Annotated in this window: 44 protein-coding genes; 27 read left to right on the forward strand and 17 right to left on the reverse strand. The window is 71.8% G+C overall.

Annotated elements, in window-relative coordinates; genetic code table 11:
- Window positions 1–236: 236 nt before the first annotated feature.
- From ABZ930_RS33025 to ABZ930_RS33070, 10 genes are all read left to right on the forward strand, one after another.
- Window positions 237–1,085, forward strand: a complete 849-nt coding sequence (locus ABZ930_RS33025) for a GNAT family N-acetyltransferase (protein WP_361556172.1) — start codon at window positions 237–239, stop codon at window positions 1,083–1,085.
- Between the two features lie 121 nt (window positions 1,086–1,206).
- A complete protein-coding gene (locus ABZ930_RS33030; RefSeq protein ID WP_361556175.1) occupies window positions 1,207–1,911 on the forward strand; it encodes a DUF1684 domain-containing protein in 705 nt (234 codons plus the stop codon).
- A gap of 36 nt (window positions 1,912–1,947) precedes the next feature.
- A complete protein-coding gene (locus ABZ930_RS33035; RefSeq protein ID WP_361556178.1) occupies window positions 1,948–3,471 on the forward strand; it encodes an ABC transporter substrate-binding protein in 1,524 nt (507 codons plus the stop codon).
- 10 nt (window positions 3,472–3,481) lie between these two features.
- Window positions 3,482–4,447: an ABC transporter permease gene (locus tag ABZ930_RS33040; RefSeq protein ID WP_361556181.1), complete on the forward strand. Its 966-nt coding sequence runs from the start codon at window positions 3,482–3,484 to the stop codon at window positions 4,445–4,447.
- Complete coding sequence (locus ABZ930_RS33045) at window positions 4,444–5,274, forward strand: ABC transporter permease (RefSeq protein ID WP_361556184.1); 831 nt, start codon at window positions 4,444–4,446, stop codon at window positions 5,272–5,274. The genes ABZ930_RS33040 and ABZ930_RS33045 overlap by 4 nt, the downstream gene beginning before the upstream one ends.
- Window positions 5,271–6,074, forward strand: a complete 804-nt coding sequence (locus ABZ930_RS33050) for an ABC transporter ATP-binding protein (protein WP_361556187.1) — start codon at window positions 5,271–5,273, stop codon at window positions 6,072–6,074. Before ABZ930_RS33045 ends, ABZ930_RS33050 begins: the two co-directional genes overlap by 4 nt.
- On the forward strand, window positions 6,071–6,844 hold the full coding sequence (locus ABZ930_RS33055) for an ABC transporter ATP-binding protein (protein WP_361556190.1): 774 nt from the start codon (window positions 6,071–6,073) through the stop codon (window positions 6,842–6,844). The genes ABZ930_RS33050 and ABZ930_RS33055 overlap by 4 nt, the downstream gene beginning before the upstream one ends.
- 95 nt (window positions 6,845–6,939) lie before the next feature.
- Window positions 6,940–7,488 (forward strand): GNAT family N-acetyltransferase, encoded by a 549-nt coding sequence (locus ABZ930_RS33060; protein ID WP_361556295.1) that lies wholly within the window; start codon window positions 6,940–6,942, stop codon window positions 7,486–7,488.
- 71 nt (window positions 7,489–7,559) lie between these two features.
- Entirely contained in the window at window positions 7,560–9,266 is a 1,707-nt protein-coding gene (locus ABZ930_RS33065; protein ID WP_361556193.1) for a proline--tRNA ligase, read from the forward strand.
- A gap of 95 nt (window positions 9,267–9,361) precedes the next feature.
- Window positions 9,362–9,850 carry a GNAT family N-acetyltransferase gene (locus ABZ930_RS33070; protein ID WP_361556196.1) on the forward strand — a complete coding sequence of 163 codons (489 nt, stop codon included), beginning with the start codon at window positions 9,362–9,364 and terminating at the stop codon, window positions 9,848–9,850.
- Window positions 9,851–9,854: 4 nt separating this feature from the next.
- Here the strand turns inward: ABZ930_RS33070 and ABZ930_RS33075 are convergent, their stop codons facing one another.
- Genes ABZ930_RS33075 through ABZ930_RS33085 form a run of 3 tightly spaced genes read right to left on the reverse strand, consistent with a single transcriptional unit; the run spans window position 9,855 to window position 11,744 of the window.
- Window positions 9,855–10,757 carry an aminoglycoside phosphotransferase family protein gene (locus ABZ930_RS33075; protein ID WP_361556199.1) on the reverse strand — a complete coding sequence of 301 codons (903 nt, stop codon included), beginning with the start codon at window positions 10,755–10,757 and terminating at the stop codon, window positions 9,855–9,857.
- A 28-nt stretch (window positions 10,758–10,785) separates the two neighbouring features.
- Window positions 10,786–11,259: a ferritin-like domain-containing protein gene (locus ABZ930_RS33080; protein WP_361556202.1), complete on the reverse strand. Its 474-nt coding sequence runs from the start codon at window positions 11,257–11,259 to the stop codon at window positions 10,786–10,788.
- An 8-nt stretch (window positions 11,260–11,267) separates the two neighbouring features.
- The gene (locus tag ABZ930_RS33085) at window positions 11,268–11,744 is read right to left on the reverse strand and encodes a hypothetical protein (RefSeq protein WP_361556205.1); all 477 of its coding nucleotides are present in this window, start codon (window positions 11,742–11,744) and stop codon (window positions 11,268–11,270) included.
- Between the two features lie 173 nt (window positions 11,745–11,917).
- On the opposite strand from ABZ930_RS33085, the gene rimP reads away from it, so the two are divergent.
- From rimP to ABZ930_RS33125, 8 genes are all read left to right on the forward strand, one after another.
- Window positions 11,918–12,424 (forward strand): ribosome maturation factor RimP, encoded by a 507-nt coding sequence (gene rimP / locus ABZ930_RS33090; RefSeq protein WP_361556208.1) that lies wholly within the window; start codon window positions 11,918–11,920, stop codon window positions 12,422–12,424.
- 2 nt (window positions 12,425–12,426) lie between these two features.
- On the forward strand, window positions 12,427–13,425 hold the full coding sequence (gene nusA / locus ABZ930_RS33095; protein WP_361556211.1) for a transcription termination factor NusA: 999 nt from the start codon (window positions 12,427–12,429) through the stop codon (window positions 13,423–13,425).
- A gap of 102 nt (window positions 13,426–13,527) precedes the next feature.
- Window positions 13,528–13,806 carry a YlxR family protein gene (locus ABZ930_RS33100; protein ID WP_351450118.1) on the forward strand — a complete coding sequence of 93 codons (279 nt, stop codon included), beginning with the start codon at window positions 13,528–13,530 and terminating at the stop codon, window positions 13,804–13,806.
- Window positions 13,807–13,952: 146 nt separating this feature from the next.
- Window positions 13,953–17,045, forward strand: a complete 3,093-nt coding sequence (gene infB / locus ABZ930_RS33105; RefSeq protein ID WP_361556215.1) for a translation initiation factor IF-2 — start codon at window positions 13,953–13,955, stop codon at window positions 17,043–17,045.
- A 140-nt stretch (window positions 17,046–17,185) separates the two neighbouring features.
- Entirely contained in the window at window positions 17,186–17,479 is a 294-nt protein-coding gene (locus tag ABZ930_RS33110; RefSeq protein ID WP_111667322.1) for a DUF503 domain-containing protein, read from the forward strand.
- A 44-nt stretch (window positions 17,480–17,523) separates the two neighbouring features.
- Window positions 17,524–17,994, forward strand: a complete 471-nt coding sequence (gene rbfA, locus ABZ930_RS33115; RefSeq protein ID WP_361556218.1) for a 30S ribosome-binding factor RbfA — start codon at window positions 17,524–17,526, stop codon at window positions 17,992–17,994.
- A 2-nt stretch (window positions 17,995–17,996) separates the two neighbouring features.
- A complete protein-coding gene (gene truB, locus ABZ930_RS33120; RefSeq protein WP_361556221.1) occupies window positions 17,997–18,902 on the forward strand; it encodes a tRNA pseudouridine(55) synthase TruB in 906 nt (301 codons plus the stop codon).
- A 237-nt stretch (window positions 18,903–19,139) separates the two neighbouring features.
- Window positions 19,140–21,809: a serine protease gene (locus ABZ930_RS33125; RefSeq protein ID WP_361556224.1), complete on the forward strand. Its 2,670-nt coding sequence runs from the start codon at window positions 19,140–19,142 to the stop codon at window positions 21,807–21,809.
- A 603-nt stretch (window positions 21,810–22,412) separates the two neighbouring features.
- Here ABZ930_RS33125 and ABZ930_RS33130 read toward each other — a convergent pair.
- A complete protein-coding gene (locus ABZ930_RS33130) occupies window positions 22,413–23,687 on the reverse strand; it encodes an MFS transporter (protein ID WP_361556227.1) in 1,275 nt (424 codons plus the stop codon).
- Window positions 23,688–23,819: 132 nt separating this feature from the next.
- Here ABZ930_RS33130 and ABZ930_RS33135 point away from each other — a divergent pair, with 132 nt between their 5' ends.
- The 3 genes from ABZ930_RS33135 (at window position 23,820) to ABZ930_RS33145 (ending at window position 26,366) form a co-directional block, all read left to right on the forward strand.
- Complete coding sequence (locus ABZ930_RS33135; protein ID WP_361556230.1) at window positions 23,820–24,698, forward strand: winged helix-turn-helix transcriptional regulator; 879 nt, start codon at window positions 23,820–23,822, stop codon at window positions 24,696–24,698.
- A gap of 143 nt (window positions 24,699–24,841) precedes the next feature.
- The gene (locus ABZ930_RS33140) at window positions 24,842–25,792 is read left to right on the forward strand and encodes a bifunctional riboflavin kinase/FAD synthetase (RefSeq protein ID WP_361556233.1); all 951 of its coding nucleotides are present in this window, start codon (window positions 24,842–24,844) and stop codon (window positions 25,790–25,792) included.
- A 103-nt stretch (window positions 25,793–25,895) separates the two neighbouring features.
- On the forward strand, window positions 25,896–26,366 hold the full coding sequence (locus ABZ930_RS33145; RefSeq protein ID WP_361556236.1) for a carboxymuconolactone decarboxylase family protein: 471 nt from the start codon (window positions 25,896–25,898) through the stop codon (window positions 26,364–26,366).
- A 46-nt stretch (window positions 26,367–26,412) separates the two neighbouring features.
- Here the strand turns inward: ABZ930_RS33145 and ABZ930_RS33150 are convergent, their stop codons facing one another.
- The 6 genes from ABZ930_RS33150 to ABZ930_RS33175 all read right to left on the reverse strand — a co-directional run bounded on the left by ABZ930_RS33150 (window position 26,413) and on the right by ABZ930_RS33175 (window position 35,123).
- A complete protein-coding gene (locus tag ABZ930_RS33150; protein ID WP_361556238.1) occupies window positions 26,413–27,399 on the reverse strand; it encodes an ABC transporter ATP-binding protein in 987 nt (328 codons plus the stop codon).
- Entirely contained in the window at window positions 27,396–28,391 is a 996-nt protein-coding gene (locus ABZ930_RS33155) for an ABC transporter ATP-binding protein (RefSeq protein ID WP_361556241.1), read from the reverse strand. The genes ABZ930_RS33150 and ABZ930_RS33155 overlap by 4 nt, the downstream gene beginning before the upstream one ends.
- On the reverse strand, window positions 28,388–29,311 hold the full coding sequence (locus tag ABZ930_RS33160; protein ID WP_361556244.1) for an ABC transporter permease: 924 nt from the start codon (window positions 29,309–29,311) through the stop codon (window positions 28,388–28,390). Before ABZ930_RS33160 ends, ABZ930_RS33155 begins: the two co-directional genes overlap by 4 nt.
- Window positions 29,308–30,396, reverse strand: coding sequence for an ABC transporter permease (locus ABZ930_RS33165; protein ID WP_361556247.1), 1,089 nt, complete (start codon window positions 30,394–30,396; stop codon window positions 29,308–29,310). Before ABZ930_RS33165 ends, ABZ930_RS33160 begins: the two co-directional genes overlap by 4 nt.
- Before the next feature lie 73 nt (window positions 30,397–30,469).
- Entirely contained in the window at window positions 30,470–32,296 is a 1,827-nt protein-coding gene (locus ABZ930_RS33170) for an ABC transporter substrate-binding protein (RefSeq protein ID WP_361556250.1), read from the reverse strand.
- 325 nt (window positions 32,297–32,621) lie between these two features.
- A complete protein-coding gene (locus tag ABZ930_RS33175) occupies window positions 32,622–35,123 on the reverse strand; it encodes an SCO5717 family growth-regulating ATPase (RefSeq protein WP_361556253.1) in 2,502 nt (833 codons plus the stop codon).
- A 371-nt stretch (window positions 35,124–35,494) separates the two neighbouring features.
- On the opposite strand from ABZ930_RS33175, the gene ABZ930_RS33180 reads away from it, so the two are divergent.
- From ABZ930_RS33180 to ABZ930_RS33190, 3 genes are all read left to right on the forward strand, one after another.
- Window positions 35,495–36,487, forward strand: a complete 993-nt coding sequence (locus ABZ930_RS33180; RefSeq protein WP_361556256.1) for a serine/threonine protein kinase — start codon at window positions 35,495–35,497, stop codon at window positions 36,485–36,487.
- A 73-nt stretch (window positions 36,488–36,560) separates the two neighbouring features.
- Complete coding sequence (locus ABZ930_RS33185) at window positions 36,561–38,747, forward strand: serine/threonine-protein kinase (protein ID WP_361556259.1); 2,187 nt, start codon at window positions 36,561–36,563, stop codon at window positions 38,745–38,747.
- A gap of 61 nt (window positions 38,748–38,808) precedes the next feature.
- Window positions 38,809–40,959, forward strand: a complete 2,151-nt coding sequence (locus tag ABZ930_RS33190; RefSeq protein ID WP_361556262.1) for a serine/threonine-protein kinase — start codon at window positions 38,809–38,811, stop codon at window positions 40,957–40,959.
- Between the two features lie 81 nt (window positions 40,960–41,040).
- On the opposite strand, the gene ABZ930_RS33195 is transcribed toward ABZ930_RS33190, so the two are convergent.
- The 7 genes from ABZ930_RS33195 to eccB all read right to left on the reverse strand — a co-directional run bounded on the left by ABZ930_RS33195 (window position 41,041) and on the right by eccB (window position 48,689).
- On the reverse strand, window positions 41,041–41,352 hold the full coding sequence (locus ABZ930_RS33195; RefSeq protein ID WP_361556265.1) for a DUF397 domain-containing protein: 312 nt from the start codon (window positions 41,350–41,352) through the stop codon (window positions 41,041–41,043).
- An 80-nt stretch (window positions 41,353–41,432) separates the two neighbouring features.
- Window positions 41,433–42,176 carry a hypothetical protein gene (locus tag ABZ930_RS33200; RefSeq protein ID WP_361556268.1) on the reverse strand — a complete coding sequence of 248 codons (744 nt, stop codon included), beginning with the start codon at window positions 42,174–42,176 and terminating at the stop codon, window positions 41,433–41,435.
- A gap of 97 nt (window positions 42,177–42,273) precedes the next feature.
- Entirely contained in the window at window positions 42,274–43,689 is a 1,416-nt protein-coding gene (locus ABZ930_RS33205; protein WP_361556271.1) for a S8 family serine peptidase, read from the reverse strand.
- 82 nt (window positions 43,690–43,771) lie between these two features.
- Window positions 43,772–45,364, reverse strand: a complete 1,593-nt coding sequence (locus ABZ930_RS33210; protein ID WP_361556274.1) for a hypothetical protein — start codon at window positions 45,362–45,364, stop codon at window positions 43,772–43,774.
- A 50-nt stretch (window positions 45,365–45,414) separates the two neighbouring features.
- A complete protein-coding gene (locus ABZ930_RS33215) occupies window positions 45,415–45,780 on the reverse strand; it encodes a hypothetical protein (protein WP_361556277.1) in 366 nt (121 codons plus the stop codon).
- A 130-nt stretch (window positions 45,781–45,910) separates the two neighbouring features.
- Window positions 45,911–47,161: a S8 family serine peptidase gene (locus ABZ930_RS33220; protein ID WP_361556280.1), complete on the reverse strand. Its 1,251-nt coding sequence runs from the start codon at window positions 47,159–47,161 to the stop codon at window positions 45,911–45,913.
- A gap of 22 nt (window positions 47,162–47,183) precedes the next feature.
- A complete protein-coding gene (gene eccB / locus ABZ930_RS33225) occupies window positions 47,184–48,689 on the reverse strand; it encodes a type VII secretion protein EccB (RefSeq protein ID WP_361556283.1) in 1,506 nt (501 codons plus the stop codon).
- A gap of 241 nt (window positions 48,690–48,930) precedes the next feature.
- Here eccB and eccE point away from each other — a divergent pair, with 241 nt between their 5' ends.
- The 3 genes from eccE to ABZ930_RS33240 all read left to right on the forward strand — a co-directional run bounded on the left by eccE (window position 48,931) and on the right by ABZ930_RS33240 (window position 54,586).
- Entirely contained in the window at window positions 48,931–50,316 is a 1,386-nt protein-coding gene (eccE, locus tag ABZ930_RS33230; RefSeq protein WP_361556286.1) for a type VII secretion protein EccE, read from the forward strand.
- Complete coding sequence (locus tag ABZ930_RS33235) at window positions 50,316–51,920, forward strand: hypothetical protein (RefSeq protein WP_361556289.1); 1,605 nt, start codon at window positions 50,316–50,318, stop codon at window positions 51,918–51,920. The genes eccE and ABZ930_RS33235 overlap by 1 nt, the downstream gene beginning before the upstream one ends.
- Window positions 51,921–52,126: 206 nt before the next feature.
- The gene (locus ABZ930_RS33240) at window positions 52,127–54,586 is read left to right on the forward strand and encodes a MinD/ParA family protein (RefSeq protein ID WP_361556292.1); all 2,460 of its coding nucleotides are present in this window, start codon (window positions 52,127–52,129) and stop codon (window positions 54,584–54,586) included.
- Window positions 54,587–54,724: the final 138 nt, after the last annotated feature.

A 54,724-nucleotide genomic window follows, 5' to 3' on the forward strand; every position in this document is an offset into this window, starting at 1 on the left:
CTTCGCGGTCGCCTTCGGCGGGGCTCATGGCGTGGGCTTCCTTACGTACGGGATAGCTCCGCTCGCCCAGGGGCGCGGGGAACTGCGCGAGAAGAGGCCACCGGCCGGGAGCCGCCGAGGCGTCCGAGCCCGGCAGACGGGAAGGCGGAGCGCTGCCGGAGGCACGCCCAGTACACCCGCTGCCACCGCCAGGTACAGTGCGGAGATCAGCCCTCCCCGCCAAAAAGGCCCCGCACGTGTTGACTCAGACCACCACCCGGGTCCTCGAACCGAGTGACCTCGACGCAGCGCTCGCCGTCCTCGACCGCGAGCCGGTCGTGAACGCCTTCGTGACGGCCCGCGTCCGCATCGCGGGCCTCGACCCGTGGCGGCTGGGCGGCGAGATGTGGGGCTGGTACGAGGACGGCATGCTGCGGTCCCTGTGCTACGCGGGCGCCAACCTCGTCCCCATCTGCGCCACCGACCGTGCGATCAGAGGCTTCGCGGACCGCGCGCGAAGAGCCGGCCGCCGCTGCTCCTCCATCGTCGGCCCCGCCGAGCCCACGGCCCGCCTGTGGCAGCTCCTCGAGCCCTCCTGGGGCCCGGCCCGCGAGGTCCGCGCCCACCAGCCGCTGATGGTCACCGACCGGCTGCCGGCCCACGTCGAGCCCGACCCGTACGTCCGCCGCATCCGCAAGGACGAGATGGAAACGATCATGCCGGCGTGCGTGGCGATGTTCACCGAGGAGGTCGGCGTCTCCCCGCTGGCGGGCGACGGCGGCCTGCTCTACCAGGCGCGGGTCGCCGAACTGGTCGGCTCGGGACGCTCCTTCGCCCGCCTCGACGAGCACGGCAAGGTGATCTTCAAGGCGGAGATCGGCGCCGCGACACCGGACGCCTGCCAGATCCAGGGCGTCTGGGTGGCGCCCGAACACCGCGGCAAGGGCCTCGCGGCCCCCGGCATGGCGGCCGTGGTCCGCTACGCCCTCGCGGACGTGGCCCCGGTCGTCAGCCTCTACGTCAACGACTTCAACACCCCGGCACGCGCGGCGTACCGCAGGGTCGGCTTCGAGGAAGTCGGCGCCTTCATGAGTGTCCTGTTCTAGGACCGAGAGATCCCCGTGTGGTGCCTGTCTCATCTCTTAGGCGGCATTTGACATTAGTGAGTCTTATGAACAATAAAGGAAGCACTTTGGTTTAAAGTTCACTGACTGTAGGTGCCACACGATGTCTGATTCCGGTTCCGGCATAGCCGCCTGGCAGGAATGGCGTGCCGACCGGCACCGCTCCGTCACCGCCCCCACCGGGAACCTCGCCCTCGTCGAGACCCGCTGGCTGCCCGCCGGTGAGACGCCCGACCTCGACGCCGCCCGCGCGGGGCAGCCGGAGACCGTGACGGTCACCGCCCTCGAACGCACCGACATGGTCACCGGCGCCCCCGAGCACGGCCTGCGCTTCTGGGACGCGGAGTCCCCGGCGATCAGGGCCTTCGACCGCGTCGACGCCTTCCCGTACGACCCCGCCTGGGTCCTCGACGCCACGTACACGCCCGTCGAGGGCGCCCGCCAGGTCGCCTTCGAGCACCTGCGGGACAACGGCGGCACCCGCGACAAGGTCGTCCCCGGCGACATCGCCCTGACCGTCGACGGCACCGCGTACACGCTCTCCGCCTTCGACGACGACGGCACCCTGCTGCTCGTCTTCGGCGACCCGACCAACGGCGACTCGACGTACGGCGCCGGCCGCTTCCTCTTCGTCGAGCACACCGGCGAGGGCCGCGTGCGCCTCGACTTCAACCGGGCCTTCGTCCCCCCGTGCGGCTTCTCCGATCAGTACAACTGTCCGATGCCGCCGCTGCAGAACCGTTTCCACCTGCCCGTCGAGGCGGGCGAGAAGCTCCCGGTCCTGCACGGCGGCGACAGCGCTCACTGATCCCCCTCCCCGCACCACTCCTCGTAAGGCCCCCTCATGAACCTCCCCAAGAAGCCCCTGTCCGCGGGCGTGCTCACCGTCGCCCTCGCCGTCACGCTCGCGGCCTGCGGCGGCAACGGATCGTCGAACTCCGGCTCCGCGAACGGCAGTTACGACAAGAACGCAGTCGTCAACATCGGCTCCCTCTACGAGCCGCAGAACCTCGACAACACCGCGGGCGGCGGCCAGGGCGTCACCGAGGCCCTCAACGGCAACGTCTACGAGGGCCTGTTCCGGCTGACCGACGACGGCAAGGTCGAGAAGCTCCTCGCCGACGACTACAAGGTCAGCGGCGACGGACTCACGTACACCTTCACCCTGCGCGACGGCGTCACGTTCCACAGCGGCAAGACGCTCACCAGCAAGGACGTCAAGTACAGCCTCGAGAAGGTGATCGCGAAGGACTCCCAGTCCGCGCGCAAGGCCAACCTCGAGGTCATGAAGGACATCGCCACCCCCGACGCGAAGACCGTCAAGGTCACGCTGTCGAAGAAGTCGATCTCCTTCGTCTACAACCTCTCGTACGTCTGGATCATCAACTCCGACGCGAAGAACCTGAAGACGACCGAGGACGGCACCGGTCCCTACCAGCTGAACAAGTGGACCCGCGGCTCCGCCCTCAGCCTCGACCGGTTCGGCGGCTACTGGGGCTCCGCCGCCAAGAACAAGCAGGTCTCGTTCCACTACTACAAGGACGCGACCGCCCTCAACAACGCGCTCCTGACGAACGCCGTCGACGTCGTCACCAGCGAGCAGTCGCCGGACGCCCTCGACCAGTTCAAGTCCAACCAGAACTACAAGGTCAACGACGGCGACTCCACCACCAAGCTGCTCCTCGCCTTCAACGACAAGGCCAAGCCCTTCACGGACGTCAAGGTGCGCCGGGCCGTCTCCGCCGCCATCGACGACAAGAAGCTCCTGGAGTCGGTCTGGGGCGGCTACGGCAAGGAGATCGGGTCGATGGTGCCGCCCACCGACCCCTGGTACGAGGACCTGACCGACGTCAACGCGTACAACGTGACGAAGGCCAAGAAGCTGCTCAAGGAGGCGGGCTACGAGAAGGGCTTCAGCTTCACGCTGGACACCCCGAACTACGACCCGCACCCCACCGCCGCCACCTTCATCAAGTCGCAGCTCGCCAAGGTCGGCATCACCGTCAAGATCAACACGATCACGCCCGACGAGTGGTACACGAAGGTCTACAAGAACCACGACTTCTCGGCCACGCTCCAGGAGCACGTCAACGACCGCGACCTCGTCTGGTACGGCAACCCCGACTTCTACTGGGGCTACGACGACAAGCAGGTCACCCAGTGGGTCGAGCAGGCCGAGGCGGCCTCCAGCACCCAGGCGCAGACCGACCTGCTGAAGAAGGTCAACCGCAAGACCGCCGAGGACGCGGCCAGCGACTGGCTCTACCTGTATCCGCAGATCGTCGTCGCGAACACGAAGCTGTCGGGCTACCCGCTCAACGGCCTCAACTCGCAGTTCTTCGCGTACGACATCAAGAAGAGCAGCTGACGCCCCGGCCATGCTGAGATACCTCCTGCGGAGGCTGGTGTTCCTGCTGGTCTCCCTCGTCCTCGCGAGCATCGTGCTGTTTGTGCTGCTCCGCATGCTGCCGGGCGACCCGGCGAACGCGCTCACCTCGGTGGGCGCCTCGCCGGAGCAGATCGCCGCGGCCCGGCACGCGATCGGCTCCGACAAGCCGCTGCCCGAGCAGTTCACGCACTGGATCGGGCAGCTGGCCAGCGGTGACCTCGGAACGTCCTTCGTGTCGTCCCTGCCGGTCGGGCCCGAGGTCTCGCAGCGCCTGAACGTGACGCTGCCCCTGACCCTGTCCGCCTTCGTGCTCGCGGTCCTCGTCGCCGTACCCGCCGGATTCGTGGCCGCGTACAAGAAGCACACCTGGTACGGGGCGCTGCTCAGCGGCGTCTCCCAGCTGGGCATCGCCGTACCGGTGTTCTGGCTCGGCATGATCCTCATCGCCGTCTTCGCGCTGAACGCGGGCTGGCTGCCCTCGGGCGGCTTCCCGCAGGACGGCTGGGACGCCCCGGGCGACGCGATCCGCTCCCTGGTGCTGCCGGTCGTCACGGTGGCCCTGGTGATGTCCGCGTCCCTCATCCGGTACGTGCGCTCGGCGACGCTCGACGTCCTCGACAGCGAGTACCTGCGCACGGCGCGGGCGCTCGGCTCCTCCTTCGGGCGGGCCATGTGGCGGCACGGGCTGCGGAACGCCTCCGTGCCGGTCATCTCCGTCCTCGGCATCGAACTCGCCTCCACCCTGCTCGGCGCCGTCGTCGTCGAGTCCGTGTACGCGCTGCCGGGCCTCGGCTCGATGCTCGCGACCGGCATCGCCCAGCACGACTACCCGGTCATCCAGGGCGTGCTGTTCGTCTCGACGTTCGGCGTCCTCGTCATCGGGTTCCTCGCCGACCTCGTGCAGCGGCTCGTCGACCCGCGGCTGCGCGGACGGCTCTCGGGAGGCGCACGATGAAGCGACGCCGTACCTCACTGACGCTGTGGACGGGCGGAGTCCTCGCGGGCGTCGTCGTGCTGCTCGCCCTCGTCTCCCTGTTCTGGCTGCCCTACGACAGCGACGACACCTCCGGCGGCCGGCTCGCCGGACCGGGCGACGGACACCTCCTCGGCACCGACAAGCTGGGGCGCGACCTGTTCACGCAGCTCATGACGGGCTCGCGGATCGCCCTGGAGGCCGGACTCGGATCGGTCGCCGTGGCCGCGCTGCTCGGCGTGACCCTCGGCGTCCTCGCCGCCTTCGCGCAGGGCTGGTTCGACGACACGCTCTCCGCGCTGCTCGACATCCTCATCGCGTTCCCGACGCTGCTGCTCGCCATGCTGATCGTCGCCGCCCGCTCGGCGACCCTCGGCTCCGCGATCCTCGCGATCGGACTCGCCCAGAGCGCGGTCGTCGCCCGGCTCACCCGCATCCTCGTCAAGCGGGTCCTCGCGCAGGACTACATCACGGCGTCCCGCACCTCGGGCACGTCCTGGCCGAGGATCGTCGGCGGCCACGTCCTGCCCAACATCTGGCCCACGCTCGGGGTGAACCTGGCGCTCCAGTTCGGGCTCGCCGTCCTCGCCGAGGCCGGACTGTCCTACCTGGGCCTGGGCGCGCCCCCGCCCAACGCCTCGTGGGGCCGCATGCTCCAGGAGGCGCAGGCCACCTTCACGACGGCGCCCGCCGGCGCGCTGGCACCCGGAGTGCTCCTCGTGCTGCTGGTGATCGGCGTCAACCTGATCGCGGACGGACTGCGCGACGTCCTCGACCCGACGGCCCGGAAGGGGAGGGCGGCCACATGACCGAACCCCTGCTCACGGTGCGCGACCTGACCGTCCGCACCGGCGACCGCGTCCTCGTCTCGGGGCTCGACCTCGACGTCGCGCGCGGCGAACGGCTCGGCCTGATCGGCGAGTCCGGCTCCGGCAAGTCCCTGACCACGCTGGCCGTCCTCGGCCTGCTGCCCACGGACATGACCGTGACCGGCAGCGTCGAACTCGACGGCACCCAGATCGTCGGCGCGAGCGAGAAGACCCTCGTCGGGATCCGCGGACGCAGCGCGGCCGTCGTCTTCCAGGAGCCGCTGACCGCCCTCGACCCGCTGATGCGCGTGGGCCGGCAGATCGCCGAACCGCTGCGCAGACGGCGGGAGCTGAAGGGCGCCGCCCTCAAGGCCGCCGTCCTCGACCTGCTCGAACAGGTGCGGCTCCCGGACCCCGGGCGCATCGCCCGCGCCTTCCCGCACGAGGTCTCCGGCGGGCAGCGCCAGCGCGTCGCCCTCGCCATGGCCCTCGCCTGCGACCCGGCGCTGCTCATCGCCGACGAGCCGACGACGGCGCTCGACGTCACCGTCCAGGCCGAGATGCTGGCCCTCGTCGAGGAGCTGGTGCGCGCCCGCGGCATGGCCGTGCTGTTCGTCAGCCACGACCTGGCCGTCGTCTCGGCCGTCACCGACCGGGTGCTCGTCATGAAGGACGGCCGCGCCGTCGAGACGGGCGCCGTGGCCGACGTCGTACGGGCCCCGCGCGAGGCGTACACCAAGGCGCTGGTCGACAGCGCACGGCAATTGGAAGCGGCGCTCGACCTGGGAGGCACGCGATGAAGGCACCGGTACTGGAACTGGACTCCGTGTCCTACGCGTACCGGGGGAGCGCGGCACCCGTCGTCACCGACGTGTCGGTCGCCGTCGAACCCGGGCAGAGCCTGGCGCTGGTCGGCGAGTCCGGAGCCGGCAAGACGACCCTGCTGCGCATGCTGCTCGGCCTCGCCGGCCCCACGTCGGGCACCGTGCGCTTCGACGGCGACCCGCTGCGCCTGCGCGACCGTACGCAGATGAAGGCCTTCCGGCGCAGCGTGCAGTGCGTCTTCCAGGACCCGTACGCCTCGCTCGACCCGCGCCAGCGGGTCCGGCGCATCGTGGGCGAGCCGCTGCGCTCGCTCGGCGTCGCGTCCGGGGACGCGGCCGACGACCGGGTCGCGCGCGCACTCGAACGGGTCGGGCTGCCGGCCGACGCCGGGGAGCGCTACCCGCACGAGTTCTCCGGCGGACAGCGGCAGCGGATCGCCATCGCCCGGGCCACCGTGTGCGACCCGCGGGTGCTGCTCGCCGACGAACCCGTGTCCGCGCTCGACGTCACCACGCGCGTCAAGGTCGTCGACCTCCTCGCGGAGCTGAAGGAGACCGCCGGGCTGACGGTGGTGATGGTCTCCCACGACCTGTCCGTCGTGGCCGCCCTGTGCGAACGCACCGCCGTGCTGGAGCGGGGCCGGGTGGTCGAGGCGGGGGAGACGCCGGAGGTGCTCGGGGCGCCCCGCCACGCGTACACGCGGCGCCTGCTGGCGAGCGTGCCGAGGCTGCCCGCACGCTCCTGACCGCCGGCGCCCCCACCCGGCCACCCCGCCCGGAAGACCCGTACAGAAGGGCGCCCGCCCCGGGGTACCCTCCCCGCATGCCGTACCGGAACCGTATGGACGACAACGCCGTCACCATCGGCCCCCTCGACCTGCGCAGCCGCGTCGACGAGGCCCTCGCCGTGCAGGCCCACGCCTTCGGCCTCAGCGACGACGAGATCGCGGTCCGCCGCCAGATCGTCCTGCGGCACATCACCTACCCGGGAGCCCGCGCGCTCGGCGCCACCACCGAGACGGGACGCCTCGTCGGCTTCGTCTACGGCATGCCGAACGACCGCACCCACTGGTGGTCCACGGTCGTCGAGCCGTACCTGCGCTCCCGCGGCACCGACCACTGGCTCGACGACTCGTTCGTCATCACCGAGCTGCACGTCCACCCCGGCTACCAGAACCGCGGCATCGGCCGCACCCTGATCACCACCATCACCGACACCGCGTTCCAGCCCCGCTCGATCCTCTCGGCGATCGACCACGAGAGCCCCGCACGCGGCCTGTACCGCTCCCTCGGCTACGCCGACCTGGCCCAGCAGGTGCTGTTCCCGAGCGCCCCGAAGCCCTACGCCGTGATGGGCGCGCCGCTCCCGCTGCTCAGGCCGCTCGGTTGACCGATTTCCGGCCGCCGGGCCGCCCCGGCTAACCTCCTGGGACCACCCTTTCGCAGCAGGAGTCAAGAATCATGGCCAAGGCCCAGGTCCAGCGCATGTCCCGGTTGATGGTGAAGACCCTGCGCGACGACCCGGCGGACGCCGAGGTGCTGAGCCACAAGCTCCTCGTGCGCGCCGGGTACGTGCGCCGCACCGCCGCGGGTGTGTGGTCCTGGCTGCCGCTCGGCAAGAAGGTCCTGGCCAACGTGGAGCGCGTCGTCCGCGAGGAGATGGACGCCCTGGGCGGCCAGGAGGTCACCCTCCCCGCCCTGCTGCCCAAGGAGCCCTACGAGGCGACCGGCCGCTGGACCGAGTACGGCGCCGAGCTGTTCCGCCTCAACGACCGCAAGGGCGGCGACTACCTCCTCGGCCCGACCCACGAGGAGATCTTCACCCTCCTGGTCAAGGACCAGTGCACGTCCTACAAGGACCTGCCGGTCATCCTGTACCAGATCCAGACGAAGTACCGCGACGAGGCCCGCCCCCGGGCCGGCATCCTGCGCGGCCGCGAGTTCCTGATGAAGGACTCCTACTCCTTCGACCTGGAGGACGAGGGCCTGGCCCAGTCCTACGCGCTGCACCGCGCCGCCTACCAGAAGATCTTCCAGCGCCTCGGCCTCGACTACCGCATCTGCGCCGCCACCGCCGGCGCCATGGGCGGCTCGAAGTCCGAGGAGTTCCTGGCCCCGGCCGCGGCCGGCGAGGACACCTTCGCCGACTGTCCGAACTGCGACTACGCGGCCAACACCGAGGCCGTCTCCTTCGCCCTGAAGTCCGTGGACGCCGCCGGCGTCCCCGCGCTGGAGGAGATCCCGACCCCCGACACCCCCACCATCGAGACGCTCGCCGCGCACCTGAACGTCCAGGCGTCCGAGACCCTGAAGAACCTCCTCGTGAAGGTCGACGGCGAGATCGTCGCCGTCGGCGTCCCCGGCGACCGCGAGGTCGACATGGACAAGGTCGAGGCGCACTTCGCCCCGGCCGCCGTCGAGCTGGTCACCGCCGAGGACTTCGAGGGCCGCGACGACCTGGTCCGCGGCTACGTCGGCCCGCAGGGCCTGGAGAAGGTCCAGTACATCGCCGACCCGCGCGTCGCCCCCGGCACCGCCTGGATCACCGGCGCCAACAAGACCGGCGTGCACGCGAAGAACGTCGTCGCGGGCCGTGACTTCGAGGTCGACGCGTACGTCGACGTCGTCGTGGTCCAGGAGGGCGACCCCTGCCCCGCCTGCGGTACGGGCCTGAAGCTGGACCGCGCCATCGAGATCGGCCACATCTTCCAGCTCGGCCGCAAGTACGCCGACGCCTTCCAGCTCGACGTGCTCGGCCAGAACGGCAAGCCGGTCCGCGTGACCATGGGCTCCTACGGCATCGGCGTCTCCCGCGCCGTCGCCGCCCTCGCCGAGCAGCACGCCGACGACAAGGGCCTGGTCTGGCCGGAGGAGATCGCCCCCGCCGACGTGCACGTCGTCGCCGCGGGCAAGGCGCTCCAGACCGAGCTGGCCCTGGAGGTCTCGGACCTCCTCGCCGAGGCCGGCGTCCGGGTCCTGGTCGACGACCGCCCGGGCATCTCGCCCGGCGTGAAGTTCACCGACTCCGAGCTCATCGGCATCCCGAAGATCCTGGTCGCGGGCCGCCGCAGCGGCGACCGTGTCCTGGAGCTGAAGGACCGCCGCACCGGCGAGCGCGAAGAGCTCTCGGTCGAGGAGGCCGTGGCCCGTCTGACCGCGTCCGCGTAGCAAGCAGCCTGTGCCCCTGAGCGAGCGCAGCTCGCTTCAGGGGCGCGGGGAACTGCGCGAGAAGCCCCACCGGCCGGCACCGCTATCGTGACGCCATGCCCGAACTGCAGCGCCTGACACAGGAGCACGCGGCAGCGCTCCTCGTCTTCGAGCGCGACAACCGCGACTACTTCGCGGCGCACGTCCCCGACCGCGGCAACGCCTACTTCGACGACTTCGCGGAGCGCCACGCGGCCCTCCTCGCCGAGCAGGACGCCGGCACGATGCAATGCCACGTACTGATCGGCGACGACGGCGAGATCCTCGGCCGCTTCAACCTGTACGACCCGGCCGACGGCAGCGCCGAACTCGGCTTCCGCGTCGCCGAGAAGGCCACCGGGCGGGGCCTGGCCACCGCCGCCGTCCGCCGCCTGTTCGAGGTGGCCGTCGCCGACTACGGCCTGGACCGGCTCACCGCCGCCGCGGCCGAGGCCAACCACGCCTCCCGCACGGTCCTCACCCGCACCGGCTTCCGCCCGGTCGGCGAGCGCCTCCTGAAGACGGGCGGCCCCGGCATCACGTACGTACGGGACCTGACCGCCTGAACCCTCAGAGCCAGCCCGCGAATTCGAGCAGGTTCTCCGCGTCCCGCTCGCGCCCCACGCGCAGCGCCCGCACCCCGGACTCCACCGCCCGGAACAGCGTCCAGCCGCGCAGCCGCTCCTGCTCCACGTCCAGCGACTCGGCGAGCTTCTTCACCCGGCGCCGGGTGATCGCGGGCCCCGACGGCGAGCCGATCAGGTCCTCCACCCGGTCGCGCACCAGCCGCGCCAGATCGAAGGCGCACTCGCCGACCACCGGGTCGGGGCCGACGGCCAGCCACGGCGTGCGCTCCCCGGACAACACCTTGGACTGGCGGAACGTGCCGTGCAGCAGCCGCAGTTCGGGCGGCGCGGCCACCAGCTCGTCACGCGCCTCGAGCGCCGCGTCCACCAGCGGCGCGACATCGGGGAAGGCGTCCACGCTCGCCCGCATCGCCGTCGCCTGCCGGCCCGTGCGCTCCGGCACCGTCTCGCAGTTGCGCCCGGCAGGCGGATCCACCCACAGCCGCCGCAGCGTGCCCGCCGCCTCCAGGAGCGCCTTCGCCTCCGGCAGCGTCCGCACCGAGACCTCCGGGTGCAGCCGCTCGAGGAGCAGCGCGCCGTCGTTCACCCCGGCATCGAGCAGCCGCACCGCGCCGAACCCGTCCCAGTGCGTCAGCGCCGCCCGCTCCGCCTCCGGCCGGAACCGCTCCGGCGCCAGCTTCAGGATCGCGGGCGAGCCGTCCCGGTCGCGCACCTGCGCGACCAGGCTGCTGCGCCCGCCGGGCACGTGCACCCGCTCCACGGTCACCGCGCGACGGGCCGCCGCCGCGTCGAGCAGCGTGCCCAGATCGGCGAGCCACGCGGACGCCCCGTCGTCGCGCACCTCGCCGAGCGCGTTCACCAGCCGCTGCGGCGGTTCGAAAGCCATGCGCGCGTGATTCCCTTCCGAAGACTCCTCAGGTACCGGGCGTCGCCGTGGAACCGGAGGCGGACGCCGATGGCGCCGCGGCCCGTTCGGTGAGCCCAGGGAAGGCTACGCTGCTGCCGCGCCAGCGCACCGCACGGACCGCCGCCTCCCGCAGTGCGTCGGCCGCGGCACGCCGCCGCCCGCCGCTCGCGGCCCGGACGAGATCCGAGTAGACCCCGGCGACCTTGTCCTCGATGTCGGCCGCCAGCCGGGCCGCCGCGGCCGAGTCCGGCACCGGGAAGGGCAGCGCGTACGCGCCCGCCGACTCCTCCGGGGTGCCGCCCAGGTCGCGCACCGTGCGGCGCAGCTCGTCGCGCCGGGCGCGGTGCGCGTCGTACGCGGCCTTCGCCTCGTCGCCGCGGCCCGCGCGGATCCGGCCGCCGACCACCCCGTACCCGTACACCGCCGCGTGCTCGGCACGCAGCGCCGCCTGCGCGGCGGCCAGCAGATCCTGTTCGGTCATCGCGACCCTCACCCCTCGCCCAGCAGATACGCGTGCCCGGCACCGGCCGCCGCCACCGACGCGAGCAGCCGCGCCTGCTCCGCGGGCGTGTCCGGCTCGGCCAGGACCTTCATCCGGCGGTCGGCCAGCTCCCGCTCGGCCGCCGCCAGCGCCTTCAGCACGTCTTTCTCGGCCACCGGCGGCGTCGAGGCGCTGCTCGCGGCACTCGGCCGGGACGCCCCGCCGAACGCCTTCACGTGCTGGGCGACCTCGTCGCGCAGCGGACCGAGCCGGGCGGCCAGCGACGGCTGCGCGGCGAGCGCCCGGTCGTACTGCCCGAGCAGATCGGCGCTCTCGCGGGCCGCCTTCGCCCGCAGCCGCTTCTCCCGCGAGACGGCGGGCGCGCCCTCGGCGCCGCCGCCGCGGCCGCCGCTGTCCGTGCACCCGGTGAGCAGCGCGGCGCCGGCCAGCGAGACCAGCAGACTCCTACGAGTGGTGTGCGGCACGACGGACGTCCTTGGGGCGGGAGCGGGCGGGGAACGGGGAGTGACCGGTGATCACCGTACAGTCGGCCCCCGTCCGGTGGACGGCAACACCCCCCTGGACCGGATACCCTTTGACCTGACGCGCAGGGAATGTCAGCAACCACAACAGCACACGCGGCCGAGGAGTCACCCGGATGAGCACGACCCAGAACGAGAGGCTGCGGGAACTACTGGAACCGCTCGTCAGCTCGCAGGGACTCGATCTCGAAGAGGTCGAGGTGGCCTCGGTGGGACGCAAGCGTGTGCTGCGTGTCGTCGTCGACTCGGACGAGGGCGCCGACCTGGACGCGATCGCCGATGTGAGCCGCGCGCTCTCGGCGAAGCTCGACGAGACGGACGCCATGGGCGACGGGGAGTACGAGCTGGAGGTCGGGACGCCGGGCGCCGAGCGCCCGCTGACCGAGCACCGCCACTACGTCCGCGCCACCGACCGTCTCGTGAAGTTCACGCTGAACGACGGCGCCGAGCTGGTCGCGCGCATTCTCACGGTCGACGACGAGGGTCTCGACCTGGAAGTACCGGGCGTGAAGGGGCGCAAGCCCACCGCCCGACGGCTCGACCTCGCGGACATCGCCAAGGCGCGGGTCCAGGTCGAGTTCAACCGCAAGAACAAGAACGACGTATCTGAAGAGGAGGCGTAGTCGTGGACATCGACATGAGTGCCCTGCGGGGTCTGGTCCGGGAGAAGGAGATCTCCTTCGATCTGCTGGTCGAGGCGATCGAGTCGGCCCTCCTCATCGCCTACCACCGCACCGACGGCAGCTTCCGCCGCGCCCGCGTGAAGCTGGACCGCGAGAGCGGTCACGTGACGGTGTGGGCGACGGAGGACCCGGCGGACCTCGAAGAGGGCCAGGAGGCCAAGGAGTTCGACGACACCCCGTCCGACTTCGGCCGCATCGCCGCCACCACCGCCAAGCAGGTCATCCTGCAGCGGCTGCGCGACGCCGAGGACGACGCGACGCTCGGCGAGTACGCGGGTCGCGAGGGCGACATCGTCATGGGCCAGGTCCAGCAGGGCCGTGACCCGAAGAACGTGCTGGTCGACATCGGCAAGCTGGAAGCGATCCTGCCGGTGCAGGAGCAGGTTCCGGGCGAGGAGTACCCGCACGGGCTGCGGCTGCGCAGCTACGTCGTCCGCGTCGCCAAGGGCGTCCGCGGTCCGTCGGTGACGCTGTCGCGCACGCACCCCAACCTCGTGAAGAAGCTCTTCGCGCTGGAGGTTCCGGAGATCGCCGACGGTTCGGTGGAGATCACCGCCATCGCCCGCGAGGCCGGCCACCGTACGAAGATCGCCGTGCGCTCCACGCGCAGCGGACTCAACGCCAAGGGCGCGTGCATCGGCCCCATGGGCGGGCGCGTGCGCAACGTGATGGGCGAGCTGAACGGCGAGAAGATCGACATCGTCGACTGGTCGGACGACCCGGCGGAGATGGTGGCCAACGCGCTGTCCCCGGCGCGCGTCTCGAAGGTCGAGATCGTCGACATGGGCGCCCGCTCGGCCCGCGTCACGGTGCCGGACTACCAGCTGTCGCTGGCCATCGGCAAGGAGGGGCAGAACGCCCGCCTGGCCGCCCGGCTGACCGGCTGGCGGATCGACATCCGTCCGGACACCGAGCAGCCCGGATCCGACGCCGGGGAATAAATCCGGGCGCGCTGCGCTTGGATCACGACAGAATGTGACGTAGACGGCCGTTCGATTTTTCCCCCAAAGGGGTGAGGTCGCTACGGGGAGGTAGACTTAAGCGTGTCTGGCCGGACGCAAGCCCGCGCCTGCCCTGAGCGAACCTGCGTGGGATGCCGGGAGCGAGCGGCCAAGAGCGATCTGCTGCGGATCGTGATCGTCGAGGGTGAATGTGTCCCCGATGATCGCGGTACGCTGCCCGGCCGGGGTGCCTATGTGCATCCCGCCGAGATCTGTCTCGACCAGGCGGTCCGCCGCCGGGCGTTCCAGCGGGCGTTCAAGTCCCCTGGTCCGTTCGACACAGCGGCGCTCCGCCACCGCGTCGAGCAGGCAACACCGTAAGAAGCGCCGTACGGAACCCCCGTGCGGCCCTGGTACCCCGCGAGTTGGAAGTAGGTCGAGATTGCGATGAGCACTCGATGAGCACGCGATGAGTACGCCCATGAAGTAGCGACGGTCCGGCGTAACCCGGACCTAAAAGGAGCGAAGTGGCTAAGGTCCGGGTATACGAACTCGCCAAGGAGTTCGGCGTGGAGAGCAAGGTCGTCATGGCCAAGCTCCAAGAACTCGGTGAATTCGTACGTTCGGCGTCCTCGACGATCGAGGCGCCGGTTGTACGCAAGTTGACTGATGCCCTGAATCAGGGCAATGGCGGCAAGCCCGCCGCGAAGAAGGCCGCGCCCGCGAAGCCCGCGGCGCCGCGTCCGACCCCTTCCCCCGCGCAGGCCTCGAAGCCTGCCGCTCCGCGTCCGGGCCCGGCTGCGCCGAAGCCCGCCGCCGCGGAGAAGCCCGCTGCCGCGACCCCCGCCCCCGCGGCGCCGGGCCCGCGGCCGACCCCGGGTCCGAAGCCGGCTCCCAAGCCCGCTTCTCCGGCCCCGGCAGCGCCCGAGTTCACGGCGCCGCCCGCCGCCCCGGCCGCCTCGTCGGCCCCGGCGCCGGCCGGCCCGCGTCCCGGCGGTCAGGGTGCCCGTCCCGGCGCCCCGAAGCCCGGTGGCCGTCCGGCCCCCGGCCAGGAGCGCAACGACCGCGGTGACCGCGGCCAGGGCCAGCGCGGTGACCGTCAGGGTGCTCCGCGCCCCGGCGGCCAGGGCGCTCGTCCCGGTGGTGCCCGTCCCGCGGGTCCCCGTCCGGGCAACAACCCCTTCACCTCTGGTGGCTCCACCGGCATGGCGCGCCCGCAGGCGCCCCGTCCGGGCGGCGCCCCGCGTCCCGGCGGCCAGGGTGCCCCGGGCGGCCCCCGCCCGCAGGGTGGCGGCCAGGGTGGTCCCCGTCCCCAGGGTCAGGGCGGCGCTCGTCCGACCCCCGGTGGCATGCCTCGCCCGCAGGGCGGCGCGGCCGGTGCGGGCGGTCCCCGTCCCGGCGGCGGCAACCGTCCCAACCCCGGCATGATGCCGCAGCGTCCCGCTGCCGGCCCGCGTCCCGGTGGTGGCCCCGGCGGTGGCCGTGGTCCCGGCGGCGGCGGTCGTCCCGGTGGCGGTGGCGGCGGCGGTCGTCCCGGCTTCGCCGGTCGTCCCGGTGGCGGCGGCGGTGGCGGTTTCGCCGGTCGTCCCGGTGGTCCCGGTGGCGGTGGCGGCGGTTTCGCCGGTCGTCCCGGTGGCGGCGGTGGCCGTCCCGGCTTCGGCGGTCGTCCCGGTGGTCCGGGTGGCCGTGGTGGCACGCAGGGTGCGTTCGGCCGTCCCGGCGGGCCCGCCCGCCGCGGCCGCAAGTCGAAGCGGCAGAGGCGCCAGGAGTACGAGGCCATGCAGGCCCCGTCGGTCGGCGGCGTCATGCTTCCTCGCGGCAACGGCGCCACCGTGCGCCTGTCGCGCGGTGCGTCCCTCACCGACTTCGCCGAGAAGATCAACGCCAACCCGGCCTCGCTCGTCGGCGTGATGATGAACCTCGGCGAGATGGTCACTGCCACGCAGTCCGTCTCCGACGAGACGCTGAAGCTCCTCGCGGACGAGATGAACTTCGTCCTCGAGATCGTCAGCCCCGAGGAGGAGGACCGCGAGCTGCTCGAGTCCTTCGACATCGAGTTCGGCGAGGACGAGGGTGGCGAGGAACTCCTCGTCGCGCGTCCGCCGGTCGTGACCGTCATGGGTCACGTCGACCACGGTAAGACCCGACTGCTCGACACCATCCGCAAGACGAACGTCATCGCGGGTGAGGCCGGCGGCATCACGCAGCACATCGGTGCGTACCAGGTCACGACCGAGGTCAACGACGAAGACCGCAAGATCACCTTCATCGACACCCCCGGTCACGAGGCGTTCACCGCCATGCGTGCCCGTGGTGCCAAGTCGACGGACATCGCGATCCTCGTGGTCGCGGCCAACGACGGCGTCATGCCGCAGACGGTCGAGGCGCTGAACCACGCCAAGGCCGCCGAGGTCCCGATCGTCGTCGCGGTCAACAAGATCGACGTCGAGGGTGCCGACCCGACCAAGGTGCGCGGTCAGCTGACCGAGTACGGCCTGGTGGCCGAGGAGTACGGCGGCGACACCATGTTCGTCGACATCTCCGCCAAGCAGGGTCTGAACATCGACTCCCTGCTCGAGGCCGTGGTCCTGACCGCGGACGCCTCGCTCGACCTGCGGGCCAACCCGGAGCAGGACGCGCAGGGTATTGCGATCGAGTCGCACCTCGACAAGGGCCGCGGTGCCGTCTCGACGGTCCTGGTCCAGCGCGGCACGCTGCGCATCGGCGACACGATGGTGGTCGGCGACGCGTACGGCCGTGTCCGGGCGATGCTCGACGACAGCGGCAACAACGTCGAGGAAGCGGGTCCCTCGACCCCCGTCCTCGTGCTCGGTCTCACCAACGTCCCGGGTGCCGGCGACAACTTCCTGGTGGTCGACGAGGACCGTACGGCCCGTCAGATCGCCGAGAAGCGTGCCGCCCGCGAGCGCAACGCCAACTTCGCGCGCCGCGGCGTCCGGTTCTCCCTGGAGAACCTGGACGAGGCCCTCAAGGCCGGTCTGGTGCAGGAGCTCAACCTCATCATCAAGGGCGACGCGTCCGGTTCGGTGGAGGCTCTCGAGTCCTCGCTGCTCCAGCTCGACGTCGGTGAAGAGGTCGACATCCGTGTCCTGCACCGCGGTGTGGGTGCGGTCACCGAGTCCGACATCAACCTGGCGACCGGCTCCGACGCCATCGTCATCGGCTTCAACGTCCGGGCAGCCGGCCGTGCGCAGCAGATGGCGGAGCGCGAGGGCGTCGACGTCCGGTACTACTCGGTGATCTACCAGGCCATCGAGGAGATCGAGGCGGCCCTCAAGGGCATGCTCAAGCCGGAGTACGAGGAGGTCGAGCTCGGCACGGCGGAGATCCGCGAGGTCTTCAAGTCGTCCAAGCTGGGCAACATCGCCGGTGTGCTCGTCCGGTCCGGAGAGGTCAAGCGCAACACCAAGGCGCGCCTGCTGCGCGATGGCAAGGTCATCGCGGAGAACCTCAACATCTCCGGTCTGCGTCGCTTCAAGGACGACGTCACCGAGATCCGCGAAGGGTTCGAGGGCGGTATCAACCTCGGCAACTTCAACGACATCAAGGTCGACGACGTCATCGCGACGTACGAGATGCGCGAGAAGCCGCGCGTCTGACCGATGCGGTAAGCGATCGGGGCCGATCGGCGGGACTTATTTCCGTCGATCGGCCCCGGCCGTTGCGTGTACGGTTCCCGTATCGGTGTCCGGACCTGGCGCCTTTACGACCCCGAACCGGCGGGACATCCGGAACACCTATGTACGTGGGGACTCTGTCCTTCGATCTGCTCCTCGGCGACGTCCACTCGCTGAAGGAAAAACGCTCCCTCGTCCGTCCGATCGTGGCCGAACTCCAGCGCAAGTACGGAGTGAGCGCGGCCGAGACGGGGAACCAGGACCTCCACCGCAGGGCCGAGATCGGGCTCGCGGTGGTCTCCGGTGACACGGGACATCTCACCGATGTACTGGACCGCTGCGAACGGCTCGTCGCCGGGCGGCCGGAGGTGGAACTGCTCTCGGTTCGACGCAGGCTCCACAGCGACGAAGACTGAAGCCTGAAGCAACAAGAAGTAAGCACTTAAAAGGAGACGGACCAGTGGCCGACAACGCGCGCGCCAAGAGGCTGGCGGACCTCATCCGAGAGGTGGTGGCCCAGAAGCTGCAGCGTGGGATCAAGGACCCGCGGCTCGGCACCCACGTCACCATCACGGACACCCGCGTCACCGGTGACCTGCGGGAGGCGACCGTCTTCTACACGGTCTACGGGGACGACGAGCAGCGGGCCGAGGTGGCCGCCGGTCTGGAGAGCGCCAAGGGCATCCTGCGTTCCGCGGTGGGTTCGGCGGCCGGCGTGAAGTTCACGCCGACCCTGACCTTCGTCGCGGACGCCCTGCCGGACAACGCCAAGACGATCGAGGACCTCCTCGACCGGGCGCGCTCCTCGGACGCCCAGGTGCGCGAGGCGTCCGCGGGCGCCACGTTCGCCGGGGACGCCGACCCGTACAAGAGGCCCGAGGACGACGACACGGACGCTGCCGGGGCCGCCGACAAGGACGGCGACGCCTGAGCATGTCCGACCGCACCCCTCCGCCCGACGGCCTGGTCATTGTCGACAAGCCGTCGGGCTTCACTTCGCACGACGTCGTGGCCAAGATGCGGGGGATCGCCAAGACCCGCCGCGTCGGCCACGCCGGCACCCTCGACCCCATGGCAACGGGTGTCCTCGTGCTCGGCGTCGAGCGCGCCACCAAGCTCCTCGGCCATCTCGCGCTGACCGAGAAGGAGTACCTGGGCACGATCCGGCTCGGGCAGAACACGCTCACGGACGACGCGGAGGGCGAGATCACCTCGTCCACGGACGCCTCGGGGGTCCGGCGCGACGCCGTCGACGCGGGCATCGCCAAGCTGTCCGGCGACATCATGCAGGTGCCGTCCAAGGTCAGCGCCATCAAGATCAACGGCGTACGTTCGTACAAGCGGGCGCGCGACGGCGAGGACTTCGAGATCCCGGCCCGGCCGGTGAAGATCTCCTCCTTCGCCGTGTACGACGTGCGGGACGCGGTCGCCGAGGACGGCACACCGGTGCTCGACCTCGTGGTCTCCGTCGTCTGCTCGTCCGGTACGTACATCAGGGCGCTCGCCCGGGACCTGGGCGCGGACCTCGGCGTCGGCGGGCATCTGACCGCGCTGCGCCGCACCCGCGTGGGCCCGTACAAGCTGGACCGGGCGAAGACGCTCGACCAGTTGCAGGAGTCCTTCTCCGTGATGCCGGTGGCCGAGGCCGCCGCTGCCGCGTTCCCGCGCTGGGACGTCGACGCCCGGCGCGCGGGGCTGCTGCTGAACGGGGTGCGGCTCGACGTGCCCGGGGAGTACGCGGGGGCCGGGCCGGTCGGGGTCTTCGACCAGGACGGCCGCCTCGTCGCGCTCGTCGAGGAGTCGAAGGGCAAGGCGAAGAGCCTCGCCGTCTTCGGCTGAGCACCGGGATCCCGCCGGATTCGGTGGAGCGGCGGTTGCCAGGTCTGCTTGGTGGCCGCCGCTCCACGTTCCCCCTCTCCAAGGTGTATCCGCCCTGACCGTCCGCTTCACCCCTTCGAGCAGGCGCTCGGAGTGAAGCGGGGGAGCGGAAGGGGGCGCGTTCGGGTCCTGTTCTGTTCCGCTGATCACCGCGCGCCTACCGTCGTCAGGGACGGGGCGTGGCGGGAGGTTGCGGGCATGGTGGATCCGCCGCTGGTACGGATCTCTGATCTGGCCGGGCGGCCGCGCGGGGCCGGGTTCGCGGCGGACGACCGGGGCACCGTCGTCACCAGTCATGAGGCGGTGGCCGGGCTCGGCCGGGTGGTGCTGCACGCGCCCGACGGCTCGGGGAGCTGTGTCGTGGGGCCGGAGGCGGTCGTGGAGCTGCCGGAGGCCGATCTCGCGCTCGTCACGACCGAGGGGCTCGCGGTGACGCCGGTGCCGGTGGCGGCCGAGGGGACGCCGGCGGCGGGGGCGTACGTCAGGATCCCGGCGGGCGGCTGGCGCGAGGCCCGGGTGCTGGGCCACGCGGAGGCGACCTACACGGCGACCGGCCGCTGCCATGTGCTCGCGGACGCCCTGGAGCTCGCGGTCGGGACCGCCGGGGCGGACGCGCTGCGGCCGGGCTGCGGCGCCGCCGGCGGGCCCGTCCTCGACGCAGGGACCGGCGCGGTCGTCGCCGTGCTCGGGACGGCGCTGGACGCCGGGCACCCGGCGGCCGGATGCGCGGTGCCGCTGCGCGCGGCGGCCGCCGCCGATCCGGGCGGCCCGCTCGCCGACCTGCTCGCGCGCAACGCGGCGACGGTGCCCGCCTACGGTCCCGACCTCAATCTGGCGGGTGTGCTCCAGGTCGCGGCCGTCTCCGTCGCCGGCGACGGGCCGGGGCCGGGCGGCCCGCCCGAGCCGGTCGAACGACCCGATGTCGTGCGGGAGTTGGCGGAGTTCGAGCGTGGGGACGCCGCCGTCGTCGCCCTCGTGGGGGACCCGGGCAGCGGACGTACGACGGAGCTCGCGGCCCTCGCCGCCCGGCGGACCGGCGCGCCCACGTTCTGGCTGCGCGGCGCCGATCTGCGCGGGGACGACGCCTGCGTGGCGGACGCGGTGCTCCGGGCCCTGGAGCGGGCCGGGCGGATCGTCGGGGCGTCCCGCGAGGACGGTGCCCCGGGGGAGCTCCCGCCGGAGCGGGTCGCCGCCGTGGCCCACGCCGCGGGACGGCCCCTCGTACTGCTGCTCGACGGGCCCGAGGAGATGCCGCCCGTGCTCGCCCACCGGCTCGCCGCCTGGTCGCGCGGCACCGAGCGGTGGCTCACGCGGTGCGGGGTGCGGCTCGTGGTGGCGTGCCGCGAGGAGTACTGGGAGCAGGCGGGGACGCTGTTCGGTGCCGAAGTGCTGCACGGGGCGGAGGCGGGGCGGCTGCCCCGGTGCGTGCGGCTGGGGGATCTGACGGGGGAGCCGGCGCGGCTCGCGCGGGAGCGGTACGGGATCCCGCGGGGCGCGCTGGCGGACCGCGACGCCGGTCATCCGCTGGCCCTGCGGTTGCTCGGCGAGGTGCGTTCCGCCGTGCCCGAGGGCGGGCCGGCCGGCCGCCCCGACCGGGACGAGGTCTTCTCGGCCCATCTCGACCTGATGTGCCTGCGGGTCGCGGTGCGGCTCGCGGCGCCCGCCGGGGTGCGGGGGAGCGGGGTGCGGCGGCTGGCGGCCCGGGTGTCGGGGCGGCTGCACGAGGCGGCGCGGCGCAGTCTCGGGCCCGGGCAGGGGGACCTGGACCGGGGGACGTTCGAGGAGCTGTTCCCCTGGGGCGTGCTGCACGGTGTCGCGGGGTGGGCCTCCGCCGTGCTGGCGGAAGGGGTGCTGGTGCCCGCCGGGGCCGGGTACCGGTTCGCGCACGAAGAGGTCGCCGACTGGATCCAGGGCATGCACCTGGACCTGGACGCGGCGCTCACGGCACTGGTGTTCCGGCGGCCGGGCGGCGAGGGGTCGGTGCCGGTGCCGAGGCATCGGGCGGGGCCTGTGGTGCGGGCGCTGCTGCTCGTGGGGCGGGAGCGCGGGGCAGGTGAACTGGGTCTGAGGCTCCGCGAGTTGGCCGGCCGGCTCGTAGCGGAGGACGCTCCGGCGGACCGGGCCGAGGCGTCCTGGTGGGCCGCGCATCTGCTCGGTGCCGTGCTGCTGCGGGTTCCCGACGCCGCCGTCCATCTGCCCGTACTGGAGGAGCTGGCGGAGCGCGGGGTGTTCGGGCCCGGGTTCTGGCGGGCGCTGCCCGTCGCCGACGAGGTGCGGTTCGAGCTGGTGCGGCGGCTCGTCGTGCACGACCCGGAGCCCGGCGCGGGGGACCGGTACCTCGATGCCGTCGCCGCACGGCTCAGGGTCGAACCGGCTTGGGTGCGGCGGCAGTTGACTCGCTGGTTCGACGACGACCGGGTGCTTCCCGCGCTGCCGGACGCCACCGTCGCGACCGCCGCGCAGGCTCTGCTATACGCCCATCGGCATCCTGACGTCGACGATCTGACCGAGGCGCTGGTGGACTGCGGTCATCCGCGCGCCGATGAGCTGCTCGGTGTCCTTGCCGACGAGGAGGCGTCCGCCGTGTGCCGGGCTGTCGAGCGGTGGGCGCGGGATGAGCGGGGCGGGCGGCGGGTGGCTGCGGCTGTGTATGGAGTGCGGGTTGCTCCGCGGGTGGCTGGTGGGGGTGATCGGGAGCTTCTGCGGCGGGCCGCTCTCGCGCTGCTCGCCCGGCCGGCCGACAGCGCCTTGCACGGGGCCGCGCTCGCCCTGCTCCTACGGGACCCGGCCCCGAAGCTCCCCTCCGGGGACGATCCCCCGTCTCCTGCGGCCCGGTGGGGCTTCTCGCGCAGTTCCCCGCGCCCCTGAACCCCGTTTTCCGGGCGCGGCTCTCGTCGTGGCTGGTCGCGCAGTTCCCCGCGCCCCTGAGATGCGCACTTCGTGCGGCATCTCATCGAGAGAAGCGCGCTCGGGGCGGTGCTTGGGCGGAGAGGCGCGCCCGTGCGGCACCTCTTCACGAGAGGCGCACCCCGTGCGGCACTTCAGCGGAGAGGTGGTCGGGCCTTGTGCGGCGCTTCGGCAGAGGGGCGCGCCTCGTGCGGCACCCCGGCAGAGAGAGGCACGGCGAAGCCGCACCCTCCAAGGAAAGGCGCACGAAGCGCGGCCTTCAAGGGGAGGCTGCGCGTCAGCGCATGCCTCAGGGGCGCGGGGAACTGCGCGAGAAGCGGCCGCCGGCCGCGGCCATAGGACGGCCTGTCAGGGGCGCGGGGAACTGCGCGGGAAGTGGCCGCCGGGCCGTGGTCGTTCGACGGCCTGTCAGGGGCGCGGGGAACTGCGCGGGAAGTGGCCGCCGGGCCGCGGTTGTTCGAAGGCCTGTCAGGGGCGTGGGAAGCGGCCGTCGGGCCGTAGTTGATCTACGGCCCGGCAGGGGCGTGGGAAGTGGCCGTCGGGCCGGGGGCGATCGGCGACCCATTACGGGCGTGGGGAACTGTGCGGCAGGTTGGGGTGGCGGCCCAGCGGGGATGCGTACAAGTACAGCGCGGGCAAGATCGACGCCGCGCAGACCGTCCACAGCGCGGCATGCGTCCCGGCGTACGTGGCGAGCAGACCGGCGGCCAGAGCGCCGAGCGGCAACGCTCCCCAGGAGACGAAGCGGACCGTCGCCATCACCCGGGACAGCAGCTCGGGCGGCGACTGGGTCTGGCGGTAGGTGCGGGTGGTGATCGAGCCGACGACGGTGCCGAAGGCGAACCCGGCGTTGCCCAGGGCGAACCAGTACGCATCCCCCGCGGACGTGGTCAGCGGCGCCAGGAGCAGCAGCGCGCCGCCGACCAGATCGGCCGCGATGATCCCGCGCGCGGTGCCCAGGCGCCGGGTGATCCGGACCGCGACGGTGGCCCCGGCGAGCGCGCCGACCCCGTCCATGGCGAGGACGAATCCCAGCTGTACGGAGTTCAGCCCGGCCTCGCGGACCAGGTAGAGCGGGGTGAGGACGACCAGCGCCGCGTTCAGGAAGTTGGCGGCGGTCGCCCAGACCGTGCAGGGCAGCATGACCGGGTGCCGGGTCACGTACCGCCAGCCCTCGCGCATCAGCCGCAGCGCGCTCTGCCCGTCGTGGGGAGCGGGCCGGCGTTCGGGCAGGGTGCGCAGCAGCACGGCCGAGGCCAGATAGCTGACCGCGTCCACGACCAGCGCGCCGACCGGACCCGTCGCGCTCACCAGCACCCCGCCGAGCGAGGGCCCGCCGGTCTCGGTGACGGCGTGCGTGCCGGACACCACGCTGTTGCGGGCGGCGAGCTGCCGGGCCGGTACGACGGCCGGCAGGAACGTCGAGTTGCCGATGTCGAACAGCACCGTCGCCGCGCCTGTGACCAGCGCCGCGACCAGCAGATGCGGATAGGTCAGCGCGCCGAGCCACCACGCGAGCGGCAGTGAGCCGAGCGCGGCGAACCGGACGAGGTCGAGCCCGACCTGGAGCCGGCGCAGCGGCACCCGCTGGGCGACGACCCCGGCGGGCAGGCTGAGCAGCAGCCAGGAGATCTGTCCCGCGGCGGCGAGCAGCGCGGACTCGAAGGCCGTGGCGTCCAGCACGGTCAGGGCGATCAGCGGCAGGGCCAGCGCGGTGACGGCGGTGCCCGCGTCGCTGATCGTGGCCGCCGTCCAGTACCGCCAGAAGACGCCCGGCGGTGCGTCGGCGCCCTCGGCCCGGCTTCGTTCGACGTCCGGGACTGTCTGCGTCTCGGTCATGGTGTGGGTACGCCCTCCCCAGTGGGTCTCTTTTGGGAACTCACTCGATCCCGGTAAGTTCCTATCGGGAACTGACCTGATGGCGCAAGATGGTGGCGACAACGGAAATGTCACGGGAAGGGGCGGGAAGCCATGGTCAGGACGGTGCCCGAGCGGGATGCCGCCTGCGCGATCGCGCAGGCCGCGTCGGTGGTCGGCGACTGGTGGAGCCTGCTCCTGATCCGTGAGGCGGCACGCGGCCACCACCGCTTCGACGCGCTCCAGGAAGAGCTGGGCATCTCCCGCAAGGTGCTCACCGAGCGCCTCGCGCAACTGGTGGACGCCGAGATCCTGGAGAAGGTGCCCTACCAGAGCGGCCCCGTGCGCCACGAGTACCGGCTCACCCCGAGCGGCCGGGGGCTGCTGCCCGTCCTGCTGTCCATGCAGGACTGGGCGGACCGCTGGGTCTTCGGCGACGGCTCGCTCAGCGGCACCGCCGACGAGGAGAGCGAGCAGGCGCGGCGCATGGCGGCCCTCGCCGGGGAGCGGCTGCCGCACCTCGAACTGCCGGGCCACCGGGACGGCGCGCCCCTCGACCCCGTCGCCGACGCCCCCGCCACCGTCCTGTTCTGCTATCCGGCGACCGGCCGCCCGAGCCCGCTGCCGGAGGGCTGGGGCGACATCCCCGGCACCGTCGGCTGCACCCTGGAGAACCGGCTGTTCCGGGACGCGTACGACGACTTCCGCGCGGCGGGCGCCGAGGTGCGCGGCGTGAGCACCCAGCGCGCGGACGAACAGCGCGTGTTCGCCGTCGAGGAGGGCATCCCCTTCGACCTGCTCTCGGACGTCGACCTGCGCCTCGCCGCCGCCCTCCGGCTGCCCGTGTTCCGGGCCGGTCAGGCGCTGCGCCTGAAGCGCGCCGTCCTCGTCGTGGACCGGGACCGTACGGTGCGGCACGTGCGCTTCCCGGTGACCGACATCCCCGACGCCGTGCGCGAGGCGCTGGCCGTGGTGCGCGCCTTGGCCGCGTGACCTGCACCGGGTGGGCCGGGGAGAGGCACGGACCCTCGGCATGGCACTCTTAGACCTGCGTGTTCGGCAATGGGCCATGGGTTACGCCGACACGCGGACACAGAGATCAACCGTCGTACACAGGTTTGCGAGGAGCAATCACCGTGCAGCGCTGGCGTGGCTTGGAGGACATCCCCCAGGACTGGGGGCGCAGCGTCGTCACCATCGGCTCCTACGACGGCGTGCACCGCGGACACCAGCTGATCGTCGGCCGCGCCGTGGAGCGCGCCCGTGAGCTGGGCGTCCCCGCGGTCGTCGTCACCTTCGACCCGCACCCCAGTGAGGTCGTGCGGCCCGGCTCGCACCCCCCGCTGCTCGCTCCGCACCACCGGCGCGCCGAGCTGATGGCCGACCTCGGCGTCGACGCGGTGCTGATCCTGCCGTTCACCACCGAGTTCTCGAAGCTGTCGCCGGCCGACTTCGTGGCGAAGGTGCTTGTCGACAAGCTGCACGCGCGCCTGGTCGTGGAGGGCCCCAACTTCCGGTTCGGGCACAAGGCCGCGGGCAATGTGGAGTTCCTCGCCGAGCAGGGCGCCACGTACGACTTCGAGGTCGAGGTCATCGACCTGAAGGTGAGCGGGAAGGCGGGCGGCGGCGCTCCCTTCTCCTCGACCCTGACCCGCTCCCTCGTCGCCGAGGGCGACGTGGAGGGCGCCGCCGAGATCCTCGGGCGGCCGCACCGCGTCGAGGGCGTCGTTGTGCGCGGCGCGCAGCGCGGCCGCGAGCTGGGCTTCCCCACGGCCAATGTGGAGACGCTCCCGCACACCGCGATCCCCGCCGACGGGGTCTACGCCGGCTGGCTGCACGTCAACGGCGAGGCGATGCCCGCCGCGATCTCCGTCGGCACGAACCCCCAGTTCGACGGGACCGAGCGGACCGTCGAGGCCTACGCCATCGACCGGGTCGGGCTCGACCTGTACGGGCTGCACGTCGCCGTGGACTTCCTCGCCTTCGTGCGCGGCATGTCGAAGTTCGACTCGCTGGAGCAGCTGGTCGAGGCCATTGCGAACGATGTGAAGCGGGCCAGGGAGCTCATCGAGGCGTCCGAGGCGTGATCCGCCGCCGGGAGTGACGCGGGTCACTTCCGGCCGTGTCACATCTCCGTGGGCCGCTCCGTCATAGGTGTGTCAGCACGTACGGCACACGAAGGAGCCCACCATGGAACCCCGCCTCAACCTCTTCGCCAACCCGGCCCTCGGCAAGGCCCTCAAGCACATCGTCGCGGCCACCAAGGCCGTCGAGAGCGCCGGGGTCCCGGCCGCCACGCACCAGCTCATGCTCATCCGCGCCAGCCAGATCAACGGCTGCGCCGGCTGCCTCGACATGCACACCAAGGACGCCGCCGCGGCCGGTGAGACCTCGGTCCGGATCAACCTCGTCGCCGGCTGGCGCGAGGCCAAGGTCTTCACCGAGGCCGAGAAGGCCGCCCTCGCCCTGACCGAGGCCGGCACCCGGATCGCCGACGGCGCCGGAGTCTCGGACGAGGTGTGGGCCGCCGCGGCCAAGCACTACGACGAGGACCAGCTCGGCGCGCTCGTCGCGACGATCGCCCTCATCAACACCTTCAACAGGATCAACGTGATGACCCAGCAGCCCGCCGGCGACTACGAGCCCGGCATGTACAGCTGAGACATCCGCCGACGGGCCCGGCCATCCGAGCCGGGCCCGACCGCGGCTACTCCGCCGCCACCCTGGCCGCCGCCCAATGGCACGCCACCTGCGACGCGCCGCCGCCGGACAGCACCGGCAGATCCTCGGTGCGGCACCTGTCCGCGACCCCGGCACGCTCCGCCTCGCCGCCCGCCAGGACCTGGCAGCGCGCGTGGAAGCGGCAGCCGCCCGGAATCCGCGACGGGTCCGGTGCCTCACCCGTCAGCACCACCGGCTCGCCCGGCGCCTCCGGCAGCACCGACAACAGAGCCTGTGTGTACGGGTGCTGAGGTGACGTCAGGACATCCTCGACCTTGCCCGTCTCCACGATCCGGCCGAGATACATCACCGCGACCCGGTCCGCGATGTTCCAGGCCAGACCCAGGTCGTGCGTGACGACGAGCGCCGAAAGGCCCAGCTCCTCACGGAGCTTGAGGATCAGCGCGAGGATCTCGCCGCGCACCGACGCGTCCAGGGACGCCACCGGCTCGTCCGCGACGATGAGTTCGGGCTCCAGGACGAGCGCGCCCGCGATCACGACGCGCTGGCGCTGACCGCCCGACAGCTCGTGCGGATAGCGCAGGAAGAACCGCTCCGGCGGACGCAGACCCGCCCGGGACAGGGCGTCGGCCACCGCCGCGCGCTCGTCGCCCGGGTGCCCGTGGATGCGCAGCCCCTCCGCCACCGCCTCGTACACCGTGTGCCGCGGGTTGAGCGAACCGCTCGGGTCCTGGAGGACCAGCTGGACCCGCTTGCGGTACGCCTTCAGCGCGCGCGAGGAGTAGTCCAGCGGGCCGCCCGCGAACGTGACGCGGCCCGAGGTCGGCTTCTCCAGGCCGAGGAGGGTGCGCGCCAGGCTCGTCTTGCCGCAGCCCGACTCGCCGACGAGGGCGACGATCTCGCCCGGCGCGATGTCCAGGTCGACGCCGTCCACGGCCCGCGCCGCGGGGGCGCCGCGCCGGCCGGGGAACGTCACCTGGAGCCGTTCGGCACTCAACAGCGCATCGGTCATGCCGTCTTGCTCCCTGCTTCGACGCCCTGTGCGGGCGAGCCGTCCGATTCCACGTGGACGCACGCCGCGCGCCGTCCGGGACCCGCGTCCCGCAGCACCTGGTCCTCGCTCGCGCACACGTCGAGCGCGACCGGGCAGCGCGGGTGGAACGTGCAGCCGGACGGCAGCGCCGCCGGGTCCGGCGGGTCGCCGGGCAGCCCGCGCGGCGCGAACCGCGACGCCGGGTCGCCGATCGTCGGGAACGCCGCCGACAGTGCCCTGCCGTAGGGGTGCACCGCGGATCCGTAGACCTCGGCGGCCGGGCCCTCCTCGACGACCCGGCCCGCGTACATCACGGCGAGCCGGTCGCAGGTGTCGGAGAGCACCGCCAGGTCGTGGCTGATCATGATGAGGCCGAGGTCCTGCTCCGCCACCAACTGCTCGATCAGGCGCAGGATCTGGGCCTGGATCATCACGTCGAGCGCGGTCGTCGGCTCGTCGGCGATGATCAGTTCCGGATCGCAGGCGAGCGCCATCGCGATCATCACGCGCTGGCGCTGACCGCCGGACAGCTCGTGCGGATACGCAGCCGCGCGCGCCGCGGGCAGCCCCACGTGCTCCAGGAGCTCGGCGACCTTCTTCTTCGCCTCGTCCTGCGTCGTCTTCCGGTGCAGCAGGATCGGCTCGGCGATCTGGTCGCCGATGCGGTGCACGGCGTTCAGCGAGTGCATCGCGCCCTGGAAGACGATCGACGCCCCCGCCCAGCGGACCGCCCGCAGCCGGCCCCACTTCATGGCGAGGACGTCCTCGCCGTTCAGCAGGATCTCGCCGGTGACCTTCGCGCTCGCGGGCAGCAGCCGCAGCAGCGCCAGGGCAAGCGTCGACTTGCCGCAGCCGGACTCGCCCGCGATGCCGAGCTTCTGACCGGCCTCCAGGGAGAGGTCCACCCCACGGACTGCCTGGCCCCCGCCCGCGTACGTCACGTGGAGGTCGCGTACTTCGAGAAGCGTCATGAGCGCACCCCCAGCTTCGGGTTGAGGACGGATTCGACCGCGCGGCCGCACAGGGTGAAGGAGAGCGCCACGACGGCGATGGCGATGCCGGGCGGGGCCAGGTACCACCAGTCGCCCGCGCTGACCGCGCCCGCCTCGCGGGCGTCCTGGAGCATGCCGCCCCAGGAGGTGATCGTCGGGTCGGACAGGCCGAGGAAGGCGAGCGTCGCCTCGGTCAGGATCGCCGAGGAGATGATCATCGTGGTCTGGGCGAGGACCAGCGGCATCACGTTCGGCAGCACGTGCCGCAGCATGATGTGGCCGTGACCGCCGCCCAGCGCGCGGGCCCGCTCGATGTACGGCCGCGACTCGACCGCGAGGGTCTGGGCGCGCACCAGGCGGGCCGTGGTCGGCCAGGTCGTCACGCCGATCGCGATGATGACGGTCCACATGGAGCGGTCCATCACCGTCGCCAGCGCGATCGCGAGGACCAGCGTCGGCATCACCAGGAACCAGTCGGTGACCCGCATCAGGACCGTCGAGTACCAGCCGTGGAAGTGCCCGGCGACGATCCCGACGACCGTGCCGATCGCCACGCACAGGAACGCGGCGAGCAGCCCCACGGTGAGCGACACACGCGCCCCGTACACGAGCAGCGCGAGCACGCTGCGGCCGAACTGGTCGGTGCCCAGCGGGAATTCGCCGCTCGGCCCGGCCAGCGGGGCGCCGTCCGCGTCGGTCACGGACTGCGAGTCCGCGCCGACCAGGACCGGTGCGAAGATCGCGATGAGCGCGATCAGGATCAGCAGGCCCAGGCCCCACAGTCCGCTCCGGTGGGAGCGGTACGCGGTCCAGAAGCGGGCCAGCGACTGGCGCTTGCGGGCGCGGGCGAGCGCGCGCGGGTTGGCGGTTCCGCCGGAGGAGGCGGTCTGCGTGGTCATCGGCCCACCCTCGGGTCGAGCAGCGGATAGAGGATGTCGGCGAGGGTGTTCGCCAGGATCACGGCGGTCGCGAAGACGAAGAACAGGCCCTGGACCAGCGGGAGATCGGGCACGGACAGGGCCGAGTAGAAGAGCCCGCCGAGGCCCGGCCAGGAGAACACCGTCTCGACCAGGATCTGTCCGGCGACCACGTGCCCGAGGTTCACGAACATCAGGGTGAACGTGGGCAGCATGGCGTTCGGCACCGCGTGCTTGCGGCGCACCACGTCGTCCCGGAGTCCCTTGGCGCGCGCGGTCGTCAGATAGTCGCTGCCCATCTCGTCGAGCAGCGAGGAGCGCATGACGAGCAGCGTCTGCGCGTAGCCGACCGCGACCAGGGTGATCACCGGCAGGACCAGGTGGTGGGCGACGTCGACGATGTACGCGAAGCCGGTCTCGCCGCCCGATTCGAGGCCGCCGGTCGGGAACATGCCGGGGATCGGGCCGATACCGACGGCGAAGACGATGATGAGGAGCAGGCCCAGCCAGAAGGCCGGGACGGAGTACAGGGTCAGCGCGAACGCGGTGTTGAAGCGGTCGCTGCGCGATCCGTTGCGCCACGCCGTGCGCGTGCCCAGCCAGATGCCGAGCGCCGAGTACAGCACGTACGCCGTGCCGGTCAGCAGCAGCGTCGCGGGCAGCGCGTCCATGATCTTGTCGATGACGGGCGTGTGGTACTGGAACGAGATGCCGAAGTCGCCGGTCAGCGCGTCCCCGACATAGCTCGTGAACTGCTTCCACATCGGCTGGTCGAGGCCGTACTGGTGGCGCAGGTTGGCGAGTTGCTCGGTGGAGACCTTGCGGCCGCCGGTCATCTGCTTGACCGGGTCGGACGGGATGAGGCGGAAGAGGAAGAAGCTGGTGACGAGGACGGCGAAGAGGGAGACCACGGCCCCCGCGATCTTCGCCGCCGCGTACTTCAGGTATTCCGTGGTGGTGCGGGCCCGGGGGCCGCGGGCGGCCGACAGCGGCCCGGCCGGGGAGGCCGGGTCGCCGTCGGGACCGTCCGCGGGCTGCACGAGCGCCGGAGTGCTGTCAGCTGTCATGGTTCACGTGTTCTCTGCTGTTCATGCGAACTCTCGTTGCTCGTGCGGGTGTTGAGGGTCCGGCGAGTGCGGGTTACTCGCGCTCGTCGGCCGTCGAACGACGGCGCCTCGTGAAGAGGATGCCGCCACCGATGACCACCAGTGCGGCGACCACGATGCCGATCACCACTCCGGTCGAGCTGGACGAGTCCGAACTCCCGCTGTCGGACGACGACACCGGCTCGGCCGACCACCAGCTCCAGTAACCGTCCTGGCCGTAGATGTTGCCCGCGGCGGTCGGCATGGTCTCGATGGACTTGATCTGGTCGGTGCGGTAGGCCTCGACGGCGTTCGGATACGCCATGACGTTCATGTACCCCGAGTCGTACAGCCACGACTCCATCTGCTTGACGTACTCCGCGCGCTTGGCCGGGTCGTACTCGGCGAGCTGCTTGCCGTACAGGTCGTCGAACTTCTTGTCGCAGATGAAGTTGTCGGTCGCCGCGCTCTCCTTCGCCTTCGCCGGCAGGGCCGCGCAGGTGTGGATGCCGAGCACGAAGTCCGGGTCGGGGTTGACCGACCAGCCGTCGAAGGCGAGGTCGTACTCACCGGCGTACCAGGGGACCGAGACGTCGTCGAGGCAGTCGACCTTCAGGCCGACGCCGATCTTGCCCCACCACTCCTTGAGGTACTTGCCGACCGCCTTGTCGTTCGGGTCGGTGGCGTGGCACAGGATGCGCAGGTTGAGCGGCTTGCCGTCCTTGCCGACGCGCTGGTCGCCCTTGAGCTTGTAGCCCGCCTCGTCGAGCAGCTTGCCCGCCGCGTCGGGGTCGTAGGCCAGCTTCTGGCTGTCCTCGGGCGTCCAGAAGTAGTCCTTGAAGCGCGGCGGGATGTACCCCTCGCCCTGCACGGCGTGGCCCTGGAAGACCTTGTCGACGATGGTCTTGGTGTCGACCGCGCGGAACAGGGCCTGGCGGACCTTCTGGTCGAGCAGCGCCTTGTTGCCGTCGCCGAACTTCTTGCCGTCCTTGGTGCGGGCGCCGGGGTTGGTGGCGATCGCGTAGAAGCGGCGGCCGGGACCCTCGTTGACCTTGATGTTCTTCTCGCCCTTGAGTGACGCCGCCTGGGCGGGCGTCAGGGCGGGGGAACCGGCGACGAAGGAGACCTCGCCCTTGCGCAGGGCGGCGACCGCGGCGTCCTGGTCCTTGTACGTCTTGAAGACGATCTCGTCGAACTGGGTCTTCTTCGACTTGCGCCAGAAGTCGGGGTTGCGCTTCAGCTTCACGTACTGGTCGGTCTTGTAGTCCGTGAGGACGAACGGCCCGTTGCCCACGATCGGGAACTTGTCGTCGTTGTTGTACTTCGCGTAGTCCTTGACGTCCTTCCACTCGTGCTCGGGCACGATCGGGACGTCGAGCGCGGTCATCGTCGCCTGCGGCTTCTTCAGCTTGATGACGAGCTGGGTGTCGCTGGGCGCGGTGACCTTCTCGAAGTTGGTGACGAACGAACCATTGGCGGTGGCCGCCGCGTCGTCCGTCATCATCTTGTTGAAGGTGAAGGCCGCGTCGTGCGCGGTGGCCTTCTCGCCGTCCGACCACTTCGAGTCGGAGCGGATGGTGTACGTCCACGTCAGCTTGTCCGCGGAGGGCTTCCACGCGGTGGCGAAGCCCGGGACGACGTGGTTGTCCTTCGGGTCGTAGTTGGTCAGGTACTCGTTCGTCAGACGCAGGATGCTGGTACTGACCAGGCGCGTCGCCAGGAACGGGCTCAGCGAGTCCACGCTCTGCGCGAGCGCGACGGTGAGGACCTTCTTGCCGCCGTCGTCGGCCGCCCTGGCCTCGTGGGGCGCCGGGTCGAGCGGCGTGGCGAGGGCCGCGGTGAGGCTGAAGGCCGCGGCGCCGGCCGCGAGGAGAACCCGCATGTTGCCGCGGTTCGTTCTGTGGTGCTGATCGTGCGTATCTCGCTGAGCTTTCGTGGCCATGGGGCGGACACCTCGCGTCGTGACTCTCACAGCAGGCTGAATGAAGTGAGTGTCTATCAGCGGCTCTTGACGTGCGTCAACGGCAGGTGAACCCCATGTGGCCTGCGGAAATAACGAGTTGACCTGCATTTCACGCACATTGGTGTGGACCTCTGATGCTTTGCAGGCCAGCGCGTGGCGACGTAGCGGACGTATGTGCGTGATGTACGTGAAAGGCCCGCGCCGACTACGGCGCGGGCCTTTCACCGAGTTGGCGAAATCGTTGCTACTGGTGGGGCTGGGGCGGCTGCGGGGGCCACTGGGCGGGGGGTGGTGTGGGGGGCTGGCCTTGCTGGGGCTGGGGCTGAGGTTGTGGCTGGGCGGCCTGGGGCTGGGGCTGGGATGCCCAGGGGTTGGCCTGCTGCTGGCCTCGTGCGAAGCCCTCGGCGACGAGCGCCGAGAGCTCGAAGTACGCCTCCCGCACCTTGGGCCGCATCATGTCGAGGTCGACCTCGGCGCCGGCCGCCAGGTGCTCGTCGAAGGGGATGACGACCACGCCGCGGCAGCGCGTCTCGAAGTGGCTGACGATGTCGTCCACCTTGATCATCTTGCCGGTCTCGCGGACCCCGGAGATGACCGTGAGCGAGCGCGAGACCAGCTCCGAATAGCCGTGCGCCGAGAGCCAGTCGAGGGTGGTGCTGGCGCTGGACGCGCCGTCCACCGACGGCGTCGAGATGATGATCAACTGGTCGGCCAGGTCGAGCACTCCGCGCATCGCGGAGTAGAGCAGTCCGGTGCCGGAGTCGGTCAGGATGATCGGGTACTGCTTGCCCAGGACGTCGATGGCGCGGCGGTAGTCCTCGTCCTGGAACGTCGTGGAGACGGCCGGGTCCACGTCGTTGGCGATGATCTCCAGGCCGGACGGGGCCTGCGAGGTGAACTGCCGGATGTCCATGTACGAGTGGAGATTCGGGATCGCCTGCACCAGGTCGCGGATGGTCGCCCCGGTCTCGCGGCGCACACGGCGGCCGAGCGTGCCGGCGTCCGGGTTGGCGTCGATCGCGAGGATCTTGTCCTGGCGCTCGGCGGCGAGGGTCGAGCCCAGCGCCGTTGTCGTGGTCGTCTTGCCGACGCCGCCCTTGAGGCTGATCACGGCGATCCGGTAGCAGGACATGACCGGCGTGCGGATCAGCTGCAGCTTGCGCTGCCGCTCGGCCTCCTCCTTCTTCGCGCCCAGCTTGAAGCGGCTGCCGGACGTGCTGGGGGCCTTGCTCTTGGCCTTCTGCCGCTTGTTGTTGAGCAGCCGGTCGGCCGACAGCTCGACGGCGGCCGTGTAGCCGAGAGGGGCGCCGCCGACGTTCGTGGGCTGCCGCTGATCGTGCTGCATCGGCTGCGGCCAGGCCGCGCCGGTTCGGGGGTCCACTCCGTAGGGCTGCGGGGGCTGGGCGCCGGGGGCGCCGGGTGCGCTGGGTGCGCCGGGTGCGGGTGGGCCGGGGTTGGGCTGCGGGGGGAAGGGCTGGTTCGGGGCGGGCTGCGGCGGGGGGAAGCCGTAGCCCGGCTGGGGTTGCGGTGGGGCCGGAGACTCGGGCTGACCGGGCTCGGGCTGACCGGGCTGGCCGGGCCGGGGGAAGCCGTAGCCGTCTTGCGGCGCGGGCTGGACCGGGGGCTGTGGCGGGCCGTAACCAGCCTGCGGGGCCGGGGAATTGGGCGCAGGCTGAGGCTGCTCCGGCTGGGGCTGCTCCTGCTGTTGCGGGAAGCCGTAGCCGCCTTGTGGTGCGGGGGTGTTGGGTGCGGGTTCGGAGGGCGGTGTGCCGTAACCGGTCTGCGGGGTTGGGGTGTTGGGTGCGGGTTCGGACGGTGGTGTGCCGTAACCAGCTTGCGGGGCCGGGGGGTTGGCCCCCGTCGGAGGCTGGTCCGGCTGCGGGAAGCCGTACGCGCCCTGCGGTGCCGTGGTGCCGGGCTGAGGCTGTTCCGGCTGGGCCGGAGGCGGCGGTGGGCCGTAGCCGCCCTGCGGGGCGGGGGCGCCGGGCGCAGGCGGGGGCTGCGGCTGGTCCTGCTGTGGCGGGAGGCCGTAACCGTCCTGCGGCTGCGGGGCCGCCGGAGGCTGCGCGGGCCAGGCGGGCGGCTGGCCGGGCGCGGGGTCGGTCCACTGCGGCGCCGGGTTCGGCGCGGCGGGCTGGAACGTGGGCGGCAGCGGCGGAACCGCGCTGTCCGGTGCGGGCGGGGGAGTCCAGCCCGCGGGAGCGCCCGGCGCCGGGGCCGCGTCGGGACCCGGGGCGGGAGCGGCAGCCGTGCCCGCAGCACCGCCGCTCCGGTCGAACTCCACATGCACGCGGTGCGCGTCCACCCAGGAAAGCTCCGGCTGCGCGGCAGGGGCCTCCTCCGCCGCCGGCGCCGCCGGTTCCGCGGGCGCCGGGGTCTCTTCGGGCTCCCGCCGCAACGGCCCGGAGAACCGCATGGTCGCCCCGCTCTCCAGATCCCCGTCCCCCGCATCGGGCTCCGGCGCGGGCGGAGGCGGCGGAGGCGGCGGGGCAACACCGGCCGGAGCAGCCGGAGCGGCCGGAGCAGCCGGAGCGGCCGGAGCAGCCGGAGCGGCCGGAGAAGCCGGAGTGGATGCGGCGGCCGGAGCCTGGGGTGCGGCGGCCTCCGGCGCGTTCTGCGTGTACCAGGGCGGCGGGGCGTAGTCGATGGTGAACTCGCCGGTCCGCTCGACACTGGACTGCGCGTCGGACTGATCGTCGACGGGTGAGTCCGAGCCCCCGTGGAGACCGTCCCGATCGCTGTTCACAATGCCTCCTGGTGTGGTCGAGCACCCGCGTCCCGTGCTGGGCGACCGGTTTGCGTGGTCTGGTCACTTCCGGGGACCGTCCCCCTGGCCCCTGGCGTACGCCTCACCCGCACACGGGTGTACGTGACACGTCCAGACCCAGCCTAATCACGAAAACCAGCAGCACGGCAGGCCCGTCCGCCCCTCGCCGCTGTCCGCTGCGTCACGTGGCCCCGCAACCCCCCGACCCGGCGCGGCCCTTGGTGGACCGGGCCGTGGGACCGGTGCTGCGCGAGGACGCCCCTGTGGCCCCTGAGGTGCCGTCGACTAAAATCGCCGGACCGTGCCACAGGCGGGGGGCATCGGCAGGCCGACGGGGGGAGGGCATGCGCATGCATGCGCCAGGACACGCACCGCGGACCGGCCCGGGCTCCGGCCCGGCCCAGGGCGCGTACGGCGGCGCACCGACCGGCGGGCCGGCGCGCCCGACGGGACCGTTCGTCGTCGTGACCCGCCTCGACGGCTCCGGTCCCGGCCACCCCGACGTCCCCGAGCGACGCCACATCGCCCGCACCCCCGAGGGCGACCGCACCGTCCTGCTCAGCACCCCGCACCCGGGGAGCGACCCGCACCGCTTCCTCGCCGAGGCCGACGCCTCCCGCTATCTGCTGGGGCCCGCCGCGCTCCCGGCGACGGAGATGTCGGCGCCCGGCGAGCCCGTCTGGTGCGCCCGCCCGTACGCGCCGGTGCTGCCGCTGCCCACCGCGCTCGCCGTCCACGGCGGCCCGCTCCCGGAACCGACGGTCCGCGCCCTCGGCGCCGCCCTCGCCGAGACCCTGTCCGTCCTGCACGGTCAGGGCCTGGTGCACGCGGGGGTGTCGCCCGCCGCCGTGCTCATCGGCTTCGACGGCCCGCGGCTCGGCTGCTACGGCGCCGTGCGCGCCGCCGGACCCGGCCTCACCGGTGTCGACCGCGGCGCGCTGGCGCCCGAACAGGCCGCCGGCGGAATGCCACGGCCGATGGGCGACGTGTACGGCCTCGGCGTCACCCTCGCCTACGCCACCACCGGCCACGCCGCACCGGAACGCTCGGAGCTGCCCGAGGCGCTGCGCTCCGTCGTGAGCCGGAGCCTGTCGCGGGACCCCGCGCACCGGCCGCAACTCGCCGAGATCCTCGACGTGTTGGTACCGCCCGGCGCCCTCGCCCCGCAGCAGGGATTCGGTTCCCCCGGCCGCTCGGGCGCACTGCTCGGCCCCGGCTGGCTGCCCGGCCGTCTCGTCGCCGCCCTCGCCCATCAGGCCGCGTGCGTGCTGGACGCGGAGGTCGAACCCCCGGCGCCGGCCCCGCGCGTGCCCGAGGGCCACCCCACCCCGTACGTCTCCTGACGCCCCACCCGTCACCACGTCTCCTGACGCCACCCCACCCACCCCCCACCGACAGACGACGAGACCGACGCCCATGCCCACCGCACTGACCCACGACGACCCCGTCCACCTGGGCCCGTACCGTCTCGTCGCCCGGCTCGGCAGCGGCGGCATGGGAACCGTGTACATGGCCCGGTCGGCCGGCGGCCGCACCCTCGCCGTCAAGACGATGCACGCCGCGATCGCCGCGGACCCGGCGGCCCGGACCCGGTTCCGGCTCGAGACCGACGCGGCACGGGTGATCGGCGGCCGGTTCGGGGCGAAGGTCGCGGACGCCGATCCGGCCGCCCCGACCCCCTGGCTCGCCACCGAGTACGTGCTCGGGCCGCCGCTCGACGAAGCGGTCGAGGCCGCCGGACCCCTGCCCGAACAGGCCGTACGCGTCCTGGGCGCGGCCCTGTGCGGCGCGCTGGCCCAGCTGCACCGCAGCGACGTCGTCCACCGCGACCTCAAGCCGTCCAACATCCTGCTCACCGCCTACGGCCCCAAGGTCATCGACTTCGGCATCGCGCGCGCCATCGGCGACATCCACCTCACCCACACCGGATCCGCCGTCGGCACCCCCGCGTTCATGTCGCCGGAACAGGCGACCGGACAGGAGCACACCGCGGCCGGCGACGTGTTCGCCCTCGCCGGCGTCCTCGTGCACGCGGCGCGGGGCAGCGGACCGTTCGGCAACGGACAGCCCGCCGACCTCCTGTACCGGGTGCGCTACGGCGAGCCCGACTTCACCGGAGTGCCCGCCGCCCTGATCCCCGTACTGGCGCAGTGCCTGCACAAGGATCCCGCGCAGCGGCCGTCCACCGGGCAGCTGGCCGCCCGACTCCACGACGGCAGCGGCGAGTTCGCGGAGCAGCTGCCGCCCGCGCTGCTCGCCGAGATCGGGCGGCGGGCCGTCGCGGTGTGGCAGCCCGTGCCACCGCGGGCGGCCCCGCCGCGGGCCCTGATCGACACAACCCCGGTGTCCGCCCCCGCGCACCGGCCTTCGCGGCGCGGCTTCCTGCTGGGCGGCGGCGCCGTGGTGGCGGCCGCGGCGGCGGGCGGCGGTGTGTGGTGGTGGCGGCGTTCGGCCGCGGGCGACGAGGACGGGGCGAAGGGCGCCGACGGCCCGGAGCAGACCCGCAACATCGATCCGCTCTGGACGAACGAGCAGATCAACTTCCGCCTCGACGGCTGGGGCCTGCCCGTGCCCTACGCGTCCGACGGCGTGATCCACCTGCCGTTCATGGCGACGATCATGCGGTTCGACCCGAAGACGGGCGCTCGCACCGAGGACGTCCAGTCGAGCGGTTCACCGTGGGGGGCCCAGGTGCTGGACGGCAAGCTGTACCTCCTCAGCACGCGCTGGAACACCGGGAAGACGTATCCGCCGGCCTGTATCTCCACATGGGGGAAGAAGCAGGGCTGGGTGAAGCCGACGAAGGCGGTCGCCGTCGGCACCAACGCCGCCCTCGACGGCAACCAACTCCTCTGCATCACCGACATGGTGGCCTACGTCGCCGTGGGCACGGGCAAGGCATCGGACAACGGCTTCCTGGCCACCGAGCGCTTCACCCTGCGCGCCCTCGACATCGAGGCGGGCAAGGAGCTGTGGTCGAAGCCGCTGCCGGTCCGCCCCGACAAGAGCCGGCGGCTGCACTTCCTCTCCGCCAAGGTCGTCGGCGACCGGCTGGTGACGCTCCAGGAGACCGAGGCCGGGACCGTGCGCGTCGTCGTGAGGGACATCAAGTCCGGCGACGTCGTCTGGGACGAGCCCTACGGCACCGTCGACGAGACCGAGGTCCTCCAGTGCCCCCTCGCCGTGGGCGACGGACGGGTCTACCTGGGCGGGGACCGCGTGCGCGCCCTGCGGCTCAGCGACGGCAAGCAGGAATGGGCGACCAGGACGGGACACACGTACAGCGGGCCCGTGTTCGCGTCCGGTGTCGTGTACGCGGTAGGCGAGGGCGTCGGCCTCGCCGCCCTCGCCGCCGACAGCGGCGACAAGAAGTGGGCCGAGGAGACCAGCGAGGTGAGCGAGGCGTCGACGGCATGGGCCCCCGTCCTCACGAAGCGGTACGGCTACTACCGCAACGGCAACCTGCTCTGCGCCATCGACCTGAAGACGCACCGGATCGCCCGCACCTACAAGACGGCCGCGAGCCGGTTCTACGTCGACACGCAGGACCGACTCCTGCTCGGAATGGGGGAGAAGACCCTGAACGCCTACCCCCTGAAGTGAGACACCGCACCACCGAGTGCCCGTCCCCGACCAACCCGGCAGCGCGGCAGAAGGATCGACCATGAACCCCCTCGGCACCGGCGACCCCCTCCGCCTGGGCCCCTACCGGCTGTCCGGCGTCCTCGGCGAGGGCGGCATGGGCAAGGTGTACGTCGGCCAGGACGCGTCCGGCACCCTCGCCGCCGTGAAGGTGCTCAAGCCCGAACTCGCGCACGACACGAACCTCGCGCAGCGCTTCGTCCGCGAGGCGCAGGCGGCCCAGGCCGTGCGCAGCCCGGGAGTCGCCGCCGTGCTCGGCGCGTGGACGGAGGGCGGCCGCCCCTGGATCGCCACCGAGTTCCTGGCCGGTCTCACCCTGGACCAGGCCGTCGACGGCTTCGGCCCGCTGCCCGAACCCGCCGTGCGCGCCCTGGCCGCGTCGCTCGCCCGCACCCTCGTCGACATCCACGCGGCGGGCTTCGTGCACCGCGACCTCAAGCCGCCGAACATCGTCCTGACGTCGGACGGCCCGCGCGTCATCGACTTCGGCATCGCCCGGCCCGAGCACGGACTCACCCTCACCACCACCGGCCAGGTCCCGGTCACGCCCGGCTACGGCGCGCCCGAGCAGGTCCTCGGGCAGCGGGTGGCACCGCCCGCCGACGTGTTCTCGCTGGGGGCCGTCCTCGTCTACGCGGCGACCGGACGGCGCGCCTTCGACGGCGGGCACGTCGCCGCCGTGCAGTACGCGGTCGTGCACGACGAGCCCCAACTCACCGGCATCGCTCCGGACTTGGCGGCACTCATCACCCCGTGCCTCGCCAAGGACCCGGCACACCGCCCGACGCCGCCCCAGATCACCCAGGCCATGGCACCGCCCAAGGGCGCCGAACAGGCCTGGCGGCGCGGCGCGTTCGCCGACGCCATCAAGCAGCGCGAGCGTGGTGCGCGCCAGTTGACCACGCAGGTCGCCTCATTGCCGGGATCCCCGGGCGCGGACCCCGGGCCGTCCGTCGGGCGGCGCCGCCTCCTCACGGGGCTCGCCGCGGGCGGCGTGGTCGTGGCGGCGGGCGGCGGCGCGGGCGCCTGGTGGCTCACCGGCCGCCGATCCGGCGGCAGCGAGGCGAAGCCGCCCGCGAAGAACGACCCCTTCGACATCCCGCCCGCCGCGCGCACCCCCGAGGAAGCGCTCGACAAGAACATCGGCGGCAGCTCGGTCACCCTCGGCCAGCCGGGCGTCATCTGGAACCTGGACGACGAGGCCGACATCTACTCGCCGAACCTGCTCCCCATACGTGACGTGCTCGTCGTCGGCACCGCGCGCGGCGGCGTCGGGGCGTACGACGTCCGCACCGGCGAACTGCGCTGGAACGCGCCGAAGGCCCGCCCCAAAGCGAACTATGTCTCCCTGTCGGACCGCCTCGTGGCCACCGCCGACGACAAGGGAACCCTGCGCACGTACGTCGCCTCGACCGGCGTCGCCAAGTGGACCTGCGCGGCCGCCGAGGCGGAGTCGCTGCTCACCGCCGACGACGACGCCGTCTACTGCGTCACCAAAGATCGCAAGATACGCAGCATCGGCCGGGCCGACGCCAAGGTCCGCTGGACCGTCAAGGCACCGGCCGAGTTCCACGACCAGGGCCTGATGCTGACCTCCGTCGCGGCGCGCGGACGGCTCATGCTGGCGACGGCCAACGCGAAGGTCCTTGTCCTCGACACCCGCGACGGCAGCGTCGCCTGGACCCGCACCGTCACCGCGAAGATCGACGTCTCCCCGGCCGTCGACGGCGACACCGTCTACGTCAACGGCCGGACCCTGGAGGCCCGCAGACTCAGCGACGGCAAGGTCCTGTGGAGCACCGACGTCGAGGAACCCGAGTACGAGGGGACGTTGTGGGGCCCGCCCACCGTCCGCGACGGCGCGATCTACGTCTGCGGCGGCGACTTCCCCCGCCGCCTGGACGCGCGCGACGGCAGCGAGAAGTGGAAGAGCTACTGGACCGCGGACCAGAACTGGCCCGTACTGCCCCAGGGCCACGGCGCCTGGTCCCTCGACACCGACACCTCGATCAAGATCAACAAGGAACTGAACCTGCAGACGGTGCGCGCCTCCGACGGCGAACGCACCTGGAGCTACAGGCTGTCCATCGCGGACAACCAGCAGCTCGCCGCGTCCGGCAATCGCGTCTTCGCCATGGTGGACAGCTCGTTGTACGCGTTCACGGTCTTCTGACCTGTGTCAGGAGAGGGCCTGGGCCGTCGCCGCACCGGCGACGGCCCAGGCCCTCTACGTCCTTTGTCCTGCGGACGCTGACTACGCGTCGAGCCCGCCGTTGTGCGGCGCCGGCTCCAGGTCGAACTCGCCGTCGCGCGCGCCGAGCACGAACGCCGTCCACTCCGCCTCGGTGTACCGCAGCACGGTCGCGGGCTCCAGCGACGACCGCATCGCCACCGCGCCGCCCGGCAGGTGGGCGATCTCGACGCGCTCCTCGTCCTGCTCGGTACCGGGCGCGCCCTGCCACTCGACGCCGGAGATGTCGAGCGCGTAGAGCTCGTCCTTCTCGCGCTCCTTGCGGGCCTTGATCTCCTCCGGCGTCTCCTTCGGCGCCTCGCCCTTGGTCCCCACGCCGCATCAGCCCTTTCCGTCGCCTTGCGGTAAACGTTGCCAGCTTAACGGGAGTTGACCACGGGCGACGGCGGTCCGTGTCATCCCTCGAAGGCGAGCTCCCAGCCACTCCCCACGAGAGCCTCCACGGCACGCCGCAGGGCCGGATACTCCGAACCACCGGGACACCAGGGCGTCCAGTACGCCGAGAACATCAGTTCAACTTCTCCGTACTCCTGGGTGATCAAGCACTCCAGGGGGGCCTCCATCATGGACGGCGAACTGGGTCCGGCGGCCCACCTCGCCCCCTCGCGCATCTCGACGGGGGTGCGGACGATTCCTCGCCCCAGCTGAACCGGCAGCATCCCGTCGGAGAGTCGAACACCGGCGGGCAGCCGAACGGCGCACGCGTGAACCTCCATGCTCCTCCAGCCCACGAAGGGCCGGCCGGTCACGTCGCGATCGTTCGTGCGCAGGGCATCGACCACGAAGCCACGACAACTGCTCGGATCGAGAACAGGGACGCGGGACACTCGCTGATCCTTCGCCCGGGGTCGCACACGAAGTCCGGGCGGAAACCTCTCGGTGTGCAGCGCCCAGGCGCCGTCGGGCCTGACCGGATGATCCAAGGGGAAGCCGAAATCCGCATCCCAATAGGCCGTAGCCAGCTCCAGAGTCAGCGGAACCCCACCGGCAGTGGCATAGAGGCCGAGGAGCGCTGTCAGTGCGATGTCCGCCGTGACGGGTTGGGAGGCGTTCTCGGCGGCGGCGTACGTGAGGGAGAGGGAGTGGCCCGGGAAGTCCCGCATGCGGAGAGGGGTGGGGATGGCGTCCGTGATCATCACGTCCAGGCGGTGACGGTAGGCCTGAGGCCCGTGACCGGGTGGGCGGTCACGGGCCTCATCGTGTTGCTCGGGCAGGACGGCGCCGGGCGCTCGAGGGTCAGTAACTCGGGGGACCGCTCTGCTGCTGCCCGCCGTAGGGACCGGCCTGCGGCGGCTGTTGCTGGTAGGGCTGCTGTTGGTACGGCTGCGGCTGCTGGTACTGCTGTTGGTAGGGCTGCTGCGGAGCACCGGGGCCACCCCAACCGCCCGGTCCGCCGGGGCCACCAGGTCCGCCCGGTCCGCCGCGGTTGTTCTTCTTGCGGGTGGCCAGGACGACGATCACCACGATGACGATGAGGGCGGCTGCGCCGATGCCTACGTAGAGCATCGTGTTGGAGCTGTCGTCGTCGCTGCTGTCGGAGGCGGTCGAGCCGGTGGCGGGGGAGGAGGGCGCGGCGCTGTCACCCGCCCCGTCCTTGGGGAGCGCGCTGAGACTCTTCCAGGGGCCGTTGGCGCTGCCCTTGGGGATGTCGGTGGTGAGGGCCTTGAGGGGGCTCAGGTCGCCGTAACCGTGACGCTCGTCCGGGAGGTTCGCCTTGTCGACGCCCTTGGCGATGTACGTGGACTTGATGACCCGGTTGGCGAGCTGGCCGGGGGTGTAGTCCGGGAACTTCTGCTTGAGGAGGGCAAAGGCACCCGAGGCGATGGCCGTGGACATCGACGTTCCGTCGGTGGTCAGGTAGTCGCCCTGGTGGCTGTTGCCGTTGGCGTCGTCGAAGTCGCCGTTGGAGGTGGCTACGGTGATGCCCGTAGCGGGGGCGGTGAGGAGCATGTTCTTGGAGTAGCTCGAGTCCTCCCAGGGGCTGCCACTCTGCGTGGAGCCACCGACCTCGACCACACCAGGAATGGAGCCGAGGCCGTTCTTCTCCTCAACTCCCTCGTTGCCGGTTCCCTGGACGACCACGACGTTGTGGGAGAGCGCGTAGGCGATCGCTTCCTTGTCGTCGGCACCCGCAAAGCTCTGCGACACAGAAATGTTGATGACGTCGGCGCCCTGGTCGACGGCATAGCGAATGGCCTTGTTCCAGTTGCAGGCCGACTTCTTGCCCGCGTCCACGGCACCGCCGTCGGTGGCGAACACGTCCACCGGGAGGATCTTCGCGTCCGGAGCCACGCCCAGCATGCCCTGACCATTGCCGGATCCGTGGCCGTGGCCCGCGATGAGCGAGGCCATGCCCGTTCCATGGTCGTCGCCGGTCTCCTTGTTGGCGGGATTACCGTCCGAACAGCGCATGCCGGCGAGCACGCTGCCGGTCAGGTCCGGGTGGGTGCCGTCCACGCCGTCGTCGAGCACGGCGACGGTGACACCCTTACCGGTGGCGACCTTGTGGACGGCGTCGATGTCGAACGCTTTGTTCTGCCACTGGCCGTCTCTGGTCGCGTCCGCCGATGCGGCCGTCGCGGTGCCGAGCACCAAGGCTCCCACCATCGCCGCGCCGCCCATCGCGCGGAGCGTCGTTTGCGCGAAGCGCATGCTCTGACACCTTTCTGGATTCATTGCTGTCGGACGTGAGGCCCGCGACCAAAAGGTCACGGGCCTCACGAAGGCTAGCCGGTCACTCGATGACGGGCGGGTTGACCTTGCGCTGCTTCGGCGTCCAGGTCTCTTCGTCCTCGTACAGGTAGTCGGGACGACGGCTGCTGTTTCCGCCCTCGCCACGTTGCTTCCCGGCACCGCGTCCGCCGGCTGCTCCGCCGGGGCCCATGCCGTTGCGGCCGTTCTGGCCCTTCGCGCCCGCCCCGGCTCCTGCGCCGCTCGCGCCGCTGCCGCGGTTGCGAAGTCCCGTGCCACCGGGAGTGAACGCGCCACCGGTCTTGCCCTTGGCCGCACCGACGACGCCGCCCTTGGCACGCGCCGAGGCGCCTGTCCGGCCCGCGCCACCGGCGCCCTTGCCTGCGCCGGCACCGCCTGCGCCGCCGCCCATGCCGCCCATGCCGCGTCCGGTGGCAGATCGCCCGGCGGCGCCTGCTCCTCGTCCTCCGGCACCGGCTCCGCCTGCCGCGCGTCCGGCACCTGCCGCGCCGCCTGCCATGCCGCCGGCAAGCCCGCCGGCCAGGCCACCGGCGCCGAGGCCTGCTCCGGCACCGCCGCCGATGCCACCACCGGCACCGCCGCCGATACCGCCCCCTGCCCCGAGGCCGCCGGCACCGCCGCCGATGCCGCCACCTGCTCCGGCGCCCAGGCTCGGACCGGCGCTGTCGAGGCCCGTGTTGATCTGGGAGGATCCGCCACCGAACGGGTTCGACCCGGGCGTTGGCATCGTGGAGATCCCGGAGTCGTGTGTGGGCATGGTCGAGATGTCGGGCGACTTCACGCCATCCAGCCCGGAACCGCCGATACCGCCGCCTCCCAGTGAACCCGAGCCGAGGCCGCCACCGCCTGGAATGCTCGGATTGACGCCTCCCGAGCTCGGCACCTTCACGTTGCCAGGACCGGGGGTTTCAGGGTTGGGCATCTGCGGCGGGGTGTAGATGGGGTTGTCGACCTGCCCCAACTGGGTCGCGTTCGCCTTGTACACCGTGCCCAGCTGCTCCATGTAGGTAGCAGCTCGGAGTCCCGCCTCCTTGCGGGCGCCCATGCTGTCGCCCCACTTGTCGATGACGTCCTGGGTACGCATGCCGCTGGCGAGATCGGACTGGATGGTGGACTGAGCGTTCTGGATCCTGTTCATCGCCTGGTACTGCGCGTACGCGCCACCCACGGGATTGGCGAGCATGGCGGCGAACTCGGCCCCGGACATGTTGCTGAACATGTCCGTCGCGGAGTCCCACGCCTCGTCCCACCAGCTCACATCGAGGCTGTCGACCTGATCCTGGATCTGGTAGAGATTGTCCGAGGAGTTTTCCATGGCCTTGCCGGCGAGCTGTGCGAAGTTGCCGCCCTTGGCCATCTCCTGGCTGATCTTGTCAGCCTCTTCCCGGAACTTGTCCGCGGACGAGCCCTTCCAGCTCTCCAGGACCTTCTTCACCGCGTTGTCGAACTGCTGCTTGAGGCCGCCGCTGCCGTCGGCGCCCACGAGATGCTCGTGGACCTCCGTCCAACTCTGCGAGACCTCCTTGACGAGCTGCGGCTTCGCGTCGGAGACCATGTCCTTCAGCCGCTCGAGGTCACTCATGTTGAACTGGGTGTCCCAGCCCTTGCCCGACATACTGCCGCCCGACCCGCCAGGTGCTGCCGCAACCATTTCCTCGTCCCCCTTCAGGCGTTCCGGTCCGCGACGCCGGTGTCAGTGCTCTGGGCGCCCCGCGCCGAACCGGTGTCAGTGATCGAGTTCTCCGCTTCGGCGTCCTGGTACACGCCCCGCGCCTTCTCGGTCTTCTTGCCGAACTTGTCGACGAGCTTCTCGATCTTCTCGATCATGTCGACTTCGATCCGGTTCTTCATCTCCCCGTGCGCGTTGTACAGCTCCTGCGCTTCTGAGAAGCCCTTCCCCAACGCCCCGTCCGGCACATACGTTCCGTACTTCGCCTTGTCCTTCGGCCCGCCCATGTCCTTCAGGACCTGATTGAGCTCCTTGACCACCTGGTCCAGCGCGTCGAGATCGACCTCGTACCCGTCAGCCATCTCCGGCTGTCCTCCCCGTTAACGTCAACGACCCACACTCGGCGCCCACTTACGCCTACTTGCATGTGCATGCCTTGACGTACAGGGTGCCCTGCTTTACTAGCCCCTTACAAGTTTCCTCACAAACCGCTCACAGCACGTCGGCCCCGCGCTTGCGCAGCCAGTCTCGGCGGGCCATCGCTCCCGCCGAGATCACTCCGAGCAGCAGGCCGCCCCCGATCACCAGATACGTGCCGTACCGGGCATTGCGCTCCGCCGGGGTCTCCCCGAGGGTCAGCTTCGCGGCGATGATCTTTTCGGTGTCGCCGTTGTTCGCCGTCGCCGCGCTCTTCAGATCGGCGTCGGTGACCGGCCCCGTCGGTGTGGTGTCGTCCTTGACGGCGGTCATCGGGTCGATGACACCCCAGCCGATGTTGTTGTCGTGGAAGGGATGCGTGCGCGCCGCCGTCTTCTCCAGATGCCAGATGACCTGGGCCGGCGTCCAATCGGGGTGCTTCTGCTTGAGCAGGGCCGCCACACCGGCCGCGTACGGGGCCGAGAACGACGTTCCCTGATCGACGCACTGGCCGCTGACCGGGACCGTCGAGACCATGTCGACGCCGGGGGCCGCGATGTCCACGTGCTCGTTCGGGGTGGAGAACGCGGCGCGTTCGTTGTTGCGGTCCGAGGCTCCGACGGACAGGACGTTGGAGTTGTCCAGCGCCGCCGGGTACGTGTTGGTCGGCTTGCCGCTCGCGCCGTTGTTGCCGGCCGAGGCGACGATGAGGATCTTGGCGCGTTCCGCCTCGTCCACCGCCGCCTGCAGGGTGGGGAGCTGGGACTTGTCGGCCGTCGTGCCCTGGGAGATGTTGATGATGCCGACCTTCGCCTTCACGGCGGCCTTGATGGCGTCGACCATGGTCTCCAGGTTGCCGCCCTCCTCCGCCGTACTGGTCTGGAGGGGAAGGATCTTGGCTTCCGGCGCCATGCCGTGGAAACCGGTACCGGGGAAGCCGTCGGTGGCCGCGATGATGCCGGCCACCTTCGTGCCGTGACCGACGCCGTCGGCCGTGGCCTTGGACTTCGCGAACGACTTCCCGTCGAGGACCTTGCCCGCCAGCTGCGGGTTGCTCTTGTCGACGCCGGTGTCGATGACGGCGACGGTCTGCCCGGCGCCCTTGAGGGCCTTGCCCTCCCACAGCTGCTTGGTGATGACCCGCTGCAGCGACCACGGCGTGCCCTCGATGACCTGGCCGCCGAACTGGCAGTCCGTACTGGCCAGTTGGGTGCCGGGGGCGTCGTCGGCGAGGACCGGGGGCGTGGTCAGGGCGGCCAGCGCGGCGGTGGCCGCCAGCACCGCGGCCGGGCGGCGTACGGCGGCGACCGGCGGCCTGGAAGTCATGGAAGGCACGGTGACTGTCCCCCTAGGAATTCTGCGTCTGCTTGGCGGCCTTGGTCGTCAGGCTCGGCCCGGACGGCAGGAGCTTGGACCATTGCGAGGGCACCGTGACCTTCTGCGCGCTCTCGTAGCCGAGGCGGACCTTCGCCTGGTTGACCTCTGACTTGTCGTCACCCGACGTGCTCTTGCCCGAGTCGTTGTTGACCTGCAGGTAGTAGCGCAGGCCCGTGTCGGTGACCAGGTAGTTGAAGCCGGTGTCCGAGGTGCCCTCCTGCTCCTGGTAGAGCAGGCCGCTGCCCGGACTCACGTACGAGGACGCGCTCGCCGCGACCGACTTGACGGGCAGGGACGCGCCGGCCCAGGTGGTCAGATCGGTCGTACCGCTGCCGCCGCCGTAGACGGAGCAGGAGGTGTCCGCCCGCCCGCCGTTGGCGAGCGAGACGGCTTGGACGGGCCAGGACTCGCCGCCCGCCAGCTTCCCCGCCGTGTCGGGCTGGATGTCGGTCTGGCTGACCGTCTCCGACCGGGAGTCGGAGAGCGTCTCCCTGAGCAGGGTCGTCTGGAACTCCGTCACGGGGACGAGCCGGTCCTGCTCGACCAGGTAGTGCTGACCCCTGCGGGTCCTCAGCAGGGTGCCCGTGGTGCGGTACTTGGCGGGCACGCCCGTCGCCTGCGACGGCTGTCCGTCGTTCGGCACGGTCGGCATCGAGATCGCCTGCGGGCTCTTCCTGAGCGTGCTCAGCCATTCGTCCGTGACGGTGCGCGGCTCGGCACCGTCGCCGAAGAGCGTGCGGACCAGCGAGGGGAGGTCACCGGAGTTGCTCGCCCTGAGCTCGTACGAGAAACCGTTGCTGCTCACCAGGTACGGCTTGCCGGCCTTGTCCTGGACGTACAGCGCCTGGTTGCCCGCCAGCTTGCCGGAGCCCTTCTCGGTGACCTTCTTCGCGTCCTTGGCGTTGAGGACGAGGACGGTCTGCTGCACCGACGCCCTGTCCTGGCTGCCGCGGATCGCCTTCTGGCACAGCGCCCACACCTTCGCCGTACCCGCGTCCTTGACGCTCGGCAGCCGGTCGGGGGCGTAGGGAATTCCGACCATCGAACCCTGGGCGATATTCGACTCGTCGAGGAATTTTTCCTTGACGGTCTTCACAGAACCTTCTTTGGTCTTTTTCGGATCCAACAGAAGTTTCGCCGACGCGAGGTTCAGGACCGGGTGCAGGACAGGAATGTCCTTGCCGGTCTTCTTGTCCTTTTCGCCTGAGTTGAGGACCACGTACCGAGTGGCCGACGGATCCGTCACGATGATCCCGGCCTCCGGGGTGTCCCACCCCTCCGGCGCCACGGGGCTCAGCATGCCGCAGGCCCCGAACCCGGCCAGGATGACGACGCTCATCACGATGCCGGAGATCGCGTGCTTCAGCGGCTTGGGTGCCGACTCCACCGAGCCGTTGGGCAGCGGCTTCAGGAAAGAGGCAACTGTCCGCTTCCGTGAGAAGTTGTAGGCATTCAGCTCATCACGACGTGACGCCATCGTTACGTAATCTCCCCGTTCTTGCCGGACCGTACTGGTAACTAGCTGGGTCCACTTCCCGACCACCCCCGGCGCACGCGCCGCACGGGCCTCTACTATGCCGTGTGACGATCGACCCGTGGCGTACGGGTATCAATTTTCGAAGCGCCAGTGAAACTCAGGGCCCGGAGGCCTGTCGAACCGGCGCCACCGCCGGACGGGGCGGGTCACCAAAGCAGCGAGCGAAGGAGCAGGGCGGGGGATGTCCAGCGCCAGCAGGACCCGACAGCGCGGCAATCAGGGTCGACCGGCCCCGGCCGGGCGCCGTGGGACGGGAAGGTCCCAGCAGGGCCGCCCGCCCACCCGGCGCGGCGGCCGCACCACACCACCGACGCAGCCCGAGGCGGCCGCGCGCCCGCCTGCGGGCCCGGTGCGTCCGAAACTGCCGCGCAAGGCGGGCAGCCTCGGACCGGTCAGCGCCCACCATCTGCTCATCATCCAGATCGCCCTCGCGCTCGTCGTGGCGGCGGCGGCGATCAGCCCCATCCTGATGGTCCCCGCGGCCGTCGTCGGCGGGCTGCTCGTCTTCTTCAACCTCGGCCGCCGCAGGCGCCACCCGCTGCCCGAGTGGATGGCGATCGGCCGCGCCCTCAAGCGCCGCCGCCGCACCTTCACCGGCCCGCCGCCCGCGGAGGTCGACAGCTCCTTCGCACCGCTGCTCGAGGCGGACCCGGCGCTGCGCACCCATGAGTACGAGTCCCGCGACCGGCGCCTGGTCGGATTCGTCGGCGACGGCACGTTCCTCACCACCCTCGTCCAGGTGGACTCCGCGCCCGGGCCGCTGCGGCCGACGAGCGACGCGCGGCCGCTGCCGGTCGAGATCCTCGCCGACTCGCTCGACGTCGAGGACATCCACCTCGAGTCGGTGCAGCTGGTCCAGTACACCCAGCCCGCCCCGGCCCCCCACCTGCCGCCGCAGGCCCTCGCCGCCCAGGCGTACGCGGCCGTCCAGGCACAGGCGGGCGCCCCCGCGGTGCGGATGACCTGGGTCGCGCTCAAGCTGGACCCCGAACTCTGCCCCGAGGCCGTCGAGGCCCGCGGCGGTGGAGTGCGCGGCGCGCAGCGCGCCCTCCTTCGCGCCTCGGACCAGCTGATCAGCCGGCTCAACGGACTCGGCTTCCGCGCCGAGGCCCTCGACGAGAACGGCATCATCTCCGCGCTGTCGATGGCCGCCTGCGTCAACCCGCGCGCCAACCTCAACGCCCAGTCGCGCGGCGGCAGTTCGGGACCGCGCACCGAGGAGACCGTGCGGGCCTGGCGGTGCGACGACCGCTGGCACGCCTCGTACTGGGTCGGCACGTGGCCGCAGCTCGGTCACGGCGCGACCCCGCTCGGCGCGCTCACCGGTGGCCTGTCCACCACCCGCACCATGGCCACCACCGTCTCCCTCGCCGTCTCCGGCGCCGGACGCGACGACGTCGCGCTCAGCGGGCACGTCCGGCTGTCGGCGCGCAGCGAGAACGAGCTGGACCAGGCCAAGCGCGAGCTCGAACGCTCCTCCACCGCGCTCAAGGCCGGCCTCGTCCGCCTCGACCGGGAGCAGCTGCCCGGCCTCCTCGCCACCCTTCCCCTCGGAGGCACGCACTGATGAGCACCCCCGAAAACCGCGATCCCCGGGACCCGGGCGGGCAGTTGACCCCCGAGGAGTACGCCGAGCAGCAGCGCCGCGCCGCGGAGGCCGCCGAGCGCCGCCGCCAGTGGGAGGCCCAGCAGGCGGCCGCCCAGCAGCAGGGCGGATACGGCTACCCGCAGCAACAACAACAGCAGCAGCTCACGCCGGAGCAGCAGGCGGCTCAGCAGCAGGCAGCCCAGCACCAGGCGGCCCAGCAGCAGGCCGCCGAACAGCAGCGCCGCGCGGCGGAGGCCGAGATGCGCCGCCAGCAGTGGGAGGCGCAGCAGGCTGCGGAGCAGCAGGCGGCCCAGCAGCAGGCGGCTCAGCAGGCCGCAGCCCAGCAGGCCGCAGCTCAGCAGGCCGCAGCCGAACAGGCTGCCGCCCAACAGGCGGCCCAGCAGCAGGCAGCCCAGCAGGCCGCAGCCCAGCAGGCCGCGGCCGAACAGGCTGCCGCCCAGCAGGCGGCCCAGCAGCAAGCGGCCGCGCAGCAGCAGTACGCCGATGAACAGCGGCAGTTGCGGGCCCGCTACCAGGAGGAGCAGCGCCGGGCCGAGGAGGCCGAGGCGCGGCGCAGGCAGTGGGAGGACCAGCAGCGGCAGCAGCAGGCGGCGGCCCAGCAGCAGTACGCGCAGCCGTCCCAGCAGCCGCAGCCGCAACAGGCGCCGCCCCAGGCCGCGTTCCAAGGAGGCGTCCCCCCACAGGGCGACTTCTCCGGTGGCGCGGGCCACGTCCAGCAGCAGGCCGCGCCGGAGCCCGTCGCCTCCACCACCATGACGTACGCCCCGGCGCCCGAGGTCGGCTCCGGCCGGCCCACGCACCGGGCGCTGCCCGACGAGCCCGACGAGAACGACGACGACTTCGCGGAGTTCGAGGAGGAGTTCAGCCACGCCGGCTACGGCCTGCGCGGCCCGCGCCGCCGCCGCCACGTCCTGCCGAAGAAGTCGCTCGGCTCGCTCGGCGTCAACGTCGGCGACGACGGTGTCGTCATCGGCGTCGACCCGCAGGGCATGCCCGCCGTCCTCGACGTCCTGCGGCCCAAGCCCCTCGAAGTGGTCGTCGTCGGTTCGATGTGGACCGCGCAGATCATCGCGCTGCGCACCGCGGCCGTCGGCGCCCGTATCGCCGTCGAGTCGGTGCGCCCCCAGGCGTGGGCCCCGATGGCCCAGGCCGCGGGCGGCGGGCTGCAGTGCGTCGCGGTGTACGAGCCGAACCAGCTCGCCGCGCAGGGCGCGTCCGTCGCCAGCCCCGTACTCGTCGTACGGGACCTGGGCGCCCAGCCCGGACGCTCGCAACTCGCCCCGATGCCCTGGCAGTCGACGCTGACCGTGGTGCCGTTCCTCGGCCCGCGCGCGCCGCGGCTGCTCACCCGCGCCGACGTGATCGGCCTGCAGAGCGTCTCCCCCCAGGAGGCCGAGGTCATCGGGCGCGTCCTGCGCCTGCCCGACCAGCTCACCGAGACACTGCCGACGCTCAGCGACGCGACGATGCTGTGGATCTCCGGCGGCAAACACCAGTACGTGATGGTGCAGCCGACGGAGCCGGAGACCGGTCTGCTCGGCGGCCCGCGCCGCATGGACTGACCCCCGGACCCCGCACCCGGCCCCGCCGAGGGGTGGTACGAGAGTCGTGCGTACCGCCTTTACGGTGGGTGCCCCGGAGCGTTTAGGCTGTCTTGACGAACGGCAATGACGCGTGTGGTGCGGGAGCGCTTCAGCGGTCCGGGGAACGACCGGGGAGCCGTGCCAGGCCCAGTCGTTCAGATGTACAGCAAAGACCAGGAGGCGTAGTGACCAGTGACCGGGACCAGCGGAACCCGGACCTCGGCGACGGATCGATCGAGACGGAACTGACTGGCGAGTTCCACCTCGACTTCGACGCGCCGTCCTGGTACACGAATGCGGGTGAATCGGGCGCCCCGGCGGCGCCCGCGCCCCCTTCTTCCGGCACGCCCACGACCCCTCCGACCGGCACGCCCGTACCGCCGCCGCCCGCCCAGGCCGCGGCTCCGGCCGCGCCCGGCTTCCCCAGCTTCGGGAACCCCGGCGCGACCCCGGGCGCCGGCGCGGATCCGGGTACGAGTCCGGGGACGGGGGACGCCGCGGCTCCCGCACCCGCCGCGCCGCCGGCTCCGCCCGCCGACCCCGCAGCGTCGAGCCACCGGTCCGGCACCGTCGACCCCACGGGTGACCTGTGGGGGGACGACGACGATGACGACGACACGGCCGCCCCGGCGACCGCCGAATCGGGCACCGACAGCAACAACGACACCGACACCGGCGCGCAGGCCGCTCCGGTGCCGCAGGCCCCTCCGGCCCCGCAGGCGCCTCAGGCTCCGCAGGCCCCCGCGCCCGCTCCCGAGGCGCCCGCCCCCGCGCCGGCCGCACCGCAGCCCCAGCAGCAGATCCCGGGTCAGCCGACGCCTCCGGTGCCGGGTGCGCCGATGCCGCCCGCCGAGGGGTACGGCTACCCGCAGCAGCCGGCCCCGCAGGCCGCGCCGATGCCGCCCGCCGAGGGCTACGGCTATCCGCAGCAGCCGGCGCCGGGTCAGCCCACGCCGCCGCCCGCCGCAGGCGGTGCCGAGGGCTACGGCTACCCGCAGCAGCCGGTGCCGGGCCAGCCCACGCCGCCGCCCGCCGCCGGTGGTTACGGCTATCCGCAGCCTCAGCAGCAGGCCCCGCAGGCAGCCCCGGGTGCCCCGATGCCGCCCGCCGCGGGCGGTTACGGCTACCCGCAGCCGCAGGCCCAGCCCCAGCAGCAGGTTCCTGGCCAGCAGGCCCCGGGCTACCCGCAGCCCCAGCCCGCCCCCGGCCAGCCGATGCCGCATCAGGCGCCGGGCCCGTACGGACAGCAGCCCGCGCAGCAGCAGCCGCCGCCCGCCGGGTACGGCTATCCGCAGCAGCCCGGCCAGCAGCAGCCTCCGCAGCAGCCCCAACCGCAGCCGGGCCAGGCGCCGTTCGCCCCGTACGCGCAGCCGCAGCCCCCGCAGCAGCCGTACCAGCAGGCCGCGCCGCAGCCCGCCGCTCCGGCGCCCGCCCCGACCCCGTACCCCCAGCCGTCCGTCGATCCGCGCGCGGGCTGGGACCCGGGTGCGGGCCAGCAGCGTTCGGCGCCGGGCGCGCCGCTCGGGTACAACGCGCAGGTCGAGCTGAGCTCCGACCGCCTCCTGCGCAACCAGCCGAAGCGGAAGAACAACAACAAGGCCCCCAGCAAGTTCAAGCCGGGTGCCAAGGCGGCCGAGGCCGAGCGGCAGCGCAAGCTGCAGCTGATCCGTACGCCGGTCATGTCCTGCTACCGGATCGCCGTCATCAGCCTCAAGGGCGGCGTCGGCAAGACGACCACGACGATGTCGATCGGCGCCTCGCTCGCCTCCGAGCGGCAGGACAAGATCCTCGCGATCGACGCCAACCCGGACGCCGGCACGCTCGGTCGCCGCGTGCGCCGCGAGACCGGCGCGACCATCCGCGACCTGGTGCAGAACATCCCGCACCTGCACTCGTACATGGACATCCGCCGCTTCACCTCGCAGGCGCCCTCCGGCCTGGAGATCATCGCCAACGACGTGGACCCGGCCGTCTCGACGTCCTTCAACGACGCGGACTACCGCGCCGCGCTCGACGTGCTCGGCAAGCAGTACCCGATCATCCTGACCGACTCCGGCACCGGTCTCCTCTACTCCGCGATGCGCGGAGTCCTGGACCTGGCCGACCAGCTGGTCATCATCTCGACGCCGTCGGTGGACGGCGCGTCCAGCGCCAGCACCACCCTCGACTGGCTGTCGGCCCACGGGTACGCGGACCTCGTCCAGCGTTCCCTCACGGTCATCTCCGGGGTCCGCGAGACCGGCAAGATGATCAAGGTGGACGACATCGTCAGCCACTTCGAGACGCGCTGCCGCGGTGTGGTCGTCGTCCCGTTCGACGAGCACCTGGCGGCCGGCGCCGAGGTCGACCTCGACATGATGCGCCCGAAGACCCGGGAGGCGTACTTCGAGATCGCGGCCCTGATCGCCGAGGACTTCGCCCAGCGCGGCCAGCAGCAGATGCAGGCGGGCGGCATGTACGGCGCCCAGCCCGGCATGCCCCCGGCGGGCTTCCCGCAGCAGGGTTACGCGCCTCAGCCCCCGGCCCCCCAGCAGGGCTACGGCTACCCGCAGCAGCCCCAGGCCCCCCAGCAGCAGCCGCAACAGCCTCCGCAGCAGGGCGGCGGGCTCCCGTCGGGCTGGACGCAGCAGCAGCCGCCGCAGTAGACGCGAGCGGGACAGTACGAGAGTGGGGCCCCGTCCGTTCAACGCCGCGTCGACCAGAAATGTCACGCAGCAGGAGGTCAAACGGCTCTTTGCCGACCCGGCCGACCGCGATCTGCTGGGCTTCATCGCCACCGCCGG

It is taken from the genome of Streptomyces sp. NPDC046716 (genome assembly GCF_040645755.1).
GTDB lineage: Bacteria > Actinomycetota > Actinomycetes > Streptomycetales > Streptomycetaceae > Streptomyces.

Excerpts from the sequence above, each read along its gene's own strand:
- ABZ930_RS33040 (WP_361556181.1), top strand. The coding sequence starts at position 3,482 with ATGCTGAGATACCTCCTGCGGAGGCTGGTGTTCCTGCTGGTCTCCCTC.
- rimP (WP_361556208.1), top strand. The coding sequence starts at position 11,918 with ATGAGCACGACCCAGAACGAGAGGCTGCGGGAACTACTGGAACCGCTC.
- ABZ930_RS33135 (WP_361556230.1), top strand. The coding sequence starts at position 23,820 with ATGGTCAGGACGGTGCCCGAGCGGGATGCCGCCTGCGCGATCGCGCAG.
- ABZ930_RS33190 (WP_361556262.1), top strand. The coding sequence starts at position 38,809 with ATGAACCCCCTCGGCACCGGCGACCCCCTCCGCCTGGGCCCCTACCGG.
- ABZ930_RS33035 (WP_361556178.1), top strand. The coding sequence starts at position 1,948 with ATGAACCTCCCCAAGAAGCCCCTGTCCGCGGGCGTGCTCACCGTCGCC.
- ABZ930_RS33160 (WP_361556244.1), bottom strand. The coding sequence starts at position 29,311 with ATGACCACGCAGACCGCCTCCTCCGGCGGAACCGCCAACCCGCGCGCG.
- ABZ930_RS33235 (WP_361556289.1), top strand. The coding sequence starts at position 50,316 with ATGAGCACCCCCGAAAACCGCGATCCCCGGGACCCGGGCGGGCAGTTG.
- eccB (WP_361556283.1), bottom strand. The coding sequence starts at position 48,689 with ATGGCGTCACGTCGTGATGAGCTGAATGCCTACAACTTCTCACGGAAG.
- ABZ930_RS33180 (WP_361556256.1), top strand. The coding sequence starts at position 35,495 with ATGCATGCGCCAGGACACGCACCGCGGACCGGCCCGGGCTCCGGCCCG.
- eccE (WP_361556286.1), top strand. The coding sequence starts at position 48,931 with ATGTCCAGCGCCAGCAGGACCCGACAGCGCGGCAATCAGGGTCGACCG.
- ABZ930_RS33045 (WP_361556184.1), top strand. The coding sequence starts at position 4,444 with ATGAAGCGACGCCGTACCTCACTGACGCTGTGGACGGGCGGAGTCCTC.
- truB (WP_361556221.1), top strand. The coding sequence starts at position 17,997 with ATGTCCGACCGCACCCCTCCGCCCGACGGCCTGGTCATTGTCGACAAG.
- ABZ930_RS33110 (WP_111667322.1), top strand. The coding sequence starts at position 17,186 with ATGTACGTGGGGACTCTGTCCTTCGATCTGCTCCTCGGCGACGTCCAC.
- ABZ930_RS33125 (WP_361556224.1), top strand. The coding sequence starts at position 19,140 with ATGGTGGATCCGCCGCTGGTACGGATCTCTGATCTGGCCGGGCGGCCG.
- ABZ930_RS33220 (WP_361556280.1), bottom strand. The coding sequence starts at position 47,161 with ATGACTTCCAGGCCGCCGGTCGCCGCCGTACGCCGCCCGGCCGCGGTG.
- ABZ930_RS33210 (WP_361556274.1), bottom strand. The coding sequence starts at position 45,364 with ATGTCGGGCAAGGGCTGGGACACCCAGTTCAACATGAGTGACCTCGAG.
- ABZ930_RS33130 (WP_361556227.1), bottom strand. The coding sequence starts at position 23,687 with ATGACCGAGACGCAGACAGTCCCGGACGTCGAACGAAGCCGGGCCGAG.
- ABZ930_RS33065 (WP_361556193.1), top strand. The coding sequence starts at position 7,560 with ATGGCCAAGGCCCAGGTCCAGCGCATGTCCCGGTTGATGGTGAAGACC.
- ABZ930_RS33030 (WP_361556175.1), top strand. The coding sequence starts at position 1,207 with ATGTCTGATTCCGGTTCCGGCATAGCCGCCTGGCAGGAATGGCGTGCC.
- ABZ930_RS33215 (WP_361556277.1), bottom strand. The coding sequence starts at position 45,780 with ATGGCTGACGGGTACGAGGTCGATCTCGACGCGCTGGACCAGGTGGTC.
- ABZ930_RS33170 (WP_361556250.1), bottom strand. The coding sequence starts at position 32,296 with ATGCGGGTTCTCCTCGCGGCCGGCGCCGCGGCCTTCAGCCTCACCGCG.
- ABZ930_RS33185 (WP_361556259.1), top strand. The coding sequence starts at position 36,561 with ATGCCCACCGCACTGACCCACGACGACCCCGTCCACCTGGGCCCGTAC.
- ABZ930_RS33205 (WP_361556271.1), bottom strand. The coding sequence starts at position 43,689 with ATGCGCTTCGCGCAAACGACGCTCCGCGCGATGGGCGGCGCGGCGATG.
- ABZ930_RS33075 (WP_361556199.1), bottom strand. The coding sequence starts at position 10,757 with ATGGCTTTCGAACCGCCGCAGCGGCTGGTGAACGCGCTCGGCGAGGTG.
- ABZ930_RS33145 (WP_361556236.1), top strand. The coding sequence starts at position 25,896 with ATGGAACCCCGCCTCAACCTCTTCGCCAACCCGGCCCTCGGCAAGGCC.
- ABZ930_RS33060 (WP_361556295.1), top strand. The coding sequence starts at position 6,940 with ATGGACGACAACGCCGTCACCATCGGCCCCCTCGACCTGCGCAGCCGC.
- ABZ930_RS33080 (WP_361556202.1), bottom strand. The coding sequence starts at position 11,259 with ATGACCGAACAGGATCTGCTGGCCGCCGCGCAGGCGGCGCTGCGTGCC.
- ABZ930_RS33165 (WP_361556247.1), bottom strand. The coding sequence starts at position 30,396 with ATGACAGCTGACAGCACTCCGGCGCTCGTGCAGCCCGCGGACGGTCCC.
- ABZ930_RS33055 (WP_361556190.1), top strand. The coding sequence starts at position 6,071 with ATGAAGGCACCGGTACTGGAACTGGACTCCGTGTCCTACGCGTACCGG.
- ABZ930_RS33070 (WP_361556196.1), top strand. The coding sequence starts at position 9,362 with ATGCCCGAACTGCAGCGCCTGACACAGGAGCACGCGGCAGCGCTCCTC.
- ABZ930_RS33155 (WP_361556241.1), bottom strand. The coding sequence starts at position 28,391 with ATGACGCTTCTCGAAGTACGCGACCTCCACGTGACGTACGCGGGCGGG.
- ABZ930_RS33050 (WP_361556187.1), top strand. The coding sequence starts at position 5,271 with ATGACCGAACCCCTGCTCACGGTGCGCGACCTGACCGTCCGCACCGGC.
- ABZ930_RS33150 (WP_361556238.1), bottom strand. The coding sequence starts at position 27,399 with ATGACCGATGCGCTGTTGAGTGCCGAACGGCTCCAGGTGACGTTCCCC.